Origin of the sequence: Blautia sp. AM28-27 (assembly GCF_003480905.1) — a bacterium.
Taxonomy (GTDB): Bacteria; Bacillota; Clostridia; order Lachnospirales; family Lachnospiraceae; genus Fusicatenibacter; species Fusicatenibacter saccharivorans.
On sequence record NZ_QUJK01000003.1, the window covers coordinates 230687 to 288357 of the forward strand.

Annotated in this window: 60 protein-coding genes and 3 pseudogenes (2 of these 63 running past the window's edge); 19 read left to right on the top strand and 44 right to left on the bottom strand. The window is 44.8% G+C overall.

All coding sequences use genetic code 11. The features are described 5' to 3' along the window. Window positions 1–177 carry the 5' portion of a helix-turn-helix domain-containing protein gene (locus DW743_RS07440; RefSeq protein ID WP_117761155.1) on the bottom strand. 465 nt of this gene lie to the left of the window's left edge, so the window shows 177 of its 642 coding nt (coding positions 1–177); the start codon lies at window positions 175–177; its stop codon lies off the left edge, out of view. Between the two features lie 368 nt (window positions 178–545). On the opposite strand from DW743_RS07440, the gene DW743_RS07445 reads away from it, so the two are divergent. From DW743_RS07445 to gapS4b, 11 genes are all read left to right on the top strand, one after another. After that, window positions 546–743, top strand: coding sequence for a hypothetical protein (locus DW743_RS07445; protein WP_022431210.1), 198 nt, complete (start codon window positions 546–548; stop codon window positions 741–743). Beyond that, on the top strand, window positions 744–1838 hold the full coding sequence (locus DW743_RS07450; protein WP_117761157.1) for a site-specific integrase: 1095 nt from the start codon (window positions 744–746) through the stop codon (window positions 1836–1838). Beyond that, on the top strand, window positions 1822–2193 hold the full coding sequence (locus DW743_RS07455; RefSeq protein ID WP_117761160.1) for a plasmid mobilization protein: 372 nt from the start codon (window positions 1822–1824) through the stop codon (window positions 2191–2193). The genes DW743_RS07450 and DW743_RS07455 overlap by 17 nt, the downstream gene beginning before the upstream one ends. A gap of 30 nt (window positions 2194–2223) precedes the next feature. After that, entirely contained in the window at window positions 2224–2601 is a 378-nt protein-coding gene (locus tag DW743_RS07460; protein ID WP_117761162.1) for a TnpV protein, read from the top strand. Between the two features lie 308 nt (window positions 2602–2909). Beyond that, window positions 2910–4184, top strand: coding sequence for a plasmid recombination protein (locus DW743_RS07465; RefSeq protein WP_117761164.1), 1275 nt, complete (start codon window positions 2910–2912; stop codon window positions 4182–4184). A 214-nt stretch (window positions 4185–4398) separates the two neighbouring features. Further along, window positions 4399–4872: a hypothetical protein gene (locus DW743_RS07470; RefSeq protein ID WP_117761166.1), complete on the top strand. Its 474-nt coding sequence runs from the start codon at window positions 4399–4401 to the stop codon at window positions 4870–4872. Between the two features lie 10 nt (window positions 4873–4882). Further along, on the top strand, window positions 4883–5764 hold the full coding sequence (locus tag DW743_RS07475; RefSeq protein WP_117761168.1) for a hypothetical protein: 882 nt from the start codon (window positions 4883–4885) through the stop codon (window positions 5762–5764). A gap of 11 nt (window positions 5765–5775) precedes the next feature. Continuing rightward, the gene (locus DW743_RS07480) at window positions 5776–7068 is read left to right on the top strand and encodes a DNA cytosine methyltransferase (protein WP_117761170.1); all 1293 of its coding nucleotides are present in this window, start codon (window positions 5776–5778) and stop codon (window positions 7066–7068) included. Window positions 7069–7107: 39 nt separating this feature from the next. Continuing rightward, a complete protein-coding gene (locus DW743_RS07485) occupies window positions 7108–8127 on the top strand; it encodes a nucleoid-associated protein (protein WP_117761172.1) in 1020 nt (339 codons plus the stop codon). Window positions 8128–8141: 14 nt separating this feature from the next. Then, window positions 8142–9089 carry a GapS4a family protein gene (gene gapS4a, locus DW743_RS07490; protein ID WP_117761174.1) on the top strand — a complete coding sequence of 316 codons (948 nt, stop codon included), beginning with the start codon at window positions 8142–8144 and terminating at the stop codon, window positions 9087–9089. A 2-nt stretch (window positions 9090–9091) separates the two neighbouring features. Further along, window positions 9092–10216: a GapS4b family protein gene (gene gapS4b, locus DW743_RS07495; protein WP_117761176.1), complete on the top strand. Its 1125-nt coding sequence runs from the start codon at window positions 9092–9094 to the stop codon at window positions 10214–10216. A 346-nt stretch (window positions 10217–10562) separates the two neighbouring features. Here gapS4b and tnpC read toward each other — a convergent pair whose 3' ends face one another. From tnpC to DW743_RS07510, 3 genes are all read right to left on the bottom strand, one after another. After that, window positions 10563–12206: an IS66 family transposase gene (gene tnpC, locus DW743_RS07500; protein ID WP_117761178.1), complete on the bottom strand. Its 1644-nt coding sequence runs from the start codon at window positions 12204–12206 to the stop codon at window positions 10563–10565. A 279-nt stretch (window positions 12207–12485) separates the two neighbouring features. Continuing rightward, window positions 12486–12854 carry an IS66 family insertion sequence element accessory protein TnpB gene (gene tnpB / locus DW743_RS07505; protein WP_117761180.1) on the bottom strand — a complete coding sequence of 123 codons (369 nt, stop codon included), beginning with the start codon at window positions 12852–12854 and terminating at the stop codon, window positions 12486–12488. Further along, entirely contained in the window at window positions 12844–13245 is a 402-nt protein-coding gene (locus DW743_RS07510) for a hypothetical protein (protein ID WP_117761182.1), read from the bottom strand. Before DW743_RS07510 ends, tnpB begins: the two co-directional genes overlap by 11 nt. Window positions 13246–13392: 147 nt before the next feature. On the opposite strand from DW743_RS07510, the pseudogene DW743_RS18905 reads away from it, so the two are divergent. From DW743_RS18905 to DW743_RS07525, 3 genes and pseudogenes are all read left to right on the top strand, one after another. Continuing rightward, window positions 13393–13542: pseudogene (locus tag DW743_RS18905) on the top strand (NUDIX domain-containing protein); the annotation flags it as partial. Between the two features lie 51 nt (window positions 13543–13593). Continuing rightward, on the top strand, window positions 13594–14379 hold the full coding sequence (locus DW743_RS07515) for an HAD-IA family hydrolase (protein WP_243004558.1): 786 nt from the start codon (window positions 13594–13596) through the stop codon (window positions 14377–14379). A 473-nt stretch (window positions 14380–14852) separates the two neighbouring features. Next, window positions 14853–15851, top strand: coding sequence for a S66 family peptidase (locus DW743_RS07525; protein ID WP_117761189.1), 999 nt, complete (start codon window positions 14853–14855; stop codon window positions 15849–15851). 342 nt (window positions 15852–16193) lie between these two features. Here the strand turns inward: DW743_RS07525 and DW743_RS18910 are convergent. Then, window positions 16194–16325: pseudogene (locus DW743_RS18910) on the bottom strand (helix-turn-helix domain-containing protein); the annotation flags it as partial. Window positions 16326–16345: 20 nt separating this feature from the next. Here DW743_RS18910 and DW743_RS18915 point away from each other — a divergent pair. Beyond that, window positions 16346–16483, top strand: coding sequence for a DNA-binding protein (locus DW743_RS18915; RefSeq protein WP_117449543.1), 138 nt, complete (start codon window positions 16346–16348; stop codon window positions 16481–16483). Between the two features lie 109 nt (window positions 16484–16592). Further along, window positions 16593–16769: pseudogene (locus DW743_RS18415) on the top strand (site-specific integrase); the annotation flags it as partial. A 33-nt stretch (window positions 16770–16802) separates the two neighbouring features. Here DW743_RS18415 and DW743_RS07540 read toward each other — a convergent pair. The 33 genes from DW743_RS07540 to DW743_RS07705 form a co-directional block, all read right to left on the bottom strand. Next, complete coding sequence (locus DW743_RS07540; RefSeq protein WP_055221045.1) at window positions 16803–18341, bottom strand: recombinase family protein; 1539 nt, start codon at window positions 18339–18341, stop codon at window positions 16803–16805. Next, on the bottom strand, window positions 18326–19975 hold the full coding sequence (locus DW743_RS07545) for a recombinase family protein (protein WP_055221047.1): 1650 nt from the start codon (window positions 19973–19975) through the stop codon (window positions 18326–18328). The genes DW743_RS07540 and DW743_RS07545 overlap by 16 nt, the downstream gene beginning before the upstream one ends. Then, entirely contained in the window at window positions 19976–21604 is a 1629-nt protein-coding gene (locus DW743_RS07550; RefSeq protein WP_033143713.1) for a recombinase family protein, read from the bottom strand. Window positions 21605–21739: 135 nt separating this feature from the next. Beyond that, window positions 21740–21955, bottom strand: coding sequence for a DUF6870 family protein (locus tag DW743_RS07555; RefSeq protein ID WP_033143712.1), 216 nt, complete (start codon window positions 21953–21955; stop codon window positions 21740–21742). A 600-nt stretch (window positions 21956–22555) separates the two neighbouring features. Further along, window positions 22556–22978 carry a hypothetical protein gene (locus DW743_RS07565; protein ID WP_015542925.1) on the bottom strand — a complete coding sequence of 141 codons (423 nt, stop codon included), beginning with the start codon at window positions 22976–22978 and terminating at the stop codon, window positions 22556–22558. A 504-nt stretch (window positions 22979–23482) separates the two neighbouring features. Further along, window positions 23483–23875: a winged helix-turn-helix domain-containing protein gene (locus tag DW743_RS07570; RefSeq protein ID WP_033143723.1), complete on the bottom strand. Its 393-nt coding sequence runs from the start codon at window positions 23873–23875 to the stop codon at window positions 23483–23485. Between the two features lie 99 nt (window positions 23876–23974). Beyond that, window positions 23975–24748 carry an ABC transporter permease gene (locus DW743_RS07575; RefSeq protein WP_117538752.1) on the bottom strand — a complete coding sequence of 258 codons (774 nt, stop codon included), beginning with the start codon at window positions 24746–24748 and terminating at the stop codon, window positions 23975–23977. A 5-nt stretch (window positions 24749–24753) separates the two neighbouring features. Beyond that, window positions 24754–25563, bottom strand: a complete 810-nt coding sequence (locus tag DW743_RS07580) for an ABC transporter permease (RefSeq protein WP_117538751.1) — start codon at window positions 25561–25563, stop codon at window positions 24754–24756. Next, window positions 25556–26482, bottom strand: coding sequence for an ABC transporter ATP-binding protein (locus DW743_RS07585; protein ID WP_117538750.1), 927 nt, complete (start codon window positions 26480–26482; stop codon window positions 25556–25558). The genes DW743_RS07580 and DW743_RS07585 overlap by 8 nt, the downstream gene beginning before the upstream one ends. 134 nt (window positions 26483–26616) lie before the next feature. After that, window positions 26617–27534: a sensor histidine kinase gene (locus tag DW743_RS07590; protein ID WP_117538749.1), complete on the bottom strand. Its 918-nt coding sequence runs from the start codon at window positions 27532–27534 to the stop codon at window positions 26617–26619. Between the two features lie 5 nt (window positions 27535–27539). Next, the gene (locus tag DW743_RS07595; protein ID WP_117538748.1) at window positions 27540–28232 is read right to left on the bottom strand and encodes a response regulator transcription factor; all 693 of its coding nucleotides are present in this window, start codon (window positions 28230–28232) and stop codon (window positions 27540–27542) included. Further along, window positions 28225–28413, bottom strand: coding sequence for a helix-turn-helix domain-containing protein (locus DW743_RS07600; RefSeq protein ID WP_055221059.1), 189 nt, complete (start codon window positions 28411–28413; stop codon window positions 28225–28227). The genes DW743_RS07595 and DW743_RS07600 overlap by 8 nt, the downstream gene beginning before the upstream one ends. A gap of 115 nt (window positions 28414–28528) precedes the next feature. Continuing rightward, complete coding sequence (locus tag DW743_RS07605) at window positions 28529–28921, bottom strand: winged helix-turn-helix domain-containing protein (protein ID WP_117538747.1); 393 nt, start codon at window positions 28919–28921, stop codon at window positions 28529–28531. Window positions 28922–29045: 124 nt separating this feature from the next. After that, window positions 29046–29816, bottom strand: a complete 771-nt coding sequence (locus tag DW743_RS07610) for a response regulator (RefSeq protein ID WP_117538746.1) — start codon at window positions 29814–29816, stop codon at window positions 29046–29048. 187 nt (window positions 29817–30003) lie between these two features. Further along, window positions 30004–32376, bottom strand: a complete 2373-nt coding sequence (locus tag DW743_RS07615) for an ABC transporter permease (protein WP_117538745.1) — start codon at window positions 32374–32376, stop codon at window positions 30004–30006. A gap of 14 nt (window positions 32377–32390) precedes the next feature. Beyond that, on the bottom strand, window positions 32391–33056 hold the full coding sequence (locus tag DW743_RS07620) for an ABC transporter ATP-binding protein (protein WP_117538744.1): 666 nt from the start codon (window positions 33054–33056) through the stop codon (window positions 32391–32393). Window positions 33057–33061: 5 nt separating this feature from the next. After that, window positions 33062–33322 (bottom strand): hypothetical protein, encoded by a 261-nt coding sequence (locus DW743_RS07625; protein ID WP_008816373.1) that lies wholly within the window; start codon window positions 33320–33322, stop codon window positions 33062–33064. Between the two features lie 130 nt (window positions 33323–33452). After that, window positions 33453–35828, bottom strand: coding sequence for an ABC transporter permease (locus tag DW743_RS07630; protein ID WP_158568549.1), 2376 nt, complete (start codon window positions 35826–35828; stop codon window positions 33453–33455). Window positions 35829–35993: 165 nt separating this feature from the next. Then, entirely contained in the window at window positions 35994–37025 is a 1032-nt protein-coding gene (locus tag DW743_RS07635; protein WP_117538742.1) for a sensor histidine kinase, read from the bottom strand. Beyond that, window positions 37022–37714, bottom strand: a complete 693-nt coding sequence (locus DW743_RS07640; RefSeq protein ID WP_117538741.1) for a response regulator transcription factor — start codon at window positions 37712–37714, stop codon at window positions 37022–37024. Before DW743_RS07640 ends, DW743_RS07635 begins: the two co-directional genes overlap by 4 nt. 366 nt (window positions 37715–38080) lie before the next feature. Next, the gene (locus tag DW743_RS07645) at window positions 38081–39490 is read right to left on the bottom strand and encodes a relaxase/mobilization nuclease domain-containing protein (protein ID WP_117538740.1); all 1410 of its coding nucleotides are present in this window, start codon (window positions 39488–39490) and stop codon (window positions 38081–38083) included. A gap of 32 nt (window positions 39491–39522) precedes the next feature. After that, complete coding sequence (locus DW743_RS18420) at window positions 39523–40290, bottom strand: DUF3849 domain-containing protein (RefSeq protein ID WP_006861318.1); 768 nt, start codon at window positions 40288–40290, stop codon at window positions 39523–39525. A gap of 89 nt (window positions 40291–40379) precedes the next feature. Then, window positions 40380–40670 carry a CD1845 family protein gene (locus tag DW743_RS07655; protein ID WP_006861317.1) on the bottom strand — a complete coding sequence of 97 codons (291 nt, stop codon included), beginning with the start codon at window positions 40668–40670 and terminating at the stop codon, window positions 40380–40382. 91 nt (window positions 40671–40761) lie between these two features. After that, window positions 40762–41106, bottom strand: a complete 345-nt coding sequence (locus DW743_RS07660) for a plasmid mobilization protein (protein ID WP_006861316.1) — start codon at window positions 41104–41106, stop codon at window positions 40762–40764. Continuing rightward, a complete protein-coding gene (locus DW743_RS07665) occupies window positions 41103–41804 on the bottom strand; it encodes a hypothetical protein (protein ID WP_117538739.1) in 702 nt (233 codons plus the stop codon). Before DW743_RS07665 ends, DW743_RS07660 begins: the two co-directional genes overlap by 4 nt. Continuing rightward, the gene (locus DW743_RS07670) at window positions 41804–42742 is read right to left on the bottom strand and encodes a DUF4316 domain-containing protein (protein WP_117538738.1); all 939 of its coding nucleotides are present in this window, start codon (window positions 42740–42742) and stop codon (window positions 41804–41806) included. Before DW743_RS07670 ends, DW743_RS07665 begins: the two co-directional genes overlap by 1 nt. 11 nt (window positions 42743–42753) lie before the next feature. Continuing rightward, a complete protein-coding gene (locus tag DW743_RS07675) occupies window positions 42754–43353 on the bottom strand; it encodes a hypothetical protein (protein ID WP_442857839.1) in 600 nt (199 codons plus the stop codon). 51 nt (window positions 43354–43404) lie between these two features. Beyond that, a complete protein-coding gene (locus DW743_RS07680; RefSeq protein ID WP_117538737.1) occupies window positions 43405–43929 on the bottom strand; it encodes a hypothetical protein in 525 nt (174 codons plus the stop codon). A gap of 133 nt (window positions 43930–44062) precedes the next feature. Next, window positions 44063–44440, bottom strand: a complete 378-nt coding sequence (locus tag DW743_RS07685; RefSeq protein WP_117538736.1) for a cysteine-rich VLP protein — start codon at window positions 44438–44440, stop codon at window positions 44063–44065. Beyond that, a complete protein-coding gene (locus DW743_RS07690) occupies window positions 44437–46545 on the bottom strand; it encodes a DNA topoisomerase 3 (protein WP_117538735.1) in 2109 nt (702 codons plus the stop codon). The genes DW743_RS07685 and DW743_RS07690 overlap by 4 nt, the downstream gene beginning before the upstream one ends. Before the next feature lie 52 nt (window positions 46546–46597). Continuing rightward, entirely contained in the window at window positions 46598–47623 is a 1026-nt protein-coding gene (locus DW743_RS07695) for a DUF5688 family protein (RefSeq protein WP_033143529.1), read from the bottom strand. Beyond that, window positions 47620–47754: a DUF3789 domain-containing protein gene (locus tag DW743_RS07700; protein ID WP_006861308.1), complete on the bottom strand. Its 135-nt coding sequence runs from the start codon at window positions 47752–47754 to the stop codon at window positions 47620–47622. The genes DW743_RS07695 and DW743_RS07700 overlap by 4 nt, the downstream gene beginning before the upstream one ends. Window positions 47755–47835: 81 nt before the next feature. Next, window positions 47836–48345, bottom strand: coding sequence for an SLOG family protein (locus tag DW743_RS07705; RefSeq protein ID WP_006861307.1), 510 nt, complete (start codon window positions 48343–48345; stop codon window positions 47836–47838). Between the two features lie 148 nt (window positions 48346–48493). Here DW743_RS07705 and DW743_RS07710 point away from each other — a divergent pair, with 148 nt between their 5' ends. From DW743_RS07710 to DW743_RS07720, 3 genes are all read left to right on the top strand, one after another. Further along, a complete protein-coding gene (locus DW743_RS07710) occupies window positions 48494–48808 on the top strand; it encodes a helix-turn-helix domain-containing protein (protein ID WP_033143530.1) in 315 nt (104 codons plus the stop codon). 133 nt (window positions 48809–48941) lie between these two features. Beyond that, window positions 48942–49202 carry an AbrB/MazE/SpoVT family DNA-binding domain-containing protein gene (locus tag DW743_RS07715; RefSeq protein ID WP_006861305.1) on the top strand — a complete coding sequence of 87 codons (261 nt, stop codon included), beginning with the start codon at window positions 48942–48944 and terminating at the stop codon, window positions 49200–49202. Further along, window positions 49199–49468: a type II toxin-antitoxin system RelE/ParE family toxin gene (locus DW743_RS07720; protein ID WP_006861304.1), complete on the top strand. Its 270-nt coding sequence runs from the start codon at window positions 49199–49201 to the stop codon at window positions 49466–49468. The genes DW743_RS07715 and DW743_RS07720 overlap by 4 nt, the downstream gene beginning before the upstream one ends. 132 nt (window positions 49469–49600) lie before the next feature. On the opposite strand, the gene DW743_RS07725 is transcribed toward DW743_RS07720, so the two are convergent. The 6 genes from DW743_RS07725 to DW743_RS07750 form a co-directional block, all read right to left on the bottom strand. After that, window positions 49601–50014 (bottom strand): dUTP diphosphatase, encoded by a 414-nt coding sequence (locus tag DW743_RS07725; RefSeq protein ID WP_117538734.1) that lies wholly within the window; start codon window positions 50012–50014, stop codon window positions 49601–49603. Beyond that, window positions 50011–50718 (bottom strand): FAD-dependent thymidylate synthase, encoded by a 708-nt coding sequence (locus DW743_RS07730; protein ID WP_117538826.1) that lies wholly within the window; start codon window positions 50716–50718, stop codon window positions 50011–50013. Before DW743_RS07730 ends, DW743_RS07725 begins: the two co-directional genes overlap by 4 nt. A gap of 46 nt (window positions 50719–50764) precedes the next feature. Beyond that, window positions 50765–51148, bottom strand: coding sequence for a hypothetical protein (locus DW743_RS07735; RefSeq protein ID WP_242850015.1), 384 nt, complete (start codon window positions 51146–51148; stop codon window positions 50765–50767). A 21-nt stretch (window positions 51149–51169) separates the two neighbouring features. After that, on the bottom strand, window positions 51170–51652 hold the full coding sequence (locus DW743_RS07740) for a hypothetical protein (protein ID WP_033143535.1): 483 nt from the start codon (window positions 51650–51652) through the stop codon (window positions 51170–51172). Window positions 51653–51718: 66 nt separating this feature from the next. Beyond that, the gene (gene srtB / locus DW743_RS07745; protein ID WP_117538733.1) at window positions 51719–56632 is read right to left on the bottom strand and encodes a class B sortase; all 4914 of its coding nucleotides are present in this window, start codon (window positions 56630–56632) and stop codon (window positions 51719–51721) included. A 38-nt stretch (window positions 56633–56670) separates the two neighbouring features. After that, window positions 56671–57671, bottom strand: partial view of a DUF4366 domain-containing protein gene (locus DW743_RS07750; protein WP_033143537.1) — the 3' portion only. The gene runs 190 nt beyond the window's last position; only the last 1001 of its 1191 coding nucleotides appear in the window; the start codon falls outside the window, past its right edge; its stop codon occupies window positions 56671–56673.

The window sequence follows — 57671 nt, forward strand, 5'->3', positions numbered from 1 at the left end:
ATTGTTTGCAATATTTAATAAAGTCGCTTCATCCGGATATCTGTTTCCAAGTTCATAGTTTCGGATGGTGGATTCGTTTAATCCACATTTATCTGCTAATTCCTTTTGCGTCATATCAGATGCAATTCTGAAGTTTCGAATCAAATAGCCTACCCGGCTGGTGAATTTCTCGCCCATCTTAACTGCTCCTTATTCGTGGAATGAGTGTTGTAGCATGCACGGAGACACGAGGTACAAATCATGCATCGTACATTAATACTAAATACGTTTTCTGCGAAGGCAAAAACTTGAAAAAACTTCAGTTTTCCTCGCTCGCGGGCGCGTTCTCATGGTGCTTTGCCGCTTGTTCATGTTTCGCATGTCAATCGGCAAAACTCCATGCTCACTTTTGCCTTCGCGTACATTATATCATTAACAGTACAAAAGTGAAATGTTTTTTGCTAAAAAGTATTGACAGTACAAAAATGAACTGTTAATATAATACACATCACAACCGTTCGAAAATGAACTGAATAATAAAAACAAAAGAGAGGAGGCATTAGCTTATGGAGAACAAGAGATTTTTGACAGCGCAGGATGTAATGGAAATGCTGGGAGTTTCACTATCGTATTCCTATAAACTGATACGACGGCTGAATGCGGAACTTGAGGCTGATGGATTCGTGACAATAAAAGGACGTGTCAGTACACAGTATTTTATGAAACGAATCTACGGGCTATCTACGGATAAGGAGGTGGGATAGATGGCAGTTATCAAGAATAATAGGACCGGAATGTGGGAGGTGAGAACTTATTATAAGGATTTGACCGGAGCAAGGAAACAGAAAACCAAGAGAGGCTTTGCCAAGAAGAGCGAAGCCCTTGAATGGGAGCGGAATTTCAAACTGAAAGAGGATCAGAGTATCAGTATGAGCTTCAAAAGTTTTGTGGATATTTATCTGACGGATTTAGAGCCAAGAATAAAGCGCAATACTTTTCTGACAAAGAAGCACATCATTGAGACAAAGATTCTGCCTTATTTCGGGAAGCGAAAACTGGATGATATTCGGACCTCGGATGTCATCCAGTGGCAAAATGAGATTATGAAGCTGAAAAAGGATAATGGGGAGTTGTTCTCCCCTACCTATCTGAAAACCATTCATAATCAGCTAAGTGCCATATTAAATCATGCGGTAAATATGTATGGTCTAAAGGATAATGTGGCACGAAAAGCCGGAACTATGGGCAAAGAAGAAAATAAGGAAATGGAGTTCTGGACACAGGAGGAATTTCAGGCATTTTTGGAGTGCGTGGCAGATAAGCCTATTTCCTATTATGCATTTGAAATACTTTATTGGACTGGTATTCGTGAAGGTGAGCTGCTTGCCTTGACACCGGGTGATTTCAATTTTGAAAAGAAAACGCTTTGGATAAACAAGTCATATCAGAGACTGGAAGGCAAAGATGTAATTACAGACCCGAAAACACCAAAGAGTAACAGAACAATTGTTATGCCGGATTTTCTTACTGTTGAGATGGAGGATTTCATAAGCAGTCTTTATGGAATAAGGGATGATGACAGAATTTTCACCATTTCAAAAAGTTATCTGCATCATGAAATGGATAGAGGTGCAAAGCTTGCAGGAGTGAAGAGAATCCGAATTCATGGATTACGACATTCTCATATTTCTCTGTTGATTAACTTGGGATTTTCAGCATTGGCAATAGGGGAAAGAGTCGGGCATGAGGCGGTTGATATCACATATCATTATGCACATTTATTTCCAACGGTGCAGACGGATATGGCAGCACAACTGGAAACAGAAAGGGAGGCGTTGGTCAATGTCAGAAAAGAATAGAGATGATAAAAACAGATGGCGTAATGTGACAATCGCATTTCGCATGTCGCCGGAGGAAAATGAAGAACTGAATAACAGAGTGAAGCTCAGTGGATTTCGTACCAAGCAGGATTATATTACCCAGAGTGTTCTTCATCAAAAGGTGGTTGCCACAGGCAATCCGTTGATGTTGGTACAATTCCGGCAGAACCTGCAAAGGATTGAGCATGAGCTTGAGAGGATAGAAAAGGCATCGGATATGGATGGGGAGTTACTTACTCCCATCCGTTCCATGCTGGAAATATTGGAAGGCTTCAAGGAACAACCGAGAACATTGGCGGATATGAAACACCTTACAGTACCAAATGAGGAATAACAGATATTTTATATAAAGGAAGTGACTGCTATGAGCGAAGAAACATTATTTGAAAAATTAGGTGTGAAATACATAGAAAAAGACGGCATTTTTTATCCGTTGATTACATTAGGTGGAGAGGAGAACAGTACAGATGTTGGCAAATATGGTCGTATGTGGATGGATTACATACAGAAGGAATATCCGCAGCGATACAGAAGTCTGCTACGATTTGGAGAATTACATGATAAAGCAACAGAGGTAAATGAAGTGGCTTATGAATTGCTGGAAGATATTGAAAATGAGTGGTTACATAAACATAAACCAAAGCAGTTGAATTCTTTTGTGGAAATGTATCAGCTACGAACTCAGGCAAGAATGATAGCAGAGGAAGTAGTTCTGCATGATGTGGTGGACTGTTTTCATTAGGGGATAAGCGAAGTTCTGTATCGGGGCTGTGGCTGGTAAATAATATGTCGCGTATCCGCGACTCATAAGCTCCCGAAAGGGAACTTTATCCGGCGGGGAGAGCCGTATAGCCACTCCGGCGAGGAGCGCAAAACCCGCTTGCGGGTCTGCATTTTTGATAGCGAAGCTGTCAAAAGTGCTTTTGCGTTACTTTTGACAAAAGTAACAAAACCTTCCCAGGGAAATCTGCTGTTTCGTGCCGTATCCGGCACTCATTACGGATAAGAAGGAGGTGCATATATACATACCAAAAGAGGAGGATTTTGACTATGGAAAGAACTATCAGTTTTATGAATGGGGAAGGTTCCATCGGGCACAACACGAGAAGATTTATAGCTGACAATGTAGATGCCAGCCGTACCAAGAATAATATCACTCTTATCCATGAGGATATTAAGCAGGCATATCACAAATTGTTTGACGAGGTACTTAAGGAATATAATGCAAAGCAGAAACGCAAGGATAGGCAGATTAAAAGTTATTATGATAAGATTTCAAGAAGCAAGCAGGAAAAATTATTTTATGAGGTTATCGTTCAGATAGGCAACAAGGATGATACCGGAGTAGGTAGTTATTCTGCAGAGGTTGCAACATGGGTGCTGAAGGATTATGTGAAAAAGTTCCAACTTCGAAATCCACAGCTTTATGTGATTGGTGCCTATATTCATTTGGATGAGGAAACACCACATTTGCATCTGAATTTTATCCCGTGGGTATCAGGCTGTAAGAGAGGATTGGAGACAAAGACAAGTCTTAAGGCTGCACTAGCGACAAGAGGATTTGTAAGTGAAGGAAAAGGCAATACCGAATGGAAGCAGTGGGCGGAGGCGGAGAAAGATGATATTGCCCTTATTATGAGCCGGTACGGAATTGACTGGAAAAAGAAAGATACACACAATAAGCATTTATCCGTACTGGATTATAAGAAGCAGGAACGGGCAAAAGAAGTGGCTGAACTTGAGGAGGAGATAGAGGGGGCACAAGTTGTACTGGAATTAAAAGAGGAACGGATTGAGTCTCTGGAGAAAGAAATTGAAAGTAAGCGAGATGGTTTTAGAAAAGAACAGTCTGAGGCTCAAAAGAAGCTGGATGATACCATAGTCGAAAATCAGAAATTGCAGTTGGAAACAACGGATTTACGCTTAAAGAATTTGGAATTAAGGCTGGAATATTATGAGAATGTAGATAAGCTCACAGATAAACAGAAGGAAATTGAGGTGGCGAAAAAAGAGGCTGACAAGTGGATGATGATTTCGGATACTGCAAAATTACAGACTGAACGGGCTGAATTTGAACTGGAAGAGGCGGAAAGGCTTAAGAAGGAACTGCTTGGTGCGGTCGATGGAGATGATTATCTGAAGGAGCAGGTGATAGAGCTGAGGTATCAGAACCAGATATTGCGGGAGGAGAATCGTAGCCTAAAGGACAAGCTGGAAAAGGCATATGAGTTTATGAAACAGTTTGTGATTGGTGGGATTAATCTGCTGGAGAAGTTTATGGAGTGGATCGGAGAGAAGATCAAGGATGTGAGGAGAGGAAGGTGATGTGAAAAATTCACAAAAAAGAAAGGAAATTAATGTGGAGAATTCATGAGAATTGTGGTAAAATTACCTTGGGATTTTGTCTTTATTTCTATGAATGGGAATGCTATTTTTAAGTAATATTGGAAATATGAGTCCAGATTATTGAACATATATGATATGTATAATGCTGTTAGATAGACAATTTTCTAATTACTTATTAAGGAAGTTAGTTATTATGCGAACAATGTTATTGAGCTTCAAGCCAGAATGGTACAATAAAATTATGGATGGTAGCAAGCTATTTGAGTATAGAAGAACATTTCCAAATGAAGAAATAATGGCATATATGTATGTTAGTTCTCCTGCGAAAATGATAGTTGGAAGGAGTCATTTAGGTAAGAGAATTGATATTAACACATGGAGAGAACAATACAAGTCGGATAAAGGAGTGTGTGAAAGAATAGATGGTTTTCTTACAAGACATACTTACGCAATGCCAGTATTGTCTTTTCAGATGACAAAGGAAATAGAATTAGAAACACTTCGCAAGTTTAATCCCAATTTTGTATGTCCTCAAATGTATTATTATTTGGATAATTATCCAGAATTGTTTGATTTTATAAAGAAAAATGCAACTGACATTGGGGAATTGCACATTAATTCATTTGTGAATATTGGAAAAGATGAGATTTGCAGAAAAAAATATTAGGAGGTATGACATGGGTGATTTTGGTGAGGCAGAAAGACGAATATTAGGATTTATGTTAGAAGGGACAGAGTTTGTCTTTGAAGGAAAAGAATATGCAGTAGTTTTATCTGGGAAACCAACATGTCGTAAAGGAGAACCTAAAACAGACATTTATATTTTGGCAGAATCAGATGAGGGTGATATTGAAATTAAAATTTCTTATAAGAAAGAAAATGCTGATTTTATTGAAAATAAGATGAGTGCAGAACGTGCAGAACAATTATTTGGTGAAGATTGGATAGATATTATAGAACACTCTACTACAGCTATTCAGGATAAATTTTATGAGCGAATGCTGATTTATAAAAATGGATTTAGAAGAACTGAAAAGGGTTCAATTACCCTCGGATGGAAATTTGAGTTGCTTAATAAAAGTGGTGGAGACTTATCTGGGAAAATGTTACTTACAGATGAACAGGTAGTAGATGTTTATGCAGGAAGTAATCTTTCTCCAGATAAGAAAAATGCGAGCGTTTGTGGACAAATCATAAGAGATAGCGGTGTGGCTAACTACATATTGATGGATGAGAATGTTCATTCTGCGCAAGATGTAATAGATAAAATGATTCCTATAAGAGAATATGTAATGATGCACCCGGATATTTATTTTGCTTGTAAGGCTTTGAATTACAGAACTTTTGCTGAAAAATGGGATGGGAATAGACCGTTATCAGTTCAAGTAAATTGGGATGCAATTAATAATAGATTAGTTCCCGAACTTGTTTTTGACAAGCCATTAATAGTAAAAGGTGATGAGGTGGCTGAAAGACTTATTCATTATATGCGGAAATTAAATATTAGAACAACAGAAGATATTGATGAGGATAATTCGGGAACTGATAAAATAGTATAGAGGTGACAAACATGGCTGTTATTTTAGAAGAAAGAGGGCGTGGTAAATTTAAACCCGCTCCAGATTATAAAGTTGATGAAGTAAAAGAACTTCTAAATAAAAAAATTGAAGAAGAAAGACAGGCATTTGCAGATTGTAGTGAAGAGATTGAGTTTGATAAGCTTAACTATGATCCCAATAAGTGGAACCTGCTGTCACTATTTTCGGGATGCGGTGGTCTGGATTTGGGCTTCGAATTAGCAGGCTTAAAAGCAGTTATGGGCGAAGAAGTTATGGAAGTAGCATTTGCCGACAAAAAGGTCTTTGATGAAAATATCAATAATAATGTATTCAATACGATTTATGTAAACGATATATTTGATGAAGCAAGAGAAACCTATGCACAGAATGCAGGTAAGTATATATACATGGACAAGAGTGATATAAGAAAAATAAAGGAGTTTCCCAAGGCAGATATTGTATTAGGCGGTTTCCCTTGCCCGGGCTTTTCAGAGGCTGGACCGAGATTGGTTGATGATAAGAGAAACTTTTTATACTTACATTTTATTCGTTGCCTGATGCAGAGCAAACCAAAAATTTTTGTGGCTGAGAATGTAAAAGGAATGATGACTCTTGGAAAGGGTGAGGTTTTCAAGCAGATTGTTCAGGACTTTGCAGCAGCAGGATATACAATATATCACAAGCTTTTAAACTCGGCAGAATATGGTGTGCCACAGATAAGAGAACGAGTAATTTTGGTTGGTGTCAGGAATGATATAGACTTTGAATATGTTCATCCGGAACCTACACATGGGTATGGTATTGATGGATTGAAAGAGGTGGTAACACTTCGTGATGCTATTGGTGATTTAGAGGATGATCCGGGAGATTATTTTACAGGCTCGTATTCTACTATTTTTATGTCGCGTAATCGAAAAAAACTATGGTCACAACCAAGTTTTACGATTCAGGCATCAGGTAGACAGGCACCGATCCATCCAGCAGGAGCACCTATGGAACATGTTGGCAAGGATAGATATGTCTTTAGTGATGGGGAAGAGAATAATCGACGCCTATCAGTGAAGGAAATAGCAAGAATTCAGACATTTCCGGATTGGTATGAATTTAGCAGAGGAACAAGTAACAGAAATGATAATGCCAAACTTGATTTGGTGTATAAGCAGATAGGTAATGCAGTGCCGGTACGCTTAGCATTGGCTGTTGCGGAACCGATTGCGGAGTTTGCAAGGACACAATTAGAACAAGAAAAAGAAGATACAAAGTATGTGATTGTTCATGAAACGGAGAAAAGAATGATGGCATAGAAAAGTAATAATACATTTTGGATAGAAAGTGGTGATGACATGCAGGATTTTTCAAGTGTAAACATAAAAAATATGATTATTCATAATGTAGGAAATAAAGTAAAAGGTGAATCGCTAGATTTATCAACAGAAATATGTGATACTAATAATAAAGTAACAAATCAGTATCTGAAACAATTCTTTTTTTCAACATTTAAATTTGATATAACATACAGGTTTGTACATGAGACAGATATAGCAATGAATGAAATATATAATTATGTAAAACACATATTTGATAATTCAGATCAGTTTTATGAGCAATCTGTAAATATTGCTAAGCACCTGTATGAAGTGTCAGTGCATCCTAACATAAAAGCAGGAGAATTGTGTATAGTATATTTACAAAACTGCATAATAGATGATAATGTCACTGATGCTGTAGGAATTTATAAATCAGAATCTAAAGATTATTATTTGCAAGTTAATAGTACTGAAAATGGATATGATATTGAATGCCAACAGGGTATTAATCCTAAGAAATTGGATAAAGGATGTCTTATATTTAATTCATCAGATTCAAATTATAAAGTATGTGTTGTAGATAAAAATGTTAATGATGCCATGTATTGGAAAAAACTTTTTTTGATGATTGAGGAAGAAAAAAATGAATATGTCAATACATCAAAGACATTGAAATCATGTAAAAGATATATTGCTAAAAATGAAGATTTAGAACCAAAAAAGAAATTGGAACTTATAAACAATTCTGTAGAGTATTTCGAAAATAATGATGAATTTGATTTGGAAAAATTTTCAGAAAAAGTATTTAATAATAAAGAAGAATCAGATAAGTTTAAAGTATATTTAGATTCATATGAGATAGATAATAAATTTAGTATATCGTCGAATGCTGTAACTAAAATTAAGAAAACAATAAAGAAGAGTATAAGATTAGATGATAATGTGGAGATTAAATTTAATGATACTGTAGATGATATTAATAATTTGATTGAGAAAGGTTACGATAAGGAAAAGAAAAAAAAGTATTATAAAATATATTATAATGATGAAGATTAGGAGGAGCAAATATAATGGCTGGTGGTGAAAAAGCGAAAAGCTCTGGTGAATACGGAGAACAAATTGTAAAAAATATTCTTGATATGATGGGATGGAATAATGCAAATAGTGGGGTGACGGTACCATGCGTACATAAAGAAAAACATAAAAGGGAAAATTCTAAAGAGTCTCAAAAGCATGGAATTGATTATGTCTATACATATAAATCTCAATTAAGAGATGCCACTAAGCAAGATGTTTTGGTAAGCGTTAAATGTAGAGATGGATATCCAGTAACAGATAGCGGAATAAAAAGTAAATTTAAAGAATTTGTATTAGATTTGGCATATGCGATGGAGTGCTATCCAGCATGCGAATTAGCAAAGAAAAAGATACCTAATACAGATAAGAAGGTTATATCGGGATTAATATTCTGGATTGACAGAAGTCGTGAAGATGGGAGAGAAAATGAAAGTGTTATAGACAAAATAGGAAATTTTTATATGAATCAAGAATGTGTGTATGAAACAATAGCATTGGTAGACAACAAAAGAGCACAATTCTTATATCAGTTGTTATCTTATGCTCATTCAAAATATGGTAAAGAAAACGTTGAGTTTTTTTATATTGACACGGGGTTGAATAATTCTAGCCTACAACGCGTATATAGAGGAAAAGAAATGCCATATGAGTATATTAACTCAAATGTTATTCCGTTAGCAATTAGCAATGGTGACGAAAAAAGATTGTTTATTGGTGTTGCTGAAGCTTTTTGTAAAGAGTATTTAGAACGCTTAATAGGATTAGCACAGGAACTAACTAGTACATGGACTGCAAAGGTTACAATAGCATTTCCAGATTATAACTCGTTTGAACATAAGGAAGTTGTTTTAATGGCAAAAAGTTCTTTTGAAAATGCTGATTTTGTAAAAAATATTGAGGTTATAACGTATAAACCAGATTTCAGAGATGAGGTGATTTAATAATGGAGGAAATAAATATAAAAACATTGCTTCCGGTTGGTGAAAAATTAAAACCTTTGTTAAGCAAATCATGTATAAGTGAGTCTGATTTAAAAGGGATTTTAGCAGAACGTGGAGTATTCATGGGCGACAATTCTAAACAAATGTCAATACCGCTTCTTACACTTTCAATTATAAGTCCTAAAGAGTTTGAAAAATTACAAGAGTTTCAAAAGACGAAAGAAGATAGTGTGAAATTTCGCACCTCAAAAATTGAATCATCGACAAATGAGAATTTAAATGATATAGTGCCACTTTCTTTGATTGAACCTCAAAAAATAATAGATGATTCAAGTAATTATACTGTTAATACGGATATGCAATTTACAATGAATTCTGAAAATAATCTTGTTCTTGAATACGAAATTTTACGAGAGGATATCACGAAAGATTGGGCAAATTGTGAGAGTAAATTTTCAGGAAGAGTTGAAATTGTAAAAGATGAAAAAACCAAAGAAATTACATTTAGAAATGAATTCACATCATCTGAAACAGAAGTAATTAATCGAAAAGTTGTTAAGGATGTAGTGAAACTTTTGAAGGACAAAGGTGCAGTAGCAACTTCTGATTATGCAACGGAGTTATCTGCTAAAGAATTCAATAATAATCAGCGATTTATGTTTATGTTGTCAATAGCTAATAACAGTCCAAATGGATTTTTAGAATTTGAAGCAGTGAAAAATATAGAAATAGGGCCAGATAGGGAATCAAAACAACCACTGCCTGATTCAGCAAAATGGATGAATGGGAGCGTAAAAAATATTATAATTAACAGTGAAAAAGGGGAAACATTAGAGAACGTAGAATACATTTCTGATCCATCATATCATGATGTACTAATACTTAGGCAGGTTCAAGCACAGTATAGATTCGAATTTGGAGAAATGAATGGGAGGTGCATTATTGAATATGGCTTTCCACATTATTTTAGAAAAAATGTAAAAGGTGATTCATTTGAATCGCGTTTGGCAAATATTTATTTTGGAAAAGCAAGCAAAAGTCAAAATGTAAAAAATGCAACTAGATTAATATTGGAAGAATTTGAAAAATTATATCAAATGCAATATCATTCGTGTTTGAAAAAATAAAATGGGTATAATTGCATTAAAGATTTACTGGTGAAGTGACAAGTTATTCTACTGACAACAAAATGACAATATAATCACCTAAAAATCCACGCAACAGGTACAATCTGGACAAAACTCCTGGATTTTCACCACCAAAATCAATACATTACACCACACAACAACTTTACAAAGAAGAGTTTGAATAACGGACAGAAATGCCGAAAGCCTGTATTTATGCGGGTTTCCGGCATTTATTTTATCGAATGGCTCTGGTTTGGCTCTATTTGTGAGAGCAATAATGGCAAGAAAATAGTAAACGGTAGAATACGAGCACCTTGACAAATAGCAGACCGCTTTTGCGGTCTGTTTATTTTCCGCTGGCTTTTTGCGGCTTTCTAATGTTTTCGGGCAACATATCTGACCATGGCAGAAGTTCTGCAAGAAAATCTGTGTTTTTGTCATCTACATGTTTGGGAATCTCCGTAAGCAGATATTCGAAATAATCGAAAGGTTTCAGGTTATTCGCCTTTGCAGTTTCTGCGATACTGTAGATGATCGCTGAACTATTGGCTCCATTGACCGTATCGATCATCTCCCAGTTTTTCTTCCCTATACAGAATCCACGGATCGCACGTTCGCTGGCATTGTTGTCTATTGGAACATCCCCATCTTCCAGAAAAACTTTCAGGTAGCTTTCCTGGTTCAGTGCATATGTAAATGCTTCCCGTATTTTACCGTTCTTTGGAATCTTAGGTTCATTCTGTTTCAGGTACGCAAAGAAAGCATCCACCAGTGGTTTTACCACAAGCTGACGCTGCATGAGCCTGTCTTCCGTAGAAAAATCAGACAGTTTTCCCTCTTCCCGGTAAATGGCCTGTATCTGTTTCATGATCAGATGCAGGATTGATTCCTTTCGGTGTGCTTTGGGTATCACTTCCAGTGCATCGTTAAACCTGCGCCTGCAGTGAACCCAGCAGCCTGCAATCTTCAGATTTTCACGCTCCTTTTCCAATGTATGATATACCTGGTACCCATCCGTAACACAGATCCCGGTGTAATCCCTCAGGAATTCCCGGGGATGGGATGCATTACGCGTTTTCTGGTATTCATAAAGGATGATCTGACGATCCCGGTACATAAAGCCGGACCGGTACACCCACATGTAACTCTGGCTGCCGGCAGGACGCCCGTCCTTATTTACAAGTACAGGAGTCTCATCTGCCTGTATCACATGATAATCATACAGAAGCTTATGCAGATAATCATACATGGTTCCCAGATATTCTTCCCCAAGACGGATCATCCAGTTCGCCATGTTCTGTCTGGTAATGGCAAGCCCGTACCTTTCGAATTCTTTTTCAAGACGGTAGAGAGGTACCGCATTTACATACTTACCATTTATGACTGCCGCAGCAAGGGACGGGGATACAAGGCTTCCATGAAGCAGATTTCTGGGATGGGGTGCCTTTATCATGTGTTCATCCAGTTTACTGGAATAAACGCCGATATGATGTTCCTCTATCACGACATTGGCCGGAATGAACTGATAACATCGGGAAATGGCATCCGGAAGCTGTTTCCATCCGTTTTCACCAAACTCAGCCGTCAGTTCTTCCTCTTTCAGATAGTGATCAATACGTTTTACTGTCAGCCCTGCTATATCAGCCGCTTTTTTCCCTGGCTGTTTTTTCTTTTTGGGTGCTTTCAATTCCAGGTCATCAGGTTCCGGTGCATCCAGGTCGCAGACTGCCTCTGCTTCATTAAAGAATACGATAGTCCCGTCCACTTCCATGAAACGTATCTGTTCAGAATCCGCCATTTTTTCGCTGGATCTGCCAAAACGGTTCTTCTGAAAAAGGACCATCTGTTCCATCATCAGCTGCATCCTGTCATTTAAGGCCTGCGTTTGCCTGGACAATTCTTCCATCTGTCCCTGCATCCCAAGAAAAAGCTCTATCAGCAGATCCTTATCAAACTTATTCAGTTGTTCTTTTGTGTACTTGATCGTCATAACCGGAACTCCTGTCTTTATACTGATTCCGATTATAACAGAATTTTTGTATTTCCGCCAATCCTTCAGATATGGGCTTTCGTCATAATGACGGTGGATAATACATCTGGAAAGCCGTTGTTTTACAGCTTTTCAGATGTATTATCCACAACAGTTTTTCTATTCACACGATAACAAATGTAATGAGAAAAGACTGTTTGTGGATAACCTTTTTCATCCGGTTGATACACATCATTTTTACAGTTTTGGTACTTTTTTATTTTCGGCATTTTGCACAGGCTACATAATGCGGGGTGTCTCTTTCAGCTCAGAGATCAGATGGCGTGCAACGATCTCCAGTCCCTGCATCAGCATACGGTACTGGTCGTCTGTGATCGCCATTGCCTCATCTGCTGAACGGGGCCACCGGAATGCACCATTATCGAGTCTCTTGTACATAAGGAGAAAACCATCGCCTTCCCAGAGCAGTGCTTTGATCCGGTCACATCTTCTTCCACAGAAAAGAAACAGTGTATTTTTGTCGTAAGGATCAAGCTTAAACTGAAAGCGTACGATCGTTGCCAGTCCATCGATCCCACGACGGAGATCCGTAAATCCCATCGCCAGATACACCTTTTTAAATCCGGAAGCATCTGCATCATTCAGCATGGGTAAAAGCCTTTATGAGATGGCAGAGCATTTCCGGTGAAGTACCGGAAAATATCTCAACTGACAGTCCCCTGGTATTTTTAATACGGATCATTGGCAGAGTTCCTGCCGAAATGCATGTACCGGATTCTTTTGAAGTATCTGTTTTCTTTGGATCTGGTGCAGGTGCGGGCAGTTCCACAAAAGCAGTGGTTTCTGTGTCCTGCATCTGATCCAGGTATATCTGCCTGACACGCCGGAGACGGTAATAATAGTTGGCTTTTGTAAGATTATTTTGGGTACACCAGGTTTCAACATCCATCCCTTTGGGACGGTTCTGACAATTCCGGATCTGTTCTGCCCATTGTCTGATCCTCACCTGCTGAGCTACAAGGCTGGTTTGCGTAGCCATAATATTCCTCCTCTGAATCATAGTCAGTTAAAAAAGTTAAGTACTAAACTTTTTTGACTATGTTATTTTGTTGAGTATGATTATGGCATAACTTGAAGTGAATAAAAAGGTACTCGTATTCTACCGTTTACGAAGTTTGCAGTTATTATTGCCAGACATAATGGTAAATGGGTATTTTGCAAGCACAAGGAAAGAAATACATGGGAGGCACCGGGGGGACATAGAGAAGATGGTGAGGATATTCTTGAAACAGCCAAACGAGAACTATATGAAGAAACAGGAGCAATAACTTTTGATATTACTCCAATTTGTATATATTCTGTGACTGCACCAGATAATTTCGATGGAATGGAGACTTTTGGAAAATTATTCTTCTCAGATATACATACATTTGAAAAAGAGCTTCACAGTGAAATTGAAAAAATAGCAATTATGGATGAACTACCGATTAATTGGACTTACCCAGAAATTCAACCCAAACTGCTAGAAGAAGCAAGAAAAAGAGGATTTTGCCCCAAAAAGGACGAAATAAAATGGCTATTTTTTGATGTTGGGTCGACATTGGTTGATGAAAGCAAAGTTTATGAAGACAGGATGAAAAGGATAGCGGATTTATCAGGTTTAACTTACGAGCAAATTTATAAATATGCCATGTCGTTTTATAAAGAAAACAAAAAAGGAGATTTAGAGGTAGCAAGGCAATTGGGGGTGAAATTACCTAAATGGGAATCGCAATACGAGAGGCTGTATACAGACACTAAAGATTGTTTGAAAAAGTTAAGTAGAATTTATAAAATTGGTGTAATTGCAAACCAATCATTAGGAACTTCTGAGAGATTAGAAAATCTTGGAGTACGAAAATATATTGATTTGATTATCGCATCAGCAGAAGAAGGCGTTTCAAAACCTGATAGGCGCATATTTGAAATTGCATTGGAAAGAAGCTGTTGTAAGCCAGAGAATGCAGTCATGATTGGTGACCGTATTGATAATGATATTGTACCCGCAAAACAGTTGGGTATGAAAACTATATGGGTAAAACAGGGATTAGGAAGTTTGTGGAATATAACAGATGAGAGTGAAAAAGCTGATATGGAAATTAATAACTTATCTGATGTATTAAAATATTTATAGGGGATAGGTCTATAAAATAAGATTCAAATTACAATTGTTCTTGCAGAACATATGATATATGTTAGGGTGAAGTATCGCACAATATCTAATAAATATGACAGATTGGAAATCTCTTATAATCAAGAATTGTCAGTGAAAGAGCGGATTCGTAATCGACTTGATGATGTGCTGAGTGAGAATGAACAACTTCGTAGTGTAGAAATGGATTATCAGAGAACAAAAGCGGTACTTGGTTCAGATGTGGTGCAGTCGGCAGTGAGGACAGCGAGACAGAGGGAACAGGCGATTGAGGAACAGAGATATGCTGTAAGAAGAAAACATGATAGAGGCGCAAGGTAATTTGATACAAAAGTATGGGTGGTCGTTCTAAGAGTAGGAACGACTGCCTTTTTGTATAGATAAGAATTGCCAGAATAAGAGCAGAGGGATATAATTGAAACAATTAAACTGGAATTTCTGGAGGAACTTGAAATATGAAGGCAAGAAAATTAAAAGATGATATTACAATAGGCGTATTCTCTTCATCATCACCAATTTCTGCAACTGTCCCTGTTCGTTATGAACGAGGAGTCAAATATTTAGAATCTAAAGGTTATAAAATAATAAATGGGCAGTTATACCGAAAAAAGGATAACTACCGTTCTGGAACAATTCAGGAAAGAGCACAGGAGTTTAATCAACTCTTATACAATGAGGATGTTCAGATTCTAATGGCATCCATTGGCGGAAACAATACAAACTCAATTTTACCATATATTGATTATGAATATTTAAAGAAGCATCCCAAAATAATTATTGGATATTCAGATGTTACCGCCTTATTGCTTGCTATTTACGCAAAGACAGGGCTAATTACTTTTTATGGACCGGCTGTTGCATCTTCGTTTGGGGAGTTGCCTCCTTTTGTTGATTGGACATTTGATAGTTTTAACTCTATGATAAAAGGGACAATATCTTTTCCTTATTGTTATGAAAAGCCAGAGGTTTGGACAGAAGAGTTTATCAATTGGGCTGAACAAGACAGGTCAAAAGAGCAACTTGGAAATGATTGGATATGCGTGAATCCAGGGATTTGTCAGGGGAGAATGATAGGCGGAAATCTTAACACAATGGAGGGCTTTTTTGGAACTGAATATATGCCGGAGATTAAAAAGGGAGATATTCTGTTTATTGAGGATTCGTTAAAAGATGCGTGTACAATAGAACGTTCTTTCTCATTGTTGAAACTTGCTGGTGTATTTGAAAAAGTAAGTGGAATAATCTTGGGAAAACATGAAAAATTCGATGATAATGGAACTGGAAAATGTCCTTATGAAATTCTATTAGAAGTTTTAGGAGATACTAAAATTCCTATATTAGCTGATTTTGATTGTTGCCATACACACCCTATGCTTACTATGCCTATCGGATGTGAAGTGATGATGGATGCAGCAAATAAGAAAGTTGTATTGATGGAATCTCCATTGAATTAAGTAACAACTTTTGACTTAGAAAATCGATAAATCGGAATTTTGAGGTGAAAATGTGATGGAAATTAAAATTGAAAAAGCATTACCGGAAGATGCTGAAAACATATTAGAATGCTATAAAAACATGAGAATTAAATTGCTGTGAGACGAGTTTGAATAATCCACACAATTTGACAAAGCCAGTATTTATGCGAGTTTCAAACAAATTTGCTTAGTATCTGGAAACAAAATGGCAACATTTTGTGGTTATTCGGCGAATAAAAATTTTATTTCATAACGTATATAAAGAAACCTTACTGATTTTCAGAAGTAAAAAACTGAATATCGGTAAGGTTTTCTTTTTCCTTATTTTTCTTTTTTAGTCAATTCTTTTACGAGGTAATCACTCAATTCCTGAGATGGTATCTTGGCACGTTTCTGGTAAGTATCCAGTTCCGGATACTTATATCTCCATTCATCATATTCTTCCTTGCTGATTAGAAGAAGTTGCAGCGGAACTGGGAGTTTCCAAGTCTTATGCTTATAAGATTGTCAAACAGCTAAATGAAGAATTACAGAAGCTGGGTTATCTTACGGTAGCTGGCAGAGTAAACACTAATTATTTCCGCAAAAAAGTATGTTACAGCGAAATGTAAGAGAAAGAGAGGAGAATTTGTATGAGTATTTACAAAGATAATGTCACTGGGAAGTGGCGAGTGGTCTATCGTTATACTGATTGGACAGGAGAAACGCACCAGCCATCCAAAAGAGGACGAACGGATTTTCACAATTTCCAAATCTTATCTGCATCATGAAATGAATAGAGGCTCAAAAATATCTGGGGTGAAGCGAATCCGTGTGCATGATTTGAGACACCCGTATGTCAAGCCCACGACAAAAAAATTTATAACTTTTTTTGAAGTTTTTCGGGCAGCTTCATAGCTGCCCATAGCTGTTTCAAATGGGTGTTCACGGTTATACCTTTTCGGATTCCTTAGTTTCTAAGAAATCCTGTGTTGCATATTCAATCTCAATCCGATCTCCTGGAAAGACGTAAACTTTGTTGATAAGCCGGTCAATCAGAGCTTTTGTCAGCATGTTGGCGTTTCCGACTTCCTGCACAATTTCCTGTTGTTTCAGCTTAATCTCATAATCACTTTTTATCTGCTTTGTCTGTGCAGTGATGACAGCATGAACATTTTTGGCTTGTACCAGTTCCGTATCATAAACCGCTTTTCGTGTTCGATAGGTTTCCAAATCAATCTCTCCGAGTGCATACTGCTCATAAAGATGCCGCTTGCTGTCTTGAATAGAACGGAGTTTTTCTTCATGTTCGGCCTGCTGGACTGTCTGCAAATCCAATTTATCCTTATTGCTGTCAATTCCCAATGCCGGACACATTTGAGCCCGAATTATTTCAAATACAACCTGCTCCAGATCTGCCATCTTTATGCGCACACCATGACAAGGAAGCGTTTCAGCCACCTCGGAATGACGGCAATAAAACCACGCACCATTTCGTAGAGACATTGCATGATCGCAGCATCCACAGAATACCTTACCGCGGAGCAGATAATCACGCGGCTTTTTATTTGACAGAGAGAAACGCTTAATTGAAGCATTGGCTTTCTCAAATAGATCCACACTTATAATAGCCGGATGATGGTTCGGTATTTTGAACCACTCACTTTCATCCTTTAACTGTGTATGTCGGCTGCCAATCTCTTTTACCTTTCTCTTGCCAATTACATAGGTACCGATATATCTTTGATCTTCTAAAATACGCAGGACCGTTGATGTACTCCAAACGCCGTTTGTTCGGGAAACATTGTAATAGTCCTTGCCTTTAAGTTTGCGATATTCCCCAGGGGTGGGGATATTCATAGCATACAATCTTCTTGTGATCTCGGCTGCGGTGTTGCCTTCAGACGCCCATTGAAATATCATCTGCACATTCGGGGCAACATCCTCGTCCGGTTCCATACGTCCGTCTGCACTCTTGCGATAGCCGTAAGGACAGATGACACTCTGATATTCTCCACGACGCATCTTTGCGTATTTTGCACTTTTGGTTTTCATGGACATATCCCGGCTATAACACTCGCTAATAAGATACTTGAAAGCAATATCAATCCCTCCGGTATCACCTTTGAAATTAGCCGTGTCAAAATCATCACTGACGGAAATAAAACGGGTGTGGTAAAGAGGAAATACCCGCTCAATAAAATAGCCGGTTTCAATGCTGTTACGTCCAAATCGGGAAAGGTCTTTTACAATAATACAGTTGATCTTTCCAGCCTGAACCATTGTTAAAAGTTCCTGCACCGCCGGACGCTCAAAGTTTGTCCCTGTATGACCATTGTCAATAAATTCCAAAATCTCACTGTTATCCCATTCCGGCAGAGACATAGCTTTTTCACGAAGAATCAGTTTTTGATTTGGTATACTCAAACTTTCGGTTTTGAAATCTTCCACAGAAAGACGGATATAAAGGGCAATCACATAGTTGCGCACGGTTCCACCGCCTTTCCCTGAAATTCATTTTTGAAACGGAAGGTTACATGAATATTCCGCTCGTGGTCGATCTCAATTCGTTCAATGAGCCGTTCAATCAGTTCTGCAGTCAGTACATGATCCTGTGCCAGTGTTTTTGCATCCTTTTCCATTGCACGGTATCTGGCAAGCTGGTTGTCCAGGGAGTCCATAGATTTTTCAAATACTTCAATCTCACCAGACAGAGCATTGATAGCATGTTCATAATCCGCTTTCAATTCAAAGTATTCGTCATTTGTCAAAATACCCTGTACAAAATTTTCATATAGGCCACGGATCAGCCGGCGTGTTTTTTCAATTTCCTGTCGTTTGGCCGACATCTGAATTTTCAGCTTATCTTTTTCCTGTTTTTGTCTTGCCTCCAACTGAAAGAGTGGCAGCGACATTCCCAGCGCAACTGTCAGCTCTTTTTCAAGAATAGCCGTAACAGTAGAAATCAGTTCTTTCTCCTGTATCATCGCACCTTTGCAGCTATCTTTTTCTACCCGGCTGTTTGTAAGGCAGTGGAACCAGTAAGTGTCGGGTCCTTTCCGGCGCTCGGCGCGTTGCCTGTGAAGGCTTCTGCCACAATCAGTACAGAACACTTTACCTTTGAAAATGTTTGGTGTGTAGGGACGTTTTGGAGTTGCTTTGCTTTCTTCACAGATCTGTTTTCTGTATTCCTGAACTGCATGAAACAACTCATGGCTGATGATCGGTTCATGGGTGCATTTTACAATAATCAGATTATCTTCTCCAGCCTTGACCTGCTGATGATCTACAATCTTTGTTTTCCCTTGCACCAGATCGCCTGTATAAACTTCGCTTTCTAAGATTTTCATCACTGTACGGGTCTGCCATTTGCCGCTTCCGATCAGTCCCGGACTGGTAATCTCGCCAGTGGTCTTTTTATAATGGCTCGGTGCCGGAATCCCCATCTCATTTAGGTTGCGGACAATCCGGTTCAGTGCCACATGTTCATGTGCCCATTCAAAAATCTGTTTTACTACAGGGGCAGTATTTTCATCAATCAGAAGTTTATGGCAATCATCCGGGTCTTTCCTGTAACCGTAAGGTGCCCGTGCACCAATATAGTCGCCATCTTTCATAGCCTGCCGCGCCTGTGCTTTGATTTTTCGCCCAATGTCCAGAGCATAGGCTTCATTGATCATATTTTTCAAAGGCAGCATGATACCGCCATGAAGATTTCCGGAATCCGCTGTGTCAAACTGATCCGTAACAGCAATGAACCGAACATTATGCGCATGAAAATATTGTTCGATATAATAACCTGTGTCAATAGAATTTCGCCCTAATCGGGAAAGATCCTTAACAATCACACAGTTAATGTGGCCTGCTTCAATATCAGATAGCATTTGCTGAAATCCAGGGCGGTGAAAATTTGTCCCTGTTGCTCCGTTGTCGATATAAGTATCATACACAACGAAGTCCGGTTTATCTGAAAGAAAGTCATTCAGTACCAACTTTTGGTTTTCTACTGAGCAGCCCCGCTTTTTGTTATCCTCCACAGAAAGACGGATATACAGAGCCACATGTACATACAAAGATGGTGCCGGCATGGGAGCTGCCGTCTGTTTTCTGCTTTTTCTTGCCATTTAGCCCACCATCCTTTCTTCGTTTTTTGTAGCAATCTGTTCCGCCAAAGAGATTGCTTTCTGATACTCATCCTGGTAATTAAATTCAATATGCAGTTCATCTTTACCCATTACCCGTATGCTTCGGATAAGCTGCATGACTGCCCGACGGTCAATACCCTCCATAGTAGAAAATTTCATAAAATGGTTGATCCAACGGTTTCGTTCGCTTCGGTTTTCTAATACATCTGTAAGTTTTTCGTTCCATTCAGCGATTGCTTTTTGGAACAGTTCAATATCTGCATTGTATTTTCGCTTGTAAGAGAGAAATTCTTCCTTTGTCAGAATTCCACTCACCAGATTTTCATAGAGTTTTGCCTTAAAGCCCTCGGTCTGTGCCACACGCTTTTCATTTACTCTGATCTGTGCGGCATATTCCTGCGCCAATTCCCGGTTAATCCGTTCTTGACTGATACTGGACAGCAGGGCATCCAGAGAAGCAACATTTTCAATATGTCCTTTCAAACTGTCCTGTACACATTCAATCAGATCCGACTCTTTCAGCATGACCGACGATGTGCAGCCATTCTTTTTACCGGTCGGGCAGTAATAATAGTGATACTCTTTATCTTTATAGCGGTTCGTCTTGCGGGTCATACGGCAGCCACAGCAGCCGCAGATCAAAATGCCGGAAAACAGGTAAACCTTATCCGATTTAGGAGAAGTCCTTGTGTCAATCCTGCGGAGCCTTTGCACCAGATCAAAATCGTGCTTTTGTATGATTGCCTCATGGGTTCCCTCCACACGAATCCATTCCGAAGAAGGTTTGTCCTCACGCTCTTTTAATTTGAAATGGGGCGTTGTCTGCTTGCCCTGGACCAGTGTTCCGGTGTAAGTTTCATCCTGTAAAATGCGGATGATTGTAGTTGCAGACCATTTGCAATCCTTTCGGTCTGTATAGCCACCTTTTGCATGAGGCATTCCGTGATTGCGCTTATACGCCAACGGTGAAAGAATTCCTAATCGGTTCAGTTCATCCGCTATATGGGAAGCGCTGAATCCTTCCAGCCGTTTTCTGAAAATATCCCGCACAACATTGGCAGCATATTCGTCTACTTCCAGGCTCTTGTGTTTATCGCCGACTTTCACATAACCATAGATGGTAAAAGCACCTACAAAATCCCCGCTGCGCCGTTTTACTTCCAGGGCACTCCGTGTCTTAACGGAAATATCCCGACAGTAAGCCTCATTCATAATGTTTTTGACAGAAACCGTGAGATCATCGGCAGCGTCATTTTCCGTATCCACATTATCGTTAATTGCGATAAAACGCACTCCATAGGCTGGAAACACCCTGCGCATATAGCGGCCTGTTTCTATGTACTCACGACCTAAGCGGGAGAGGTCTTTGACAATCACGCAATTAGCTTCGCCTTGTTCGATCATCTGCATCATTTCCTGAAATGCCGGGCGATCAAACAAAACGCCACTATAACCATCGTCAATTTTTTCTGCCACAACCTCAATTTCCGGGTGTCGGGCTATGTAATCATCGATCAGGCGCCGCTGATTGGCAACGCTGTCACTTTCTACTGTTTTATCATCCGTATAAGAAAGACGGATGTACTTAATCGCTTTGTAAACCTGCATAAAAAAACACTCCTTTCGTTGCACAGAAAAATCCCCGCAATTCAAGAAGTGTGGTTAGTCCATATTCAATTCCTTTTCCGATTCTTATTCTACCATGCTTTTACGGAAAAGTCAGCCCCTTTCTTAAAATTGCGCCTATCGTAAAATACCCTTGATACATTCTTCCAGGGTAGCACCTTCAGCAGAAAAGCTGGCCTGTACAGTAAAACGGCCACACTTAAAATGGTATGGATTTTTTATCTGCTGAACAAATTCTGCAATCCGTTCATCACGGGAAAGTTCTTTGTTGACAGAAACATCCCGAATGTCTACCAGCGTACCCACTTCACTGACAATGGTGTTCATTTCCATAGTATCAACTCCCTTCTGAAAACTGTGTTATCAAAACCACATGAATAGGTCGGATCTACGGTTGTTACACACATAAATCCGGCCCATTATATCTGATTTCGATTTTACTGCCGTATTTGCCACGCACCCCGGCAAGTCCTTCTGTTATAAGGACGGGGCTGTTACAGGCTGCGGGTAGCGTCACCGCATCATAGTCCCACATACGCCGCCGCTTTGCCAGAGCAAGCAAACGCCGCAGGAACTCTCCCCAAGTCTTTAGGAAGCTGTGAAGAAGTACCATTATGATCTGTGTCGTTATCGCGTCCGGCTTGCCACAGCCGGTTTCGTAGGTTGCGTTTATCGCTCGGACAGCCTGGATTCATCACCTCCTTAGGCTGCCTGTCACCGCGCCGCCCCATCTGCCGCTCGGAACACAGAATGAAGTACCTGTAACAGCGTATATTCGGTTGTCAAGGAACAAGCAAGGGGCATGGCAGACAAATTGATATTACAGTTGGGGTGAGAGGATATATATGCTTCCTTACCACACCCGTCCAGCTTGTCCCGCCGAATATGTCCCTCTACTATTCAGTACATTTTTAGGGGCAAAGTTGCCGTCTGTTATAAAATTTCTTTGAAATATTTTTCCAGACTACGCAATCCGGCTTCGATAGAACGGGTGATCCGGCTTTTGTGTGTTCCTTCCGCTTTGGCAATATCTGCTTTGCTCATGCCAAGAAAAAAGTGTGCATAGATTCGTTGGCGCTGCTTTACCGGAAGTTTGGAAAGACCTTTATAAATCAACTCCGTCATTTGGCGCTGTTCCCAAATTTCTGCCGGGTTAAGAGGCTTTTGCAATATCTCACGCTCAATACCTTCGTCTCGATCCAGAGAGTAAAATGCTTTATAGCGGTATGTACGAATCCGATAGGCTTCTTCCAACAACATATATTCCCGAAGCAACAAAGCAACTTCATCCGGCACCTCAACGATCATGTCCTGTGTATAATACGGGTAATAATCCCGAAGATTGATTTTCTTCATAGTAATTTCCTCCAATTTCGATGTTTGAGTTGATGGCAAAAATCGAAATCAGAGGGTGGGCTGCGGCAGCGATAAGGTCTAAGTCTCTTTCTGATTAAAAAAAGGGTACAAAAAAGCGCGCCCGTACAAAGAACAGGCGCGCCAAAGCAGCAGTATGAAATTTTTCCGGGTGGTTGACAGCGAAAATGCTCAAACTTTGTCGAAACCAAAAACGCCGCAATCCATACGAGCTGGACTACGACGTATAGGTGACTGAATGTAAAGCAGTTTATCTGCAGATCTGTGTTGCATAGACGCATAGGCATTTCCTCCCATCAAGGAGGAACCTGAATCGGCTGCTTGATACCTCCTTGGGAGAAAATTATATCGGTTATGTTTCCTTTATCAGTCCGCAGATATTCGCTTTTTACTCTTTATATTCGCAATTTTCTACATATTCCGCTCTTAGAATATATGCTGCAAAAAGCAAGCCCACAAGGGGAAACAACACCTTGTGGGCTCATGTTATAGATGTTCAAATTTATAGCCGATCCCGGCGACACTCTCAATATAGTTTGGAAGATCCGGTTCAAAGCGCAATTTCTTACGCAACTTACTTATATGATTATGAATCGCTTTTCTCGAATAGAAATCACAATCTTCTTTCCAAACCAAATCGGTAATCAGTTCGTAAGTAAAAACACGTTTGGGATTGGCAATGAGTAATGCCAGTATATCAAACTCCTTACTTGTCAGGTTGATAATCCGTTCGCGAACCCTAACAGTACGATGTTCCAGGCATAGATAAAGCTCGCCTTCTTGTATTTCTGTCAGAGGATTTTTCTCTATTATGGAAGAAGTGTGACAGGAAATGAGTGCCGATCCATGACAGACTTCTTGTTCTAAAATATATTGCATTAGAGCATTCTTTTGTTCCTCGTTAAGAAGCAGAAATAACTTTTCGCCAATCTGTTTGCCGGATTCTTCTATATCAAAAACAGCTAATGTCCCATCACGTCACCATCCCTTTTTTCTAACTACTTTTTTCTTCTTAGTGACAGTCAATGTGCTGGGTTCTTTCTTTTTATTTGCAAGAATAATCACAGAAATCAAGAAAGTCAAAACTATTGTGATGAAAGCAGGGAAAATGTGATAAGTATAACCATATTCCGCACCACAAGTAGGGTCTACTAAAATCATGCTTGCTTTAATCGGATAATAATTTAACAGTGTTCCTTCAAAAGTTCCGAAATATCCATACACAAATGCTAACGCAACCCCACCCAAAAAATTGTTTACCGAACAACAGAATAGTAAAATAATCGGCAAAACTGAAATGTAAATTCCTAAATTTGCTCCGGTAACACGAATAAACATATTGAGCAGATTGCCAAAATGCACTCCTGGAAATCCAGCAATAACATTGATTACTAATGCTAGCACGCATCCTATAAAGCTAAAGCAGATTGTCAACAACAATAGGACAAGTAGTTTTCCTGAAAGTAACTGTTTATATGAAATAGGAATTGTTGATATATTCTTCATCGTATCGTCTGTATATTCCCTTGTTATAATATAACCTGCTATCAGTGCAATGATAATCGGAAAAAACAAGGTACAGTTACTAATCATAACTTGCTGCATAAAATAGTCAAATGTCCATGTCTGTCCACCGTTGGCTGTGGAATAAAACAGTGACAGCAGCGGCGAAAGCACTGTCATAATAATTCCGGCTTTTATTACAGAATAGCGTTTTAGTTTTAAAAATTCCGTTTTTATTATCTTTCCCATATCATTTACCTCGTCCATTTTTTATAAAAGCGAATGATCAACCACAACGAAAGTATAACAGTAATTGCCAGAATAAAAATTGTATGGAAGGTGGTTGGTACAATCGCATAGGCTTCCGGCAAAAGATTGTCTTTTTGCAAATGATCCATCATTAAGCCGCTTGTCCAGTTCATAACACATATAACTGGGAAAGAATTTAAGAAAGTAATTTTTGCAGCACTTATAGATGTTCCAATCGTCCCCAGTATGCCCCAGTTAAAAATAGAATAAAAAAACGCAAGCAGGATAGAAAGCAAAAAACTTTTGTTAAAACAAATAATTAAAAATACAATCGGCAAAGAAGCTGCTACGATAAGAACTCCAAAAATAAGGCTCATAAATATCTTATAAGTCATACCATAAACCATTCCTACATGAAACAGTTTACAAAACAACGCAACAGATAATGTGCTTGTCAGACAAAACGCAATGCTAAAAATAAAGAGCATAGAAATTTTTGCCATAATGAGTTGTGTATTTGTAACAGGAATTGTTCTAAGGTTTTTGGAAGTATCGCAATCTCTTTCTATAAAAAACAAAATAGCGGCAATGATACCAATTAGACATGGAAGCAAAAAAACCAATCCATATCCCAACATCATTGTATAAACATAATCAAATCGGGTTTGAAGATAATGTTCCGTTGTATCTGCACCTGTTCCCGCCTTTGCCATATATGCCAAAATCAACGGAAAAAATAACGATAATGACATCAGTGCGTATAATAATCTTTTTCGCTTTAATTTCCAAAACTCGCATTTGATCAGTTTAAGCAATTCCCTCGCCTCCCGTCACACGCTTGAAGTAATCTTCAAGACTTTCTTCACAAGTATGCGCCTCCGATACCTCCAATCCATTTTCAACAAAGGCAGTTACAATTTTCCCCACAGGTAGATCAAGGTTGTGCAGGCGCAGATTGTGGTCATCCTGTATAGAGAAATGGTTTTCACGGAAATTGCGTTCCAAAATTCTTGCCGCCTGTGCAGTATCAGAGAGCGTAAACCGGATATGCTTACTGCTTTTTTGCTCCAGCTCAGCAAGACTTTCTTCTTCCAGCAATGCACCGTGGTCGATAATTCCAATATCGTCAGCCAGCAAGGAAATCTCCGAAAGAATGTGACTGGAAATCAAAATCGTTTTTCCCTTTGCGTCGCAAAGCTCCCGAATAAAGGAGCGTACCTCCGCAATACCGATGGGATCAAGACCGTTGATCGGCTCATCCAAAATCAAAAGTTCTGGATCGTGCATAACGGCAAGGGCGATGGCAAGCCGCTGCTTCATACCAAGAGAATACTGTGAAAAGAGCTTTTTATCTTTGTAGGGCAGTCCTACCAAATCCAGAGCGTCTTTGATGGCATGATTGTTTGGTACGCCCCGCAGAGTAGCAAAGATACGCAAGTTCTCTGTGCCGGTCAGATTTGGATAAAAACCGGGGGACTCAATCAAGCTGCCGATACGGGGCAGCAATTTCTTTTCATTCCCCTGCAAGGGTTTTCCCCAGATTTTAACCTCCCCGGAAGTCGGATTTGTTAAGCCCAACAGCATTTTCATGGTAGTAGTTTTTCCGGCTCCGTTTCTGCCCAGCAGACCATAAATTCTCCCACGCATCACATGGATATTTAAGTCAGCCACACTCTTTTGTGAACCGTATTGCTTCGTCAGATTTTTCGTTTCAATGATGTAATTTGTGTCCATATTCAAAACCTCCTGTTCTGTAAAGTATTCTATCACGCCAACCTTGCATTAACCTTGCCGCAACCTTGCATTAACCTTGCAATTTGAAATCCGGCAAAATGACAAAGGTTCCCGCCATAAAGACGGGAACCCACTTAAATTTCCAAAGGAAAAAACAACATAAATTCAGTTCCTTTTCCCGGCAAACTTTCAACTGTTATGCTTCCACCCATCTTTTCTACAAGCTGATGGACAATAGAAAGACCAAGACCGCTGCCTTTTTCAGACCGACCTTTATCACACTTATAAAGCCGTTCAAAAATGTGTTTCAAATCTTCTTTCTCAATTCCTACACCATTATCCGCCAGCAGCAGCCTCATGTTATTTCCCTGCTTTGACAGGGCAATTTTAATTTTGTCCGCATGGCTGTGAGCGATTACATTTTGAATGAGATTATTGATAATCCTCATATAGCTGTCCGTATCCAATCTTACCCGGACAGGCTGTTCGAGAATATCAATGTCATAATCGACCTGCTTATCTTCAAAAATCGGTATCCAGTCGATCAGGATATTTCTTGTCAGCTCTGCGGCCTCAATAGGATGGATTTCCAAAGCAAACTCGTTGGAATTTAACTTGAACCAGTCAAAGAGTACATCAATATATTCTTTCAAATCATGGGCTTTCCGGCGGGCGATTTCGATATAATCATCCCGGTCTTTCCCTGTAACAAGCCCTTTATGTGCAGCGTCAAGATAGCCGATGAGGGTTGTAAGGGGTGTCCGAACATCGTGGGAAAGGCTCGTCATAAGCTGGCGGTTGGTTTCCTCTGCCTGCCGGACAATCGAAAGTCTGCTTTCATAGGACACAACGATCTCATTGATTTCATAGGCAAGAGGTGCTATCAGTTCATTTGTTGCAGACAAAATACGCCGATTGCCATTTCCATTTTTCACATCAACCAGCGCATCGGTCATTTCTGCTATTTGCTTTTTTACGCGACGAATGAGAAGGATGGAGGTTAGCACAGCTACAATAGCAATCACAACGGACAGGAAAACGATGATCTTCATACCAGCTATACCTCCTTATTAAAGCGGTAGCCAATCCCTTTGACCGTTTGAATATACTTTGGACTGGAAGGATTGACTTCTAATTTTTTACGAAGCCGGCTGATGATCGCCATAATGTTGCTGTCATCATAGAAATATTCTTCGCCCCAAACTTCCTCATAAATCTGCTGTTTTGTCAAAATTTTTCCTTGATGTTTTGCACAGTACAGGAGCAGATCAAATTCCTTTGGTGGAAGTTCAAAAGTGCCGGTTTCCGTCGTAACAGAACGATTTTCAAGGTCAATTTGCAACCCATCAAAATCCAGTTTTTGCATAGTTCCCGTTTGCTGATTAAAGCGGGTGTAGCGGCGAATGAGGGACGCAATACGGGCAATCAGTTCGTCCATATCAAACGGCTTTGTTAGATAATCGTCCGCTCCGGCCCGTAAGCCCCGCACTTTAGAAGCGCTGTCATTTTTGGATGTGAACATCAAAATCGGCAGGCTGTTCTCTTTGCGGATTTCTTCCAGCGTTTCAAAGCCATCCATACCGGGCATCATCACATCTAGCACCACAAGCTGGTATTCTTGCTCTTTTAATTTCTGCAAGCCCTCTTTTCCGGTATTACAAAAATCGGCTTCTATATGTTCTGATTGTACGCTGTGTTTAATCAAAGCGCACAGTTCTCTGTCATCATCTATAATCAAAATTTTATTCATGGCGCAATTCTCTCCCTTGTTTTGTCCGACCATCAATCGGCTTTTCTGCAGTTTTGGGAATCAGCCAAATACCGGCCATCTTTACTGCTCCAGAAATACGTTCACCAGCACAATAATAATTTACTCTACGAGGTGTCACGCCCCACTTCTCGGCGGCCTCTTTTAATGTCATATATTCCATATCGCACCTCCATAGAATCTATTATAGTTCTTTAGCTCGAATAATACAACCTTCAATATTAAGCGTTCGGAAGTGGATGTTAATTAAAGCCACAAGAAAATCTCGTGGCTTTAGCTTACAAATGTTCAAATTTATAGCCGATTCCGGCGACACTCTCAATATAGTTTGGAAGATCTGGTTCAAAGCGCAACTTCTTACGCAGCTTACTTATATGATTATGAATCGCTTTTCTCGAATAGAAATCACAATCCTCTTTCCAAACCAAATCGGTAATCAGTTCGTAAGTAAAAACACGTTTGGGATTAGCAATGAGTAATGCCAGTATATCAAACTCTTTGCTTGTCAGGTTGATAATCCGTTCACGAACCCTGACAGTGCGGTGCTCCAGACATAGATAAAGCTCGCCTTCCTGTATTTCTGTTAGAGGATTCTTCTTTGCTGCGGAGGAAGTGTGACAGGAATTGAATACCGTTCCATGACAGACTCCCTGTTCCAAAATATATTGCATTAGAGCATTCTTTTGTTCCTCGTTAAGAAGCAGAAATAATTTTTCTCCGATCTGCTTACCAGATTCTTCTATATCAAAAACAGCTAATGTCCCATCACATCATCACCTCCGTAAAATTTTTCAATTACTCCACAAAGAACAGAACTCGCCGGATCAGCTCCGGGATATTGACCGGGGCGGTGATATAGTCGTTTACGCCCTCATGCCGGTATTCATATTCCGTGGCAAGGTCGTTGTTTTCGGTGAGGATAAAGAACGGCAGAAGCCGGACAGGGGGATTCTTCATTTGGAACATCCCCGCCACCCGTCGCAGCGTATGAAACAGCTCCATTGCTGTGCCGTCCGGCAGTTCCAGATCGCACAAGATCAGTTCTATTTCCTTATCCTCAAAAATCCGGCGCTTGGCCTTCCCAATCGAGGAAACCAGAATTAGGTCAAAGCCCTTTTGCAGCATAGCCGCCCGCAGCACTCCGGCGTTGGTATCTTCCGCATGGACAAAGAGCAGCTTGTGAAAAGTCGGGGCTTTTTCGCCGGATAACTGCCGGTAGGCGTATTCCACCAGCTTATCTTGTAGCAGCAGCCCTTTCATTTTGTCCATGCACAGCGTTGCGCCCCGGCGCATAGCCTCCTGTTCATAGTCCTCCCTGTCATGGCAGGACGCCAGAATAAACGGCAGCTCCTTGTCTGCGGCCCGCACCTCGTCCAGAAAGTCCATGCCGGAACCGTCCGGCAGGTCGAGATCACAGCAGACCACCAGCGGCATTTCCTCTTGGATGGCGGCCCGCGCTTCTTTCAGAGTGGAAGCCGTTTTTACCGGGTAGCCCCGGTGCTGTAAGTATTTTTGCAGACACCATGTATAGGTGTCGCTGTCGTCAATCAGCAGTATCTTTTTCATGTGTCCTCACCCCCAATATTGATTTACCACAAGCATAAACTACAAATGTTACACAAATGTCCGAGGTGCCTTTGATTTCGACAGAAAAACAGGCTGAATTGTTACAAAGCTCGGACATTTCAAAAATTTCTTTGGAAAATGGCGAAAAAGGCGGGGCAGCACACGCCGCCCCGCCGATCCCATACGGTTATTCCATTGACCGCATTTGTTCAATCAGGGATTGTTTTTTCTGTCTGCGGACTGTCCATACAGACAAAATCAGTTCCATTCCGAACAATACCAGAATAAACAGACCCATTTCCAAAACCGGGAATTTGTAAGGCACTACTTTTCCGGCAAAAGCTCCTACACTAAATTTGCTACAAGCAAAGATGGAAGCCGGAAGCCCAACGATCAGCGTCGCCAATGTTGCAAAGAACGCATAGCACAGCCCCTCGCAGATATTCATTTTACATAGCTGCTTTTGGGTCAGTCCGATGGAACGCAAAACACTGTTTTCCTGTTTTCTGGACATTTGATTAGAGAGGGTCGTGTTGATCAGGTTGATAACGCCAAAGAGGAATACCAGCCATGAAAGTACCTCTATACTGCCAAATACAAAAGCATTTATATTTTTTTCATACTCAATTATAGTGTCAATATTTTCTAACGCAATATCAGTATGAGTGGCTACAATATTTTTCAATTCAGACTCTACATTGTCCGCTTTTTTCGGATCACTTGCAATGTTCCATGAATAGTCAAACGAAGCTATTTCTGGATGTAATTCATGAAATAATGCTTCCGTTGCAAATTCAAGTGGAGCGTCAACTGGGACTGTTCCATGTCCATCAGTTGGTATGCTATCGTTGTCAAACACCCCTGATATAGTAACAGGAATAGTTGATTTCCCAGAGGTAACTTCAACCGTTTCTCCCACTCTTATATTATCACGATTACTTGTATGCGAATCAATTATGATGCTGTGTGCATCCGCTGGCATAGTTCCCTCTATCAATGCAGCTTCAACCGCAGAATAATTTTGTTCAGTTAGTATATCACACCAACCAGCCTCATCAATTCCGTTGGCACGATAATTTATATGAAGGCTTTGCCTTTTTGTAATCACATCGGTTACACCATCAATGGCCAAAATTTCCTGCTTCAATTTCTCATTCAATGGATTTCCCGCTGCCATAGCTTCTTCTACTGCCAACTCGGAATGTAAATAAATTTTATAGTCACCATACGGATAAATCTGCCTTGCAAGTGCCTCTGGGGAGCGCAGCAAAACCATGGAGGATACCACAAGCAGGATAATTCCGCCCAAACTCAAAGACGCTATAATAGAGATTGTCTTTTTGCGGTCACGCTTAAAATTCGCAATTCCCATTGAAACAGGATTGAGCTTGATATTCTTTTTCCGGCTGCGGATGTCCTTTTGCACCGGGGTAAAACGGACGGCTTCAATGGGGGAAATCCCTGCCGCGATTTTCACCGGCTTACGGATGGAAATAGACACCATGATCCAACTGCTTATGAGTGTCAGGGAAACCATAACGACATAGGAAACAGCGTTAAATCCCTTGGAAAACAGAAGAAAACCGCAGCATACGCCCAGCACTGTACCAACCAAAATTCCGATACTGCCGAGTTTGCGTCCCTCCCGCTTTACAATCCGCTTGATTTGCTTTGGCGTTGCACCAATCGTCCGAAGCTGTCCGTAGCTCCTGATTTTGTCATTGATGGAGATACGGAAGATACTCTGAATCACAATATAGCCGCCGATCAGAACAATAACAATCACACCAACAATCGGTAAAAAATCAAAGGATTTAGAAGCATAAGCAAAATACTTGTTGTTCATGCTGGGATTAGGAAGCTGATATTCCTCTGCAATCTCCCTGCAATAAGAGGTTATCAGTTCCTCGCCCAACTGGTCGCTGTTTTTGAAATGGACATAGGCGCGATACCCAGCCGGATCAAACCCTTTCCATTCTGTCAGGGCAGCTTTGGAAAGAATGATAGCGCAGGTATTCGCTTCTTTTTCATTTACGCTGTCCATAATGCCGGTAACGACATAATCACCATGAAAACTCTCGGTATCTAAGGTCACAGTGTCCCCGATCTTGGCATTGTTTCCATAGGTGGAGAGAAAGTATTCGCTTACGACAACTTCATTTGCTTTTTGGGGCAGATTCCCCTCCAATAGCTTCATTTGGTCGCGCCCAATCTCCATCATTTCTGCTTCATTATATACATAAGAGGCATGATAGCCCTGTTCCGAAAGTTCCTCACCGAGCATATAGTAGCCGCCTACGCGCTCAAACTCCGGCAGTCCTTTCAGGGTTTCAATGTCGTTTTCCTCTACGCCCAGCCAGACCGCCTCATAAGTATCGACAACCTGATTGCGCTGCATTTGTGTCAGGGAAGTAGCTACAATTCCCGTAAAGCAGATCAGAAATGCCGCCAGCGCAACGGCGATCACCACCATCAAATTCCGGCGCTTCTCACTTTTCAAACTTTTTCTTGCCAGCTTACTTGTAATGCTACTGGTATCATTTTCAAAAGGCCATGTCATAGACTGCCACCTCCTTACTCCACAATCTTTCCGTCCTCAATGCGGACAATCCGATCTGCAAGACGGGCTATGTCGTCATTGTGGGTAATCATCACAACAGTTTGCCGGAACTCCGCACTGGTGCGCTTGATAAGCCCCAGCACCTCGGCGCTGGTCTTACTGTCAAGGTTGCCGGTCGGCTCGTCGGCCAGCACAATAGCCGGTTTGGTAATCAGGGCGCGGGCAATCGCCACACGCTGCTGCTGGCCGCCAGAAAGATTGTTCGGCATATTTTTCAGTTTATCTTCCAGCCCCAACAGGCGAACGATCTCGTCCAAAAACTTCTGATCCACCGTGTCCCCGTCCAGCTCCACCGGCAGGACGATGTTCTCATACACATTCAGGATAGGAACAAGGTTATAGTTCTGGAAGATAAATCCAATGTTGCGGCGGCGGAAGATGGTAAGCTGTTCGTCGTTCTTCTTTGCCAGTTCTTCGCCTCGGACGATCACAGTTCCGCTGGTGGGGGTGTCCAGCCCGCCCATCATGTGAAGCAGGGTGGACTTGCCGCTGCCGGAGGTTCCCACAACGGCCACAAACTCGCCGTCCTCCACGGAGAAGTTCACGCCGTCAAGGGCGCGGGTAATGTTCGTCTCTGTGCCGTAATACTTTTTCAGGTCGATAGTCTGTAAAATACTCATAAAATTCAATCCTTTCTTTGTTTGTTGTAAATGCGGAACGCTGCCGCGCCGGTGGCCGCCAACTGTACCAGAATCAGCCCAGCGAACAGCCCGAAGCTCTCATAGTAGAACAGTTCATCCCAAAACAGGAGAACATCACAGAGAGCAGTCAAGGCAACCGTCCAGCGGATGTGCCGGGCCAGCCATTGCCGGAACACCAGCACAAGGACAGCGGGCGGGACGATCAGCAGCGCCAGATTCAAAATCAATGTCGGGGTCAGTTCCATTGCGTCGCCTCCTCGCTTTTGTTGATAAGGCTATTGTAAAACCCAAATGTCCGCGAAATGTTACAGCGGCCAAAAAATTTCATTGAAAATCGGGGTGAAATGTTACAACACTCGGACATTTCAAAAATTCTTATGACAATTCCCGTATTTGATCTACCAGAGATTGTTTTTTTATCTGCCGAATTGCCAAATACGAGAAAAGCATTTGGACGGCAAGCATCAGTATAAAATAACTGAACATTTCAACTGTCGGAAAATGATAGCTTACTTTTCCAAAAATACTCATTGCACTAAAGACGGTGCAGAGAAGATACCCGATAAGAGTTCCGCATGATATGGAAAGAAGAAGCACCCCTAATGTATAGAACAAGCCCTCTATCAATAACATTTTTGAAAGCTGTTTACTGCTCAAACCAACCGCTTGCAAAACACCCAGTTCTCGCTTCCGGGTCAAGATGTTTGTTATCAGTGTGTTTAGCAGATTGATAATGCCAAAAACCCCGATAAACATAACAAAAATGTAGACTGGCATACGATAGTTCAATAGTTTTTCGTTGTATGCCTCTACCCAATCATTCAAGGTACTAACATAGAGGCTGGAAGTCGGTGGAATTATCTTTTGGATTTCATCTTTTGCGGCTGCCCATTTACTGTCATCTGTATCTACAATAAATTGATAATTGAGGTTTTCAATAGGAACGATCTTTGACAGCATTTCTAAAGGAATAAATAGCGTATCATATCCGCCATACGGGATATTAGCGTCCACAATTCCCATTACTTTTACTTCCAATGTTTGTCCGCCAACTTCAATCAGAAGTTCGTCCCCAATCGCTGCATCCCACCCAAAAGTTTCTTTCCACTGTGGGCCATTTTCAATAATAATGCCATTATTATTAAGTAGTTCCTGCAAATCTGCTGTACCATTAATCAAATATTCTTCAAGCAATTTTTGAGAGCTTGGCGTATATGCGTCTGAAACAATCGGTTCAATATCCCCCGTTGGCATACGAACATTCAAAACGGTGCCTTGGTATTCTTTTATTTCTTCCACACCATCTATGTCCAAAATGGATTCTCTAAAATCTTCTGTAAGCAGATTCAATTTTTGGAGTTCTGAATATTGTTCGCTGTTATGTGCCTGCGGCCCGTAATCGCCTAATTCAAGGCGAATTTCTCCATAAGGAAAACTCCTACGCGCCATCGCTAAAGGATCAATGGAATTAAAATATGCAGAGCTTGCCATCAGCAAAATTCCACATACCCCTAACGACAGGATCGTTAAAGCGGTTTTCTTTCTGTTCCTTGCAAAATTAAGGAAAGCTAAATTTTTCGCGGATAGAGAACGATGTAACACTTTTGTACTGTTGGACATTACATCATTATTGCCCGCCATATAACGGACTGCTTCAATAGGCGTAACATGAGCAGCAATTTTGGCTGGCTTAATTACAGCAATCATAACGCATAGATACACAAACAGAGCTGTGACAGCGGCAATTACAAATACCATTAAAGTGTTCCAGCCTTGCGGGACAAGGACATATCCCGCTATTGCACCGGCTAATATTCCAATCGGAATACCAATTCTGGAAAGATGAAATCCCTCTCTAAAAACGATTCTTTTCATCTGTTTTCCAGTTGCCCCTATTGTCCGCAGTTTTCCATATTCTTTTGTTTTTCTGGCTATGGACACATAAAACAGGCTGTAAATAACAAGGGTACAAGCCAAAGCGATAATAAGACTGATAAATGCTATTACAGTGATATATTGACTGCTTCTCTGTTCAATGAGAGAAAAATAATATGTTGAAAACTGCATTTGCTCCGGCTGTATTTCCAATTCTCTGCACAATGTTGATAATTCAGCTTGTATAGCAGCCTTAGACCAACCATCAGATTCATTCAAACGGATATAAGCGGAGTATGCCGGTTCGCTGATCTTGTTTTCAATATAGGACTGCGACACGAATACGGAATAATTTGAATTTTCGACAGGCAAAATACCACATAAGGTATAATCTTTTTCTCCATCTCCCAGATTTAACGATATAGTATCGCCTATGGATTTGGACAATCCAGCTCTATCAAGAAACGCCTTTGTGATAGCAATTTCATTTGTAGATTTGGGCAATTCTCCCTCTAAATCAGGATATTTTGCTAATTTCATTAGTGTTTCATCCATTGAACGAACGGTTAATTTGTAGTCCCCATAAGATACTAAACCCAATAAATGACTTACACCCACTTGAACCCTATCGTCATTTACTAATTTCGTAATGGTATCACTATCGACTTCATTGATAATTGCTTGATAACGCCCAGCCGCATCATTTAATGATTTTCGCTGCGAAGCAAAAAAATACAAGGTCGTTGTCATTATCAAGCAGGTAGCTAAGGCAATCGTAATGATAATGAGGATGTTTCTACTTTTATCTGCTTTTAAGTTTCGTTTTGCCAACTTTTTTGTAATGGCACTTGTATCATTCTCAAAAGGCCATGTCATAGTTGTATCACCTCCATATTTGATAAGGTCATTGTAAAACCCAAATGTCCGCGAAATGTTACAGCGGCCAAAAAATTTCATTGAAAATCGGGGTGAAATGTTACAACGCTCGGACATTTCAAAAAAATTTACGGCGGGCAGCCGGAAATGGCCGTCCGCCGCGTTCTATTTTGTAGGCAGCATAATAGAAAATTCAGAACCCTTGCCCGGCTCCGAAACCACTTTGATATAGCCACCCTGCCGCGTTATGATCTCGCGGGCCAGATACAGGCCAATGCCAACGCCCTGCTGTTCGTGTACTTCTTCCTCACGATAGAAGCGCCGGAAGATGGCGGCCTGATTGCTTTCGGAAATGCCCTTGCCGGTGTCGGTCACTTTGATCTCCACATACATTTCCCACAGCACCACCGACACCGTGATTTTCCCGCCCGCCGGGGTGTACTTCACCGCATTGTCCAGCAGGTTAAAGAGGGCTTCGGATGTCCACTTGCTGTCATGGAAAACGGTCAAATCCTCCGGGCAGTCCACGGACACGACGATTTCCTTTTTCTCTGCTGCATACACAATTCCACTCATGGCCTGTGCCACGGTATCAAAGAGGCGTCCCGGTTTCTTATCCAACTGGATCACGCCCGTTTCCAGCCGGGAAGTTTTCACAAGGGCCTGAAAGAGAAAGTCCAGCTTATCCGTCTGGCTGCGGATTCCCCGGATAAAATCGGTGCGCTCTGCCTCGGTCATAGGCTTTTCCAGCAGGGTGTCCGTCGCCATTTTCAGATTGCTCACCGGCGTTTTCACCTGATGGGAAATATCTGATACAAGGGTCTGTAACTCCTGCCGTTCCTCGTCCACCCGGCGGCGGTTCTCCTGCATGATCTGGTAAAGCCTTGCCAGCCGGTGTCCGATTCTGGCAAGCTGGGTTTCGCTGTCCTCCGGGCGCTGGGGCGCTTCATTCCCGGCGATCATGTGGTCTAAGGTCTGGCACAGGTCGGCGGTAAACTGCGACAGCCGCTTTCCAAACGCCTGCGTCAGTACAAAAATCCCCACAAGGGCGCACAGCAGCAGCACCCCGCCCGTCAGCAGCACCGCCGTCTGTTTTGTCACAAAAAACAGGGCTATGGTGCTCCCGGACATGGAGAGGACAAGCCCCAGTGCCACCCGGCCAAACAGCCGCTTTACCGAGAGGTTCTTAATCTTCATTTTGCCTCGCCTCCCGTCCATTGATAGCCCATGCCGTAAACGGTCTTGATGTAGGGCGCGCCGCCGTCGGATTCGATCTTGCTGCGAATCCGGCTGATGGAGGTTGTCAGGGTGTGTTCGTCCACAAACCTTTCGTCTATATCCCACAGCCTTTCCAAAAGCTGCCCACGGGTCAGCACTTGCCGGGGATTTTTGCGGAACAGGTTCAGCATTTTGTACTCCATCGGGGATAAGGTCAGGGGCTTGCCATTTAGGGAAGCCGTCTGCTCCGAGAAGTCCAGAAACAGCCGCCCGTCGTCGTAAATGTCCTTGGCCGGTTTGTGGTGTTCCAGCATGGCAAACATGGCTTTGATTTTCCGCTGCAAGGCCCCGATCACAAAGGGCTTTGTGATGTAGTCCACCGCGCCCACCTCATAGCCCCGTATCTGGTCGCTCTCCTGATCGTTGGCGGTTAGGAAAATCACGATGGTGTCCGGGTGTTGGGGCTTTATCAGCTTGCACAGCTCAAAACCATTTCCATCCGGCAGGTTGATGTCCAGCAGCACTAAATCAAATTCCCGCTGGCGGATGGCGGCGGCTGCGGTTCTGGCATTTAGGGCAGAAGTCACGCCGTAGCCGTCTGCGGTCATGTTATAGGCCAACATCTTATTCAAAAAACTGTCGTCCTCGACAATTAAAATCTGCTTCATATCCTCACTTCCTTTTCTTTTTGCCAATAGTATAACAGGCAAATGTCCGCGAAATGTTACAACAGACAAAAAATTTTATTTTTTTGCATTTCTCTGTTATAGCAGTTCAAAATAATAACTCTATTATAGGCAGTTATCAAAGGTTTATCAATGCGGCAACTGTAAACAGATCCTCTGCCAAAGACTCTTAAAACTACTGGCAAGCAATGCAATCTTCCGTAAGATTGCGTATTTTGGCAGGAATCCGTTTCCGGTATTCCTGCCAAAATGCTTGTTGGTGACATATCCCCAAACCCCTGAGATCATCACCTGCGGTGATGGCTGCGCATTCCGTTGGAACGCTGAAAACCGAAAGCAGAAGGAAAACTATTGCCGCGACTTCTGCGATTCCTTCTGCGGTTCCCGTCCGGTAGGAATGTCCAGCAAATGCTCCACATTTGCCCGGATATTATAAAGCTCCTTCATATCGGCTCTGGCCTGTTTGTAAGAAGAATAGGCTTTCCGTTTCTGTTCCAGAAGTCCGGCATATTCCTCACGCAGAGATTTGACGGAGGGCAGCTTTGTAATCCCAACCTCGTCAAAGTGTTTCTTCGCCGCCTGGTGCAGAAGGATTTCCGTCTCATGCACCGCACGGAATTTTTTGCTGTACCCGGCTTTCCGGTACTCCACATAGGCCGCCCGCGTCTTGGCATAATTTACGATCTGTTTCTGCAGCTCCCCGTTGGCGGCCATCTGTGATTCCAGTTCCTTGATCTGTACCGACAGCGCATTGAAGCTGGCGGTAGCGGCATCTGATTTTTTCTGCAAATCCTCATAGCTCATATCGCCATGCTCTTTGAGATAGATTACCGCCTGGGAAAGCTGCTTTAAGTTGAACACCTTCGCCCAGCGTTCATACCCCGGCCCTTTGCCGGAACGGACCGCCGCCTCAATGTCCACCAGCAGTCCGACTTTGGAAACTGGCTTTTGGGGAGAGATACGGCGCGGTTTCACCGTCCGGATGCCGGCGATCCGTTCTCTGATGGCCTGCTCGGTATAGTCGCCCTTTAGCGTATCACACCGGGTATATCTATCTTCCGGTGACAGGCGAAAACGGAGGTACTTCCGCTCTTGGTTGACTTCGATCCCGGCCGCCTCCAGCTTCTTCAAAAGTTCTTCAAAGTCCTTCGGCTTTTCCTCCAGGGCAGCATCGATGGCCCAGCGTAGCTGCTCCTGATGGGAAGGCTGTTTCTGACTTCCCATCCATGTGCCGTAGTGGTTGCGGCTGGGCTTCGGATTCTCTACAATGGAAAGCCCATGCTCCAGGCACAGCTTGTCATTCATGCGCCGGATCGCCCAGGTGGAACCCCAGAAGTTGCGGAATTTTTTCTGACAGTCCAGCGTGGTAGAATTTATGATGATGTGGTTATGGACATGGTGTTTATCCACATGGGTGCAGACAACAAAAGCATGGTTTTCCTTCGTCAGTTTTAGTGCCAGCTCCCGCCCGATCTGGTTCGCTTCTTCTGGCGTGACCTCGCCGGGCTTGAACGCCTGCCGGAGATGGTAGGCAATCACATCATCCGCGCCCCGGTTACGTCCGGTCAGGTTCGCATACTGCCGTTTGGATAAAAGAAACTCCGCATCGGCGGTTCGGGTGTCACACTCATAACCATAAATGAATTTTCCAAAATCGGTTTTCTGCGGATTCTCTACGTAGTCAATGATGTCTGCAATCGCCGTGGAAACATCCCGGCCTTTACCGACATGCAGCGGCATGAGCCGTGTGGTCGCCATCCCATCACCCCCTTACTGTAAAACCGGCTCTGTTATCGTGTCTGTTCTTTTTTCATTTTCGGTTTGTCGCTGTGAGCCGCCTGCTGCCCGGCATGTTTGCCCAGACTGTCATGTATGGAAGGCTTTTCACCTTGTTCCTGAGTAAGCTCCTGTTGGGTCAGTTTCCGATATGTGTCCATACCGGGAATCAGTGAAAGGCTGCGTCCATTGTCCCAGGCAACCCCAATCTGGCCTATGTCATCCACATACTTGACAGTTCCACGGGTGCCAGCGGGCACCGGGGCATAGGGATCATCCATATGCTGCAACAAAATCCGGGTATTCGGTGGGTAGGTCTGACGTATAAACTCCACTTGGTTACGGCTCGTAAACTCTTGATTCATCTTGAAATCCTCCTTTGCAATGTCTCTGGCTTGGGTAAGAAATAAATCCATTAGTCCTGGATGGCTACGGTCTACCACAAAGGAAACATTCCTGTCATATCCGAAACCGTCCTTATCTTCACAGACCGGGATTGTCTGCGCCCAGGCTTTGTTATCACGGGAAATTCGCCCGTCATGTTCTTTCTGCCGGACCGTGTTGGCAAGGACATAGAAAATCCGGCCAGGATCAAATTGTTGTAAGACCTGCTGCACACATGCGGGGCCTAAACGGTTATCCCGGTAGTTGTCCGCAATGGCCTGTTCGATTGCCTCTTTACACGCAATGTTTGCCTTGTGGGAAGCACGGTACTGATCCAGCTCCCCATGCTCATGCGCATAGGTGGCAGAATGAAAATAAATTGGCGTTGTATCTTTCAATCAAATCCCTCCAATCAAAAAGCTGCCATAGCAGACAGCCATAATTATAGAAAAAGGGCGGGGCTGCCAATGAGCCCCGCCGAAACTGTTTAACCAAATACGAAATCCTTTAACGCGCTGTTTGCGCCTCCGATGATCCCCACCAGCCAGGCCGCCGCCATTGGCAGACCGTAGGGGCTGATCAGGAACGCGATCACCAGCCATGAAAGCCCCGGCCAGAACCCGGCTGCAAAGAACAGCGCCAGCGCCGCCAGAAATACGATCCCCGATAGAATCCCCAGCACAGCGCCGGAAACGACCACCAGGAATTTACACACCAGATAGAGAATCCCCGTAACCAGTACAAAGGGAAGTGCCAGTAATTTACCAATCAGACGCATACGCCCGCCTCCTTTCAAAGAGAAACATATTGTCCCTCTATCAAAATTCTACCGTGCCGGTTGCCGGAAAGCAACGGCGTTTTTTTCCTGTTTACGAAATGTTCGCAAATCCCCGCAGCAGCTTATCCATGCCATCCCATAAACTGTCCAGGCGTGTGCGCAGATCGTCCACGTCGGCAGCGTAAATACTGCCGGTCTCATTGGCACGCCGGGTGTACTGGTTCAGGTTATTGGAGCAAATGCGAAGGAGCCGTATCATTTCCTGAATGTCGCTCATATCCAGATGGATGATATAACCGTCCACCGCCATCTTGCGCAGATATGCGGAGAGGTTGGTAATGCCAAGTTCCGCCATGCGTTCTTTTACCAGTTCGGCCTCCGGTTCGGACATGACAAATTCGACACGGACGGATTTTTTGTTATGCCCGGCCTTCATCGTTCAGGCTCCTTTTTATGGGAAGGCGGTTTCCGGGTGAAAGCGGCTACCGCCTGCACCTCTTTCAGTTTCCCCCGCAGTGTGCTCTTTTTCAGGCTATCCATATATTCCTGAATATCACCGGGCTTTGCATGGTAATCCCGCTTAACGTGCTCCCGCCGCAGGATTGTTTGTAATTCCCGCTCACTTTCCGGCAGCCAGGTCACACATTTGGAAGTTCCATGCTCGGCCTTAAACATGTTAATCTGCTGTATATAGGAATCATAGGGGAATACCGCCTGTGTACCATCCTGGAACAATACCGATACTTTTTCAATCGCACAGGACAGCAGCTTGACCCGTTCCACATGGGCGTGATAATCGAGAGGCCAGATACAGCCGGTGACTTTCCCGTCCTGTATGCCGTCCAGTTGGATTGCATACGCCAGGATAGAATCTTTCGTCTGCTCATGGTAAAACCGCCACACCTTATTTTCGTGGCTGTCCTGCAGGTAAACATCCCTTTCCCATAAACAGTACGTGCCGCAGGTTCTGGACATCCATAAGAGCTGTTCATTCTCCTCATTTCTGCAAGCCGCAAGATTTTGTATCAGCTCTTTGTCAATATCAAAATCGTCCTTATAATGCTGCGTGTGCAGCTCTACAACCTTCCCTAAAAAGTCCAGCACATCCACGCCATCGAATTTTACCGCCGCCATCAGCGTTCCCTTTCCGGCGCAGGAGGCGCAACCTGCCTGGCCTCATGTTCCGGGCGGTCTGCTTTCAGCTTTTCCATGAGAGAGGTTTTTTCCTCCGGCAACGTCTCCGGGGCAAGCTCCTGGATTTCCTCATAGGTCTGGCCGTCCGTTAAGTCAGGGCGTTCCGGCGGCTCATTATTCAGCCGGCCATCCAGCATATTGTAATTTCCGGTCTGTCCTTCCTCGTAGAGTTCCGCATTGCGCAGATAACTTTCCGGCGGCTGGAAAGGCTGCCCGGCGAACAGGATTTCCCGGCTCGGTGTGAACTGTGAGAGCACGCCGTCCCGAAGCCTTGCAAATTCCTCATACTGGCGCAGGGTAAGGCCGCGCTCCAGCATTTCCGCCTGGGTATGCGCCCAGCCCTCCCCATAGAGAAAATAGTACATATCCTGCTGGTCGCAGACAAAGCACAGGGAGCCGTCCTGATTGTCATAATAAGATGCCTGCATATCCTGGTAGTGGCAGCGTTCCTCACGCCCCAGGTACACCCGGTTATCCGCACCCAGCATGGCAACCATGCCCGCATAGTTGCTGTGGACCGCAGAGCGGATTTCCACCAATGGGTCCGCCTCCGGCATGGTCTGTCTGCCGGGAATCTCGTTCCGTTTTTCTGCCGCGTCATCTCTCGGCGTCACTTCCACGTGGGCGCGGGCATCCAAATCCGGCTGCGCCTGTGCGGAAGTCTTTCTGACGGCGCCCGGCTCCGCTTCTTTCTCCTGTGCGTAATAATGGACATTGGCGGTGGTCTTGCTGTTCATTTCCCTGGCGTATGCCTCCGCAGCCTCGCGGGAGTCAAATTCCAAAGGCTTTCCGTCCTCCTTGCACCACGCCTCGGCATGGCCGAAGATGGAAGCGCCACTGCGCACCGCCCATACGCCGTAGGTTGTTTCTTTTCCCATTCTGATCCTCCTTATCGTTCCTGCTGTTTTGATGGTTTCTGTTTTTGGGGCGTCTCCGTGTGCTTTGCGTCTTTTATCTGCTGCCGGAGGGAGGGTCTGTGCGCCGGCTCCGCTTCGGAATCCGTGATATTGACATACTCGCCAATGATACAAAGCGCCTCCCCGTAACTGCCGCAAGCAAACACCCGGTCCTTCATTTCCTTTGCCTGGTCCTTCAGGTCATGCTCCCGCAGGGTACGGGCCGCAATCCCTATCAGATTGAAAATATTGCCGTCCTGGCCGATCAGCGCACAATCCGGTTTTTCCGGCTCCGGCGAAGGCTCCCCGATAAAACCGCCTAAACGGTTCGGCACAAAATCGGACAGCCATGTGCCGCCGAAAGTATCATGGGTCTGCAATCGCCACATGGCAAGTTTCCCAATGTCCAGCTTTACATCCTCGAAAGGATAGAGCAGACAGGTAAGCTCCCCATACTGGAAAGTGGAAACATCCTCAAATTTACTGCCATCCTTCAAAATGCCCGCCTCGGTGAACATCTCATTGATCCCGTCCACCCATTCCTTCAAATCCCCGCCGCAGCCCTGCAGGATCAGGCCGTCTTTGCCTTCCATGTGCCGCAGGTTATCGGTTGTGATCGTATTGATATTCAAATAAACCGCCTCCTATCGTTCCTGTTGATGATTGGTTTTCTGCCGGCTGGCTTTTGCCTCCGGCTGTTTCTTTAGCTGCTTACGGACAGAGGGTTTCTGCCCAGGTTCCCGCATATCCGTGAAAATATCGGATAACGGCTGCTCCCAGCGTTCCCCGAAGCCACGGATCATCGTGCCCGCCAGCGCGCCGCTTTCCTGAAACATTTTCAGTGTGTCAAAAGCCCGGTCAAACAGCGTGATATTTCTCTTATCCACACAGGGAGCAAAGTGGATCACCCCTTTGGGGTAGTCCCCGCCAGTGCCAATCCAGCCCCGGACAAAATCATCATAGCCTTTTGTGATCCCGGCGTCGGCCAGTTCGTTGGCATGGCTGGAAACCATTGTACTTGTAGCTGCATACTGATAGCCTAAGACCAATATGCCGGTTTTCGGGTTATACATAAAGCGCCGGTTATCAATCTGCTGTATATCAATTATCTGTCTCCTGGTATCAATCCGCATAAGCTCCTTTGTAATCGATGTCTTTTCTATCTGCATCCCTCCCGTCCATTGATTTGTCCGCAACTTACACCCGTTTCGGGGCGTCAGAGTATTCTTATACAGCCGCCCCTCAAACCGGGTCCCGAAAGCCTTGAAAAGCAAGCCTCTTTTTGGTTAAGTTGCGGACATATTACCCCTGATTTTGCCTGATTCGGCGCTTGCGTTCCCGCTCGGATTTCCGTCTGGCAAAGGCGCGGCAGGAATCCGAACAATAGGCCTGGCTGGTAATAGGCAGATAGGCTTTCCCACAGACCGGGCATGTTTTCTGTTTCAGGGAAGTGTCCTCGCCAGTAATGGCAGATTCCAGCGCCGGGTCCACCGGCAGCACCGCCTCCTGAAAGTACCGGCAGAAAGAGCCGGTCCACCATTTATGCAGCATATAACAGGGGCAGTCTAAGGGGAGGCAGAGCCTATCCTGATTGTCATGGTTGGCGCACAGGTCTGTTACCAGCTTTCGGATCGCCGCCCGTTCCTGCCTGGTTAATTCCCGTGAGGGCGGCCCGTTCATTTCTTCCTGCCTTTCTTAGCCGGAAATTCCAGCTTGAAATTCACATATTTTCCGCCTGTATCATCCAGCAGCACCACGGCGTCATAGGTCTTTCCCGTCTTTTCGCTGTAAAGCCCGGACATGGAAACGCGGCCCTCTTTCAGAAGGGCCGCCGCCACGGATTTTGTTATGGATTTCTTCTTTCCGGAAAAGAATTTATTGTCTTTCCACAGCGCAAAGGCACAGTCCCGGTTATCACAAAAGAATCCTTTTTTGCCTTCATATACGGTTCCGCCGCAGCGGGGGCAGGTGCCGACAGCCTCACCTCCGTTTCTTTTTGCATCCGGGAACAGGCCGGAAAAGCGTTTCTCCGGGGCAGTATGTTCCTTTACCAGCGTCCGGCTCAAATCCGCAATCTGTTCCATAAAGGACTCTGCGGCCAGCTCGCCGCGTTCTACCTGCTTTAACATGGATTCCCATTCCGCGGTGAGTGTAGGCGATTTGATGTTATTCGGCAGCACCAGGATCAGGTTCGTACCTTTTTCCGTTGGAATAAGCTGCTTTTTCTTCCGCTGCACAAATCCGGCAGAGACCAGTTTTTCCAGCGTAGCCGCACGGGTGGCCGGGGTGCCTAATCCCTTGCGTTCTGCGTCCTCCGGCATGTCCCCGGCACCGGCGGTTTCCATAGCCGCCAGAAGGGAATCCTCCGTATAATGCTTCGGCGGGGAGGTTTTGCCCTCCCGGACGCTGGCAGAGACCGTTTCAAATATCTGCCCCTCCTGCAGCACGGGGAGGGAGGCATCCATATTCTCGTCATCCTCCGGTTTGGATTCTTTCAATCCCATGCGGTAGAGGCGTTCCACTTCCTTCCATCCAGCCTGCAATACCGTCTTTCCCTTTGCTGTAAAGGAATTGCCCTGGCAGTCCAGAACCGCCGTCACCGCCTCGAACCGGTGCGCCTGGACCGTGGCAGAAAGCAGCCTTGCAGCAATCAGCGTCAGTACATCCCGCTCCCCGGAAGGCAGCTCCGATAAATCCGTCCGGGCAATCTCCACCGTAGGGATAATCGCGTGATGGTCGGTGACTTTGCTGCCATCCATTACGCGGTCAATATCCGGTTCCCCGGTACAGCCTTTTCCAAAGGGCATATGTTCCCGCAGCCAGAGAACCAGGGAAGCGGCGGTTGCCTGCATGTCCTCGGTCAGATACTGGCTGTCCGTCCGGGGATAGGTCGCCAGCTTTTTCTCATAGAGGGATTGCACATAGTCAAGGGTCTGCTGCGCCGTATAGCCATAGATACGGTTACATTCCCGCTGCAAAGTCGTCAGGTCATACAGGCGGGGCGGCTGCACCGTCTTAACCTGCTTCTCCACGGACAGCACTAAAGCACCCTGCCCGTCACAGTCCATACGGATTTTTTCAGCTTCATCTTTCCCGGACAGTTTTTCGCCGGAGGCAGTAAAACCGCCGCATGTGATCTCCGGCACATAGAAGGGCTTGCTCGTAAATGCCTGAATATCCGCCTCCCGCTGTACCAGAAGGGCCAGTGTGGGTGACATGACGCGCCCCACATTCAGCGTGACACCATACAGGACGGAGAAAAGCCGGGTGGCGTTAATACCGATCAGCCAGTCAGCCCCGGCCCGGCAGACCGCCGCGTCATAGAGCTTATCGTAGTCGCTGCCAGGACGCAGGTGTTCAACCCCGTCACGGATCGCCGCGTCCTCCATACTGGAAATCCAGAGGCGTTCTATCGGTTTCTTACATCCGGCGTGTTCATAGACCAGACGGAAGATCAGTTCGCCCTCCCGTCCGGCGTCCGTAGCGCATACCACGGAATTCACCCGTTTGTCTTTCATCAGCCGGCAAAGAAGGTCAAGCTGCTTTTTCTTATCCTTCGGCACTTCATATTTCCATTCTTCCGGCAGGATCGGCAGATCACCATAACACCATCTGGCATACTGTTCCCCATAAGCCTCTGGCTGCGCCAGTTCCAGAAGGTGCCCCACGCACCAGCTCACCAGATACCCGCCGCCCTCCATGTAGCCGTCTTTTTTCTCATTTGCACCCAGAACCGCCGCCAGCGACATGGCAACAGAGGGCTTTTCCGCAATTACTAACTTCATTCCTGTAACCTCCATTTCTTTGAATTAGAAAAGGCAGCATAGCCGCTGCCCCTTATAAGCTCGGTTCCTGTTTGGTTTTCTGTCTTTCTTTTGGTGCTTTTGCCTCTCTTTCCTGTACCTGTGCTTTATTTTCGGAAAGACGTTCCAATAGTCCTTTTTCCTGTTTCCGCCCCAGGGTTTTTGCTGCCCGGTCATAATACTGTACTTTATCGGAAAGTAAATCCTCTGGCGCAACCTGAGTAGCGTTGACTTCCTTTACCATATCCTCCAGTTCTTTTGTCTGCATATTCCCGTTATCCGGTACAAGGATAACTTCATGGGTCGATGATGGGAGGACATAAAAATCAGAACCAAGCAGCTCGCCGATTTTATCCAGTACGCCGTCTCTTGCCAGAACCCCGGCGCCATTTACTTTATTCTGGTTTGTCAGGATATACATAGGTATCATTTCAGATTCTAATGGTTCCGTCTGTTCAAAAAGATTCTCAGGCTTTACGGACAGCATTATTTCTGACATTACATCATCCATTGTGTATAAACAGACAGGATTCCGGGCGTTTTCTGCTGACACCGTATCGTGGTGAAGCTGCTCTGGTGTAATTCCCCAAAGATTCAACATATCATTTGTAACAACAGCGGAAGCCGTTCCGCTGCTGTCCTCCATGATCTGAATACGGTAGGTTGCCGCCAGTTCCCCACATGCGGTATGGGGTTTATCTTTCAAATATTCCTGATTCTTTTCCGGGTCGCACAGACGGATCGCAAGCAGCGGCCTGGCTGTTTCATAATCCTGAAGTCCCTTCACATCAATAGGAAGCTCCAGGCTGTTTTCCATTTTTATCTGTGCAATTTCCTTCATAATGTCGTCCATCGGGCGGCCTTTGCCAAACTGTTCCTCATAGTGTTCCAGATAAATGGACGGTACAGCCGTTTCATCATCCTTTCGGATGATAAGCCCTGTAAGAATCCGGTCATTTCCTTTGGTGACTTTTTCAAGGGTTATCTTTGCATCCTGATAGTCCACCGGCAGATATTCCCGGATATGGTTTTTGATATTTTCTGCAAATTCCTGGTTCATTCGTTTTCCTCCCGTTTCCTGTTTTCTAACCATTCATCTTCCTGCTTTCCCGTCTGCAAAAGACACATCAGCACAACGCCGGCAGACATTCCCCCGGTGAATGTAAGAAAGTGTGTAATCATGTTCCACATAAAAAATCCTCCTAAAAAATAGGTAAAGAAAAACGCCCACCGAAAAGTGAGCGCATCATCAAGTATCAGTTATCCATTTTTTCATTTTCTTTTCGCAATGGGTTGGCCTGGCAGAACAATCTCCCCGACAGGGATTTCCCGCAGTACCTTTTTCATCTGGTGGGCAAACCGGATTGTCCTCACCGTGCCGCCTTTTTCCCTCCCGTCATACACAGCGATCACCCGGTCTGAGTGTTCCACCATGTAGCGGTTCCGGTGGGAATAGACGCTGGGGTGGTATTCCTCCTGCATGACAACAACATCCGCGCAAGCCTCCAGCATTTCATAAGTCCGGCCCTTTGCCATCAGGCTGTCCAGACGCTTTTGATAGGGAATGACAGCAATCAGCTCCAGCGCCGGATTTGTCTTTTTTTTCTCCAGCACAATCTCGGCAAAATACTGGTCCACGCCGTCCGCGAAACCGCTCATAAAGCGGGTAAACCCGTCTGCAACCGCTGAATCAATTTCACGCCGCAGGGCGGTCTTTACATGGTTAATCTCTTTCTGGGGTAAATCCCTGTGTCCGGTGACACAGCAGGTCTTTCCTTCCATTTTTATTCCTCCGTCCGATAGGTATTATTCTTCACTTTCCATATTGTAATAGATTCAATTTAGCAAGTCAACGAAAACACCCTTTTTCCCTTTGCGAATAATACAAGGGCGTGAGGTACAATCTATTACAGAATGGGAGGTGAAGGCGATGTATGAAGATTTTGTCCCGGAACGGCTGGCAAAGCTGCGGACACAGAAAGGCGTATCTGCGCGCGATATGTCTCTATCGTTAGGACAGGCAAACAACTACATCAACAACATTGAAAACAAAAAGTCACTTCCCGCCATGCAGTCTTTTTTCTATATCTGTGAATACCTGGGTGTAACACCGCAGGAATTCTTTGATGAGGGTAACACCTGCCCCGAAGCCTTGCGGGAATTTATCGCAGAGGCGAAACAGCTCGACTCCAAATCCATGCAGTATATCCTCGGTATTATGAAAGAACTCAATAGCAGAAAGTAAGCGGTGACGGTGCTGGCCGCTTTATTTGTAAATTTTTTTCGTACCCCTTGCATAAATCCCTCAAAGTGGATATACTATAAGTAAGAAAGTGAGAATTTCTTACTTTCAAACTTAAAGCAAAGGAGATGATCGTATGCTGGCCGAATTGCGTCAAAAAGCCCAGGTCACAATTCCAAGAGAAATCATTGTCAAACTCGGTCTGTCCGAAGGCGATAAACTGGACATCTTCGAGAAGGACGGTTCCATCTGCATCATGCCGGTGGTTGTCTACCCCAAAAAATATTTAAGCGAGCTTAAAGAAGAAATCGGGGATGTAAAAGCAAAAATCGCATCCGGGGAGCAGCCTGTCTTTGACAGCGTGGACGCCCTGTTTGACAAATTGGAGGCGGAATGATGGCGTATGAGTTTACCTTTACGCCCCGTTTCCAAAAGCATTTTAAGGGTCTGACCGTACAGGAGAAGAAGCAGCTTAAAAACAAGCTGGAACTTCTGGCCGAAAATCCTTCCCATCCGTCGCTGCGCACTAAACGCATCCAGGGAACCACGGATCTTTTTGAGTGCAGCGTCAACATGGACATCCGCATTATCTGGTATTACGAAGGCGACAAAATGATTATCCTGGTGGACGTAGGGCACCACGACATATTAAAGCAGTTTTAAGCAGCAGGGCGGTACGCTATGACAGTGTACCGCCTTTTGCTGCCTTTCTTTTATTGTACCCTGCAATTCTCCTGATATGCCCAATCCCACTACCGGCGATAATTCCCGAATTACTCTCTAAAAGGCACTTTTTTATTTTCCTGTACTTCCAAATCCGCCTGTGCCGCGCTGCCCACCAAGCTCCGAAACAAAATCTGCGATCACAACCGGTGTAATCACAAGCTGGCCCACGCGGGAACCTTTGGAAAGCTCCTGTGTCTGATTGCTTACATTACTGATGATCGCATGAATCTCCCCACGGTAGCCGGAATCCACAGGAGGCAGTTCACAGACCAGCCCTTTTACCGCCATGCTGGTGCGTGGAAATACATAACCTGCATATCCGTCCGGCACTTCAATTCCAAATCCAAGAGGAACCTTTGCAATCTCGCCAGGCTGTAAAGTACAGTCATAGGGCATATACACATCCGCGCCGGCATCATTCCCGTGTGGACGGAAAGGGCGGCGGCTCTCCGGCACGCCAAAGTCAATCAATTTGATCTTCATGCTCCGCCTCCTTCCGAAAGTGCCGGATAGTCCGCTTTCAGAAGATCCTCCGGCGTCATATCCGCGTCTATTTTTCTGCCGCAGGTCATTTTCCCTTCCAGGCATTTGTCCCGCTGGCAGAACGGCCCTGTAAGACCGGGGGCAAACAGCGCTGGGCTTAAAGCATAAAGCTCCTGCCAGATTTTCAGGAGCACGATCCGGGTCTCGTCCGTATTGCGCCGGCATACCCGCTGGCCGATGATGTGTTTCCACTGATAGGGGGTGGCGCTGATCATCAGCACATTCCGAAGCCCCTGGGGCGTGGCATATCCCGCCGCGTCATGGTCGATTCCTTCGGCGCACAGTTTTTCGTAACAGTCCATGCCTTCGTGGCAGCTTTTTAAGTACAGTTCCCGGACCGCAACCGGGGCGGCCAGAATCTCATAGGGCACGGCAAAATCTGCCTGCCCCGTATAATTGCTGTACTGTAAGGACGCGCTCATAAACTTTACTTCGTTCTGGTGCCTGGTGATCTGTGCCAGAAAACGCCGGCTGGCTCCCACGACAGCAACGGTAATTACCGCAAACTTCTGGACCGTGGGGTGTGGAAGGCCGCTGATTGCCGCCACGGTATTTTCGCTGAATGATTTTTCATAAAGAGCCATCAGATCATCCATTGTGGCAATCCGGTGGCCCCTTTGGGTAAGCCTGGCTGCAAAGACCATGTTTTTCTCTGCCTCGGCAACCGCTTGACAGTTCAAAATCTTTACTTCAATTTGGTTGATTGGTATGTCCCTCCTTTACAATGGCTTTCAGTAAGAACAGATAGTTGAGACTGTCTGTGATCTTTTCATTCCATGTACTTAAATCGTAATCCGTATCATCGTCAAAGCACATGTCATACAGGGAAACGATATGCTTCGCCAGCATCCCGGCAAGGGCACGCTCCGGCGTGGTGTGCTGTAAAGCTGCCGCCGCCTTAAAAGCCCCCAGCCGGTCCGTATCGTCCCCGGTGTATTCTTTGGTTTTCTTTTGCAGAGTGTCAGCGCAGAGCTGCACCTGCTCGTCAAATACGGCATTGACTTCCTTTTGTGTGATATGGCATCCCTCCTTTGAAAATGAACTGTCCCGAATTTTGTCTATTATTCGGGACAAATTTATATAAAGTTCCCGGCATTATGCGCTGGGAAGGTAGATCCAGTCGTGCATCAGGCACACGCTGGGTTCGTCCTCCCTGGGAACCAGGCGGTAGGTACATTCCCCGTACACGGTCCGTTTGTCCTCAATCTCCATGCCATACGCCTTATAGAAGCGGTATTCCAGGTTGGAAATGATACAGCGGAGCGTCTGCAGCGCCTCCCGCTGTGAGGTCACGATCAAATCCCGGTCAATGCTGCGCTTTAAGAACAGCAGGGATTTATAAAGCTGTACCTCTGTCCGGTAAGGGCGGCAGTCCATATGTTCCAGCCAGTTGCTAAAGGCTACCGGCCCGCTCTGGATCACATCACGCTCCGGGTGGTAATACTCGTAGCAGTCCAGGTTTGCCGTGTTCAAAAGATAGAGCATTTCCCGGACCTCATTTTCCGGCATATCATAGAACCGCAAAAGGGAGCGGTACAGATGGACGTAGCCGGGTATTGAAATAATGGCATTCACCATAGAAAAATCCTCCTAAATAGCAGGTGCGGGAGCAGACAGCCCCCGCACCGATTTCCCATATTCTTGTTAATCGTTTACAGCCGCCAGTTTTCCCATGACAATGAAGCGGCTCGCGCCTCCGGGCGTACAGGTGGAAAGGGTCAGCACCTTGTCACTGGAAGTCACCGTAACATCGGTTTCAATGACAGAACGGCCCGCCATTTCAGAAAGCCATGTGGTGTAGGCCCCGTCATCCTTGAAGCTAAGCCTCCAGGGGGAAGTGTCGCTGCCGGACTCGCTGGGTTTTGCTACAAACGCCGTGAAAATTTCCACGACATAGCCGCCGTCAGGGGTGACAAGATACATCTGCGGGTGTCCGTCATAATAGCTCTGTTCGTCATACTCATTCAGCGTGGCGAACATGGAGCCGTCCCGCATATTGTGGCCGTAGATAATGGTATTGCGGTCCGAAAAATCCTCCTGATTTTCATAATCCGCAAACAGGCAGCCCGTCTTATTATAGGTACCGTCATACAGGTGGTGCAGGTAATACTCGTTGTCGTCTGTCTGCGTGACCGGGTAGTTAATGGCCGTATCAGGAAGGGTAAGCCACCCGATGATGTCCGGCCCGGTTTCCCGGAGCGCATCAAAATCCACTGTGGGGAGGACCACAGAAGGGTCCTCCCCGGCAGGTTCCGTTTCCGTATTATCGTCCTCCGGCGCTTCGGTCTGCTCCGGCAGCTCTACATGGGAAGCAATGTCCTCATAGGCCCCGGCGCTCTCGGAATACTGGTTAAGGTCGCGTACCATCAGAAACCCGCTGCCAAGTGCCAACAACCCGCAGAGGGAAACCACCGCAATACCAACAACTTTTCTCTTTGGGGTATTTCTGCTGTACTTGCCCTTTTTGAAATAGGCTGCGGCAAACAGCCCGCCGCCGATCACAGCCAGCGCCAGGAGCCCGCCATACAGGAAAATGAAATTGTCATCCCCAGTCTGCGGTACCGCTTTATCAGGGTTAGATGGTGTGGACGGATTGGACGGTGTTTTCGGATTATCCGGGTTATCCGGGGTGGTCGGTTTCTCCGGCTTTTCATTGAAGAACTGGACCGTTGCGGTTTCGTCTGCCTTGATCTCCACGGTGGCAGCGTCAGGAATGATATAGTCCTTGCTTGCCCGGTTGGAGATTTCTGTTACGGTATAAATGCCAATGCGCAGCCCCTTGACCTCGATCACGCCGGATTTTGGGCTGGTAAAGGTCTCACAGTAGGAGCCGTCTGCGCTCTTGACCTCAAAAGCGAACCCATCCTTGCGCCCGTCACTGGAATCCTTTGTAATCTTCAGGTTCCCGCGGTACGCCTCATTGGTAAAGCCCCGTCCGGCCTCACCATTTTCCACAACCGCAACCTGGCCGTCCTCTGTGATGGCAAAGTAGTAGGCGTTCTCGTCAAGCTGGTAGCCCTCCGGTGCCTTGCTTTCCTTCACAAAGTAGCCCTTTGCCAGAAGGCCCTCCGCGGTGTGGTAGCCTGCATCCGATTCTTTCAGTGTGCCGATCTTCGTATCTTCGGAATCCAATTCCTTATTGCCGTTGGCGTCCTCATACAGATCGAATACCGCGCCGGAGAGGAAACGCAGGAAGGTGTTGTTATCTTTGTCCTCTTTCTTCACAGAAGAAGGCTCGTCTACTGCCTCGGTTTTCATCACCTGCACGCTGCCGCGGATCAGGGTATTTTCCACTTTGATTTCAATGCGCTGGCCGTCCACACCGATATAGATATGGTGCTGCTGCGGGCTTACCGTATAAAGTGCCGGAGAGGAAATTTCCTTTACGATCCAGTGGCCGTAAGGGATATTCTCAAAGGCAAAGCTGCCATCCTCGGCAGTGGTGACAGTAAGCAGCGCATTTTCCTCGGTAAATTCTTCCGTGTCTGGCCTGAATAATCCCATCAGTGCCCCGGACAGCTTCACATCTTCGCCGCCCTCCGGGTTTTCACCGACTTTCACGCCGTCCACACGCCCGCGCAACAGGTCGTTGGAAACAACCTCGCCTTCATTTACAAGAATCTGCACCAGCGCCGCCTCCTGGCCTGCGTATTCAAAGACAACCGGATATTCCGTATCAGAGAGGATATAGGCGTTGTTTGTGGTGCATTCCTTCACATAGTAGCTGCCAAAAGGCAGATCAGAGGCAAAGGAAGCGTCATAGCCGCCCGCGTCATTCGGGTCAATGGAAACCACTTCCAGGAGCCCGCCCGCCGGGATCACGCTGCCGTCAAGAGCCATCAGGTCAGCGGAAGCATACAGACCGAAAGAAATATCTTTGTATTCCTCATTCATGCCAAGCCCAAAAAGATCGTCCGTTTCCAGTGCTTTGAACAGGCTCATATCCACCTTCTGGCGCTCGTCATAAAGGCCAACTGCGGCCTGTGTCACTTCCACGGTTTCCCCAGCGTAGGTAAGCTCGGTATATTCCGGCTGAGTATTTAAGACCATCCCCTCCGGCGCCTGGCGTTCCTCCAGACGGTAGCGGCCCAGATAGAGAAGCCCACTCTGGGCTGTGCCGTCCTCCCCGGTGGTAAGGGTCTCCACAACGGTATCTTTTGCCGCCCTGAGCGTACCGTCACCAGTATAAATATCTTCATCCGCAATCACGTCATAGACCGCACCAGGAAGCCCGGCTACTTCATACACCGGCTGGTACAGGCCATCGTTCTCCTGGACGGAAGCGAATACCTCGCCGGTCTTGGTGATGGTAAGCTGCCCCTTCTGCGGCATATTGTACTGCGTAACCGTGACAACGGCCTCGCTGCCGTCAATGGTAAACGGCACCGGCTCGCTGGAAAGTACATACCCGTAAGGTGCCGCCACCTCGTAAAGCTCATAATCCCCGGTGTGCAGAGGCTCCGGCAGCATCAGCCAGCCTTCATCCGATACATAGAAGGTATCAAGGGTTTCCGGGTTCGGATAGTAAATATCCTGGGTGACAAATTTCCCGGTAGACAGGTCCTTGATCTGGAAGCCGGTACCCGTCATCGGGATAATATTGCCGGTCTCCGCGTCGCATTTCTCCACACGCAGCCTTGCGGTAATGGTGCGGTTATTCAGGATATAACTGTAAGTCTGTCCGTTGGAGGAAATAAAGACCGTAAAATCCGGGATAAACGCTTTTCCTTCCTCGCCGGAAACCTGGTGGATCGTATAATGGCCGTAAGGGAGCATTTTGGAGGAAGCGAAGCCGTCTCCATCGGTGGTGAGCAGATCACGCTCGCTTTCCTTTGCCGCATCATAGCTGCCTGCCGCCTTCAGGTAAACCTCAAAGACCGCACCGGCCTCCGGGCGTTCAATGACGCCCTCATTGGGTTCGTCCGTATTTTCATCCCCGGACACATCCGGGTCCAGGTCGTCCGTATGCTTCACAAGCTGGATATTTCCATAAATGACCGTTTCCGTAACCTGGTTTTCTGTGGTATTCAGTTCCACTTCATACAGGGTCGGGGAAGCGCCCACCTCATAGACCGTATCGTTTAAGAGGTAGCCGGTGCTGGGATCAATCTCCCTCACCGTCCAGTTATCACCGCAGACATAGTAGCGGGTCATAAAGCTGCCGTCCGGCCCGGTGGTGTAGGTGTCTACCAGCTCGCCATTGTTATAAATGCCATAAGTCGCCCCGGCAAGGGTGGCGTCGCCCTGGGCGGTGCCGGTATCAGCGTCGCTCTTTACCGCATGGACGCGGAACTTTTTCAGGATATTGCTGAAATGCACCGTGGAGGTCTGGCCGCTTTCAATGGTGACATACTGCGCGGAAGGGGTCACATAACGGTCCACCGGCAGCTCTTTCACCAGATAGGTGCCGGGCAGCAGCTTTTCTTTAATCTGCCCGTTTTCTCCGGTAGTGACAGTTTCATCCACTTTATTTCCCAGAATGTCCGTACCGGAGATTTGGAAAGGAATCCCGGACACAATGCCGTCCTCACTGGTCTTGACAATCTTTGCGGTGCCGTAGGTTTCGGTCTTGATCTTTACAAAGAAGGAAACCGGGTCGCTGGCGCCGGTCATCATAGTCTGGTAGCCGGGTCTGCCCCAGATCAGCATGTCATTGGCAACCGGGATGTCCTTTCGGAATTCAAAGGTGACGGGGTCCATAATCATGTTCTTACTGGTGAACGTGTACTTGTTCCCGCTTCTTGTGACGGAAACGCCGCTGCCTTTCAAAGTCTCCAGGTCGATTTTCAGGTTATTGGTGTCCGTGACAGTCAGGGTATAAATCTTCTTTTCCGTGTCCCATTTCAGTTCCAGCTCTGGTGCCTCGCTTTTCTTCGTGGAAGTAAAAGAGGGGACCGTGGAATGGGAGGCAACCTGTGACAAAATCCAGTTGTAGGCTTTTTCCGCAGGACGTCCGGCAATCACGCTGAAATACTGGTTGGCGTCTGCATGGCCGTTCCCATGCCGGCTGTATGGGTCGCTGCGAAGCTGCTGCTGGTATTCCCAAAGGATGATCTGCGTCGCCATTTTGTAATCGTCCTCGTTAATGCCGGACACAGGGAGGGAGGCGCCGGGTTTCCAGCCGTAGATTGCCGTGAGGGTGATCCCCCGTCTTGCCTCGGAAGGGAGCAGGTTTAAGTAATTGCTGTTGGTGCCGCTTTCCGATGTATAGGTATTGTCGGAAGTGTTATAGGCAATGCCGCTTTCCACACAATATACCTGCTGGCTGCTCCCGTCCGAAGCTGTCAGCATATAGTGCCGGTAAGCGTTGCCCCCAGAACTGCTGCGAACATCCATCGTTCCATCAGAATTGTAAACAAGGTAGGTGTAAGGCGCCGGCGCATAATAATGCTGTCCGTCAGACCCTACATATTGATCGCCCAGCCAAGAGCTTGCTTTCTGTCCCGGCGAAAATGCGAACGCCTGGGTAGGGATCATCCCAAAGACGCATACTGCGCAAAGCAGAAATGCCAACAGCCTCTTTACGCCGCTGCGGTAATGGGTATTTATTTTTTCCATGAAATATCCTCGCTTTCTTAAAATAGTAAAGGACAGCTTTACTCGCTGTCCTCCTGTTCCTTATTGATTCTGTCATCAAAATCATCTTCGGAGAGATATTCCGGCTCTCCATAGGCTTCATCCGGGTCAAAGCCTTCGCCATAGCCGTCATCCTCGAAATCTTCGTCATCCTCTGCCTGCTGCTTCGGACGGACGATCTTTACATAATAGCCAACGCCGCCTACCGCAAGCAAGGCAACGATAATAAAGATAATCGTGCCGGCGCTGCCGTTGTCCTTTTTCGGCGGTTCGGTCTGTGCGGGTTCCTCTGTTTCCGCAGGTCTTTCCTTTCCGGTGCAGCCTTTGAGGTCATTCTTGCAGACCGAGCAGGCGGTATTGACTTCGCCGGCTTCGCATTTATCCGTACAGGTGCAGACGTCCTCTGCCGGGATCACGCTCATGGTGCCCTCGTTCTTTTCCGCCAGAGCCATCAGGTCAGCTTCGGTAACACCATTCAGGAAGTAGACGTTGTTGTCGTCACGCTTGCCGTCAATGATAAGATAGAACACATTTCCGGCCTCGGTGGTGATCGTGTAAAACTGCTTATCGTCACCCTCGCCAGTAGCTTCATCCAGCACTGTGCCGGTTCCCTCCGGGGTAAACGCGCCATCCGGGATAGAGGAAGTGGTTTCCGTTTCTTCCTGGGAATTGGAGCTGCCGCCATTTGTGCCGGAGGCTGTATTCGTACCCGCATTAGAACTATTCCCGGAAGCATTACTGCCTGAATTGCTGCTTTGGGCATTATGATTGGTACTGCCGGAAGAAGCAGCCTGGACCTGTGCCGGTTTTACCGGCTTGCTGCTCTGGTTCTGCTGCACCGTTTCCGCAGGTTTTTCCGTGGGCGTTGGTTCCTCATAATAGGGATTTTCAAACTTCACGGTCTTTGAGCGGTTCCCGGCATAATCCTGGGCATACACGCTTACCTGTTTTCCTGTGCCGGCATAATCCTTTAAGGTGACGGTAGCCGCCCCATTGGTCAGGGAGTTGATACGGTTCCCGT

Excerpts from the sequence above, each read along its gene's own strand:
- DW743_RS07600 (WP_055221059.1), bottom strand. The coding sequence starts at position 28,413 with ATGGAATATATGACATTAAAAGAGGCCGCCGAGAAGTGGGGCGTGACA.
- DW743_RS07445 (WP_022431210.1), top strand. The coding sequence starts at position 546 with ATGGAGAACAAGAGATTTTTGACAGCGCAGGATGTAATGGAAATGCTG.
- DW743_RS07475 (WP_117761168.1), top strand. The coding sequence starts at position 4,883 with ATGGGTGATTTTGGTGAGGCAGAAAGACGAATATTAGGATTTATGTTA.
- DW743_RS07635 (WP_117538742.1), bottom strand. The coding sequence starts at position 37,025 with ATGAAGATTAAGAACCTCTCGGTAAAGCGGCTGTTTGGCCGGGTGGCA.
- DW743_RS07510 (WP_117761182.1), bottom strand. The coding sequence starts at position 13,245 with ATGGCTACGCAAACCAGCCTTGTAGCTCAGCAGGTGAGGATCAGACAA.
- DW743_RS07670 (WP_117538738.1), bottom strand. The coding sequence starts at position 42,742 with ATGGGAAAAGAAACAACCTACGGCGTATGGGCGGTGCGCAGTGGCGCT.
- DW743_RS07710 (WP_033143530.1), top strand. The coding sequence starts at position 48,494 with ATGTATGAAGATTTTGTCCCGGAACGGCTGGCAAAGCTGCGGACACAG.
- DW743_RS07640 (WP_117538741.1), bottom strand. The coding sequence starts at position 37,714 with ATGAAGCAGATTTTAATTGTCGAGGACGACAGTTTTTTGAATAAGATG.
- DW743_RS07675 (WP_442857839.1), bottom strand. The coding sequence starts at position 43,353 with ATGGAAGGCAAAGACGGCCTGATCCTGCAGGGCTGCGGCGGGGATTTG.
- DW743_RS07715 (WP_006861305.1), top strand. The coding sequence starts at position 48,942 with ATGCTGGCCGAATTGCGTCAAAAAGCCCAGGTCACAATTCCAAGAGAA.
- DW743_RS07605 (WP_117538747.1), bottom strand. The coding sequence starts at position 28,921 with ATGCAATATATTTTGGAACAGGGAGTCTGTCATGGAACGGTATTCAAT.
- DW743_RS07595 (WP_117538748.1), bottom strand. The coding sequence starts at position 28,232 with ATGAATAAAATTTTGATTATAGATGATGACAGAGAACTGTGCGCTTTG.
- DW743_RS07700 (WP_006861308.1), bottom strand. The coding sequence starts at position 47,754 with ATGTGGAACATGATTACACACTTTCTTACATTCACCGGGGGAATGTCT.
- DW743_RS07575 (WP_117538752.1), bottom strand. The coding sequence starts at position 24,748 with ATGGGAAAGATAATAAAAACGGAATTTTTAAAACTAAAACGCTATTCT.
- DW743_RS07695 (WP_033143529.1), bottom strand. The coding sequence starts at position 47,623 with ATGAACCAGGAATTTGCAGAAAATATCAAAAACCATATCCGGGAATAT.
- DW743_RS07680 (WP_117538737.1), bottom strand. The coding sequence starts at position 43,929 with ATGCAGATAGAAAAGACATCGATTACAAAGGAGCTTATGCGGATTGAT.
- DW743_RS07550 (WP_033143713.1), bottom strand. The coding sequence starts at position 21,604 with ATGCAGGTTTACAAAGCGATTAAGTACATCCGTCTTTCTTATACGGAT.
- DW743_RS07665 (WP_117538739.1), bottom strand. The coding sequence starts at position 41,804 with ATGGCGGCGGTAAAATTCGATGGCGTGGATGTGCTGGACTTTTTAGGG.
- DW743_RS07460 (WP_117761162.1), top strand. The coding sequence starts at position 2,224 with ATGAGCGAAGAAACATTATTTGAAAAATTAGGTGTGAAATACATAGAA.
- DW743_RS07470 (WP_117761166.1), top strand. The coding sequence starts at position 4,399 with ATGCGAACAATGTTATTGAGCTTCAAGCCAGAATGGTACAATAAAATT.
- DW743_RS07515 (WP_243004558.1), top strand. The coding sequence starts at position 13,594 with ATGGAGACTTTTGGAAAATTATTCTTCTCAGATATACATACATTTGAA.
- DW743_RS07720 (WP_006861304.1), top strand. The coding sequence starts at position 49,199 with ATGATGGCGTATGAGTTTACCTTTACGCCCCGTTTCCAAAAGCATTTT.
- DW743_RS07465 (WP_117761164.1), top strand. The coding sequence starts at position 2,910 with ATGGAAAGAACTATCAGTTTTATGAATGGGGAAGGTTCCATCGGGCAC.
- DW743_RS07455 (WP_117761160.1), top strand. The coding sequence starts at position 1,822 with ATGTCAGAAAAGAATAGAGATGATAAAAACAGATGGCGTAATGTGACA.
- DW743_RS07565 (WP_015542925.1), bottom strand. The coding sequence starts at position 22,978 with ATGAAGAAAATCAATCTTCGGGATTATTACCCGTATTATACACAGGAC.
- DW743_RS07610 (WP_117538746.1), bottom strand. The coding sequence starts at position 29,816 with ATGAAAAAGATACTGCTGATTGACGACAGCGACACCTATACATGGTGT.
- DW743_RS07485 (WP_117761172.1), top strand. The coding sequence starts at position 7,108 with ATGCAGGATTTTTCAAGTGTAAACATAAAAAATATGATTATTCATAAT.
- DW743_RS07655 (WP_006861317.1), bottom strand. The coding sequence starts at position 40,670 with ATGCGTCTGATTGGTAAATTACTGGCACTTCCCTTTGTACTGGTTACG.
- DW743_RS07645 (WP_117538740.1), bottom strand. The coding sequence starts at position 39,490 with ATGGCGACCACACGGCTCATGCCGCTGCATGTCGGTAAAGGCCGGGAT.
- gapS4b (WP_117761176.1), top strand. The coding sequence starts at position 9,092 with ATGGAGGAAATAAATATAAAAACATTGCTTCCGGTTGGTGAAAAATTA.
- DW743_RS07450 (WP_117761157.1), top strand. The coding sequence starts at position 744 with ATGGCAGTTATCAAGAATAATAGGACCGGAATGTGGGAGGTGAGAACT.
- DW743_RS07555 (WP_033143712.1), bottom strand. The coding sequence starts at position 21,955 with ATGGAAATGAACACCATTGTCAGTGAAGTGGGTACGCTGGTAGACATT.
- DW743_RS07620 (WP_117538744.1), bottom strand. The coding sequence starts at position 33,056 with ATGAGTATTTTACAGACTATCGACCTGAAAAAGTATTACGGCACAGAG.
- DW743_RS07690 (WP_117538735.1), bottom strand. The coding sequence starts at position 46,545 with ATGAAGTTAGTAATTGCGGAAAAGCCCTCTGTTGCCATGTCGCTGGCG.
- DW743_RS07725 (WP_117538734.1), bottom strand. The coding sequence starts at position 50,014 with ATGAAGATCAAATTGATTGACTTTGGCGTGCCGGAGAGCCGCCGCCCT.
- DW743_RS07740 (WP_033143535.1), bottom strand. The coding sequence starts at position 51,652 with ATGGTGAATGCCATTATTTCAATACCCGGCTACGTCCATCTGTACCGC.
- DW743_RS07590 (WP_117538749.1), bottom strand. The coding sequence starts at position 27,534 with ATGAAGATCATCGTTTTCCTGTCCGTTGTGATTGCTATTGTAGCTGTG.
- DW743_RS07480 (WP_117761170.1), top strand. The coding sequence starts at position 5,776 with ATGGCTGTTATTTTAGAAGAAAGAGGGCGTGGTAAATTTAAACCCGCT.
- DW743_RS07570 (WP_033143723.1), bottom strand. The coding sequence starts at position 23,875 with ATGCAATATATTTTAGAACAAGAAGTCTGTCATGGATCGGCACTCATT.
- DW743_RS07615 (WP_117538745.1), bottom strand. The coding sequence starts at position 32,376 with ATGACATGGCCTTTTGAAAATGATACCAGTAGCATTACAAGTAAGCTG.
- srtB (WP_117538733.1), bottom strand. The coding sequence starts at position 56,632 with ATGGAAAAAATAAATACCCATTACCGCAGCGGCGTAAAGAGGCTGTTG.
- DW743_RS07545 (WP_055221047.1), bottom strand. The coding sequence starts at position 19,975 with ATGGCAAGAAAAAGCAGAAAACAGACGGCAGCTCCCATGCCGGCACCA.
- DW743_RS07625 (WP_008816373.1), bottom strand. The coding sequence starts at position 33,322 with ATGGAACTGACCCCGACATTGATTTTGAATCTGGCGCTGCTGATCGTC.
- DW743_RS07525 (WP_117761189.1), top strand. The coding sequence starts at position 14,853 with ATGAAGGCAAGAAAATTAAAAGATGATATTACAATAGGCGTATTCTCT.
- DW743_RS07585 (WP_117538750.1), bottom strand. The coding sequence starts at position 26,482 with ATGGACACAAATTACATCATTGAAACGAAAAATCTGACGAAGCAATAC.
- gapS4a (WP_117761174.1), top strand. The coding sequence starts at position 8,142 with ATGGCTGGTGGTGAAAAAGCGAAAAGCTCTGGTGAATACGGAGAACAA.
- DW743_RS07685 (WP_117538736.1), bottom strand. The coding sequence starts at position 44,440 with ATGAACGGGCCGCCCTCACGGGAATTAACCAGGCAGGAACGGGCGGCG.
- tnpB (WP_117761180.1), bottom strand. The coding sequence starts at position 12,854 with ATGCTGAATGATGCAGATGCTTCCGGATTTAAAAAGGTGTATCTGGCG.
- DW743_RS07630 (WP_158568549.1), bottom strand. The coding sequence starts at position 35,828 with ATGACATGGCCTTTTGAGAATGATACAAGTGCCATTACAAAAAAGTTG.
- DW743_RS07730 (WP_117538826.1), bottom strand. The coding sequence starts at position 50,718 with ATGGTCTTTGCAGCCAGGCTTACCCAAAGGGGCCACCGGATTGCCACA.
- DW743_RS07660 (WP_006861316.1), bottom strand. The coding sequence starts at position 41,106 with ATGAAGGCCGGGCATAACAAAAAATCCGTCCGTGTCGAATTTGTCATG.
- DW743_RS07705 (WP_006861307.1), bottom strand. The coding sequence starts at position 48,345 with ATGGAAGGAAAGACCTGCTGTGTCACCGGACACAGGGATTTACCCCAG.
- tnpC (WP_117761178.1), bottom strand. The coding sequence starts at position 12,206 with ATGACGATCAAGTACACAAAAGAACAACTGAATAAGTTTGATAAGGAT.